Source organism: uncultured Alistipes sp. (assembly GCF_910580175.1).
Lineage (GTDB): Bacteria > Bacteroidota > Bacteroidia > Bacteroidales > Rikenellaceae > Alistipes.
The window spans coordinates 57,672-115,342 of sequence record NZ_CAJTXD010000006.1; the positions used below are offsets into that span (position 1 = coordinate 57,672).

The 57,671-nt window shown below is 61.1% G+C and carries 43 protein-coding genes and 1 riboswitch (2 of these 44 cut by a window edge); of the genes, 17 read left to right on the forward strand and 26 right to left on the reverse strand.

The genetic code is table 11. From position 1 onward, the window contains the following. Positions 1–1,039: the 5' portion of a ribosome biogenesis GTPase Der gene (der, locus tag QZ298_RS07835; RefSeq protein WP_296007697.1), read on the reverse strand. 266 nt of this gene lie to the left of the window's left edge; the window shows 1,039 of its 1,305 coding nt (coding positions 1–1,039); the start codon lies at positions 1,037–1,039; its stop codon lies off the left edge, out of view. A gap of 162 nt (positions 1,040–1,201) precedes the next feature. After that, a complete protein-coding gene (locus tag QZ298_RS07840) occupies positions 1,202–3,316 on the reverse strand; it encodes a cation:proton antiporter (RefSeq protein WP_296007698.1) in 2,115 nt (704 codons plus the stop codon). A gap of 490 nt (positions 3,317–3,806) precedes the next feature. Between QZ298_RS07840 and QZ298_RS07845 the strand changes: the two genes are divergently transcribed. The 5 genes from QZ298_RS07845 (at position 3,807) to QZ298_RS07865 (ending at position 9,037) form a co-directional block, all read left to right on the forward strand. Next, positions 3,807–4,961, forward strand: a complete 1,155-nt coding sequence (locus QZ298_RS07845) for a sugar MFS transporter (protein ID WP_296007969.1) — start codon at positions 3,807–3,809, stop codon at positions 4,959–4,961. Between the two features lie 12 nt (positions 4,962–4,973). Continuing rightward, a complete protein-coding gene (locus tag QZ298_RS07850; RefSeq protein WP_296007701.1) occupies positions 4,974–5,564 on the forward strand; it encodes an outer membrane beta-barrel protein in 591 nt (196 codons plus the stop codon). Positions 5,565–5,567: 3 nt separating this feature from the next. Further along, positions 5,568–6,530 (forward strand): PhoH family protein, encoded by a 963-nt coding sequence (locus QZ298_RS07855; protein WP_296007702.1) that lies wholly within the window; start codon positions 5,568–5,570, stop codon positions 6,528–6,530. Between the two features lie 77 nt (positions 6,531–6,607). Continuing rightward, the gene (locus tag QZ298_RS07860; RefSeq protein WP_296007705.1) at positions 6,608–8,071 is read left to right on the forward strand and encodes an aminoacyl-histidine dipeptidase; all 1,464 of its coding nucleotides are present in this window, start codon (positions 6,608–6,610) and stop codon (positions 8,069–8,071) included. A 6-nt stretch (positions 8,072–8,077) separates the two neighbouring features. Continuing rightward, on the forward strand, positions 8,078–9,037 hold the full coding sequence (locus QZ298_RS07865; RefSeq protein WP_296007709.1) for a diacylglycerol kinase family lipid kinase: 960 nt from the start codon (positions 8,078–8,080) through the stop codon (positions 9,035–9,037). A gap of 105 nt (positions 9,038–9,142) precedes the next feature. Here the strand turns inward: QZ298_RS07865 and QZ298_RS07870 are convergent, their stop codons facing one another. Continuing rightward, positions 9,143–9,718, reverse strand: a complete 576-nt coding sequence (locus QZ298_RS07870) for a hypothetical protein (protein ID WP_296007712.1) — start codon at positions 9,716–9,718, stop codon at positions 9,143–9,145. Between the two features lie 155 nt (positions 9,719–9,873). Here QZ298_RS07870 and QZ298_RS07875 point away from each other — a divergent pair, with 155 nt between their 5' ends. Beyond that, positions 9,874–10,257: an MmcQ/YjbR family DNA-binding protein gene (locus QZ298_RS07875; RefSeq protein WP_296007716.1), complete on the forward strand. Its 384-nt coding sequence runs from the start codon at positions 9,874–9,876 to the stop codon at positions 10,255–10,257. Positions 10,258–10,293: 36 nt separating this feature from the next. Here the strand turns inward: QZ298_RS07875 and pnuC are convergent, their stop codons facing one another. The 10 genes from pnuC to cysS form a co-directional block, all read right to left on the reverse strand. Next, the gene (gene pnuC, locus QZ298_RS07880; RefSeq protein WP_296007719.1) at positions 10,294–10,863 is read right to left on the reverse strand and encodes a nicotinamide riboside transporter PnuC; all 570 of its coding nucleotides are present in this window, start codon (positions 10,861–10,863) and stop codon (positions 10,294–10,296) included. Positions 10,864–10,933: 70 nt separating this feature from the next. Continuing rightward, complete coding sequence (locus tag QZ298_RS07885) at positions 10,934–13,324, reverse strand: TonB-dependent receptor (RefSeq protein ID WP_296007721.1); 2,391 nt, start codon at positions 13,322–13,324, stop codon at positions 10,934–10,936. A 40-nt stretch (positions 13,325–13,364) separates the two neighbouring features. Then, positions 13,365–13,459: riboswitch (TPP riboswitch) on the reverse strand. Between the two features lie 217 nt (positions 13,460–13,676). After that, entirely contained in the window at positions 13,677–15,089 is a 1,413-nt protein-coding gene (gene xylE, locus QZ298_RS07890; RefSeq protein ID WP_296007724.1) for a D-xylose transporter XylE, read from the reverse strand. 71 nt (positions 15,090–15,160) lie between these two features. After that, positions 15,161–16,474 (reverse strand): xylose isomerase, encoded by a 1,314-nt coding sequence (gene xylA / locus QZ298_RS07895; protein WP_296007972.1) that lies wholly within the window; start codon positions 16,472–16,474, stop codon positions 15,161–15,163. 80 nt (positions 16,475–16,554) lie between these two features. Then, entirely contained in the window at positions 16,555–18,042 is a 1,488-nt protein-coding gene (locus QZ298_RS07900; RefSeq protein WP_296007725.1) for an FGGY family carbohydrate kinase, read from the reverse strand. 20 nt (positions 18,043–18,062) lie between these two features. Continuing rightward, entirely contained in the window at positions 18,063–18,809 is a 747-nt protein-coding gene (locus QZ298_RS07905; protein WP_296007728.1) for an NUDIX domain-containing protein, read from the reverse strand. A 386-nt stretch (positions 18,810–19,195) separates the two neighbouring features. After that, positions 19,196–20,308, reverse strand: a complete 1,113-nt coding sequence (gene prfB / locus QZ298_RS07910) for a peptide chain release factor 2 (protein WP_296007731.1) — start codon at positions 20,306–20,308, stop codon at positions 19,196–19,198. After that, positions 20,305–20,946: a cytidylate kinase-like family protein gene (locus QZ298_RS07915; RefSeq protein ID WP_296007734.1), complete on the reverse strand. Its 642-nt coding sequence runs from the start codon at positions 20,944–20,946 to the stop codon at positions 20,305–20,307. Before QZ298_RS07915 ends, prfB begins: the two co-directional genes overlap by 4 nt. After that, positions 20,936–22,345 carry an MATE family efflux transporter gene (locus QZ298_RS07920; RefSeq protein WP_296007737.1) on the reverse strand — a complete coding sequence of 470 codons (1,410 nt, stop codon included), beginning with the start codon at positions 22,343–22,345 and terminating at the stop codon, positions 20,936–20,938. The genes QZ298_RS07915 and QZ298_RS07920 overlap by 11 nt, the downstream gene beginning before the upstream one ends. A gap of 39 nt (positions 22,346–22,384) precedes the next feature. Further along, positions 22,385–23,860, reverse strand: a complete 1,476-nt coding sequence (cysS, locus tag QZ298_RS07925; protein WP_296007740.1) for a cysteine--tRNA ligase — start codon at positions 23,858–23,860, stop codon at positions 22,385–22,387. A 253-nt stretch (positions 23,861–24,113) separates the two neighbouring features. Between cysS and QZ298_RS07930 the strand changes: the two genes are divergently transcribed. Then, a complete protein-coding gene (locus QZ298_RS07930; RefSeq protein ID WP_296007743.1) occupies positions 24,114–27,329 on the forward strand; it encodes a DUF2723 domain-containing protein in 3,216 nt (1,071 codons plus the stop codon). Between the two features lie 208 nt (positions 27,330–27,537). Here QZ298_RS07930 and rnr read toward each other — a convergent pair whose 3' ends face one another. From rnr to QZ298_RS07955, 5 genes are all read right to left on the reverse strand, one after another. Then, a complete protein-coding gene (gene rnr, locus QZ298_RS07935; RefSeq protein ID WP_296007746.1) occupies positions 27,538–29,892 on the reverse strand; it encodes a ribonuclease R in 2,355 nt (784 codons plus the stop codon). Then, a complete protein-coding gene (locus QZ298_RS07940; protein ID WP_296007749.1) occupies positions 29,889–31,001 on the reverse strand; it encodes a M20 family metallopeptidase in 1,113 nt (370 codons plus the stop codon). The genes rnr and QZ298_RS07940 overlap by 4 nt, the downstream gene beginning before the upstream one ends. 102 nt (positions 31,002–31,103) lie before the next feature. After that, positions 31,104–32,069: a methylenetetrahydrofolate reductase gene (locus QZ298_RS07945; RefSeq protein WP_296007754.1), complete on the reverse strand. Its 966-nt coding sequence runs from the start codon at positions 32,067–32,069 to the stop codon at positions 31,104–31,106. Further along, entirely contained in the window at positions 32,066–35,680 is a 3,615-nt protein-coding gene (metH, locus tag QZ298_RS07950; protein ID WP_296007758.1) for a methionine synthase, read from the reverse strand. Before metH ends, QZ298_RS07945 begins: the two co-directional genes overlap by 4 nt. Position 35,681: 1 nt before the next feature. Continuing rightward, positions 35,682–36,509 carry a glutaminyl-peptide cyclotransferase gene (locus tag QZ298_RS07955; protein WP_296007976.1) on the reverse strand — a complete coding sequence of 276 codons (828 nt, stop codon included), beginning with the start codon at positions 36,507–36,509 and terminating at the stop codon, positions 35,682–35,684. A gap of 146 nt (positions 36,510–36,655) precedes the next feature. Between QZ298_RS07955 and QZ298_RS07960 the strand changes: the two genes are divergently transcribed. The 8 genes from QZ298_RS07960 (at position 36,656) to trmB (ending at position 47,092) form a co-directional block, all read left to right on the forward strand. Beyond that, the gene (locus QZ298_RS07960; protein ID WP_296007760.1) at positions 36,656–37,981 is read left to right on the forward strand and encodes a trigger factor; all 1,326 of its coding nucleotides are present in this window, start codon (positions 36,656–36,658) and stop codon (positions 37,979–37,981) included. A gap of 169 nt (positions 37,982–38,150) precedes the next feature. Next, positions 38,151–38,822, forward strand: coding sequence for an ATP-dependent Clp endopeptidase proteolytic subunit ClpP (gene clpP / locus QZ298_RS07965; protein WP_296007763.1), 672 nt, complete (start codon positions 38,151–38,153; stop codon positions 38,820–38,822). After that, complete coding sequence (gene clpX / locus QZ298_RS07970; protein WP_296007766.1) at positions 38,819–40,093, forward strand: ATP-dependent Clp protease ATP-binding subunit ClpX; 1,275 nt, start codon at positions 38,819–38,821, stop codon at positions 40,091–40,093. Before clpP ends, clpX begins: the two co-directional genes overlap by 4 nt. Positions 40,094–40,239: 146 nt before the next feature. Beyond that, positions 40,240–42,273, forward strand: a complete 2,034-nt coding sequence (locus QZ298_RS07975) for a transketolase (RefSeq protein ID WP_296007768.1) — start codon at positions 40,240–40,242, stop codon at positions 42,271–42,273. A 441-nt stretch (positions 42,274–42,714) separates the two neighbouring features. Next, entirely contained in the window at positions 42,715–44,097 is a 1,383-nt protein-coding gene (locus QZ298_RS07980) for an MATE family efflux transporter (protein WP_296007770.1), read from the forward strand. A 186-nt stretch (positions 44,098–44,283) separates the two neighbouring features. Further along, positions 44,284–45,834 (forward strand): regulatory iron-sulfur-containing complex subunit RicT, encoded by a 1,551-nt coding sequence (gene ricT, locus QZ298_RS07985; RefSeq protein ID WP_296007772.1) that lies wholly within the window; start codon positions 44,284–44,286, stop codon positions 45,832–45,834. Positions 45,835–45,912: 78 nt separating this feature from the next. Beyond that, a complete protein-coding gene (locus tag QZ298_RS07990; protein ID WP_296007774.1) occupies positions 45,913–46,344 on the forward strand; it encodes a hypothetical protein in 432 nt (143 codons plus the stop codon). Between the two features lies 1 nt (position 46,345). Further along, positions 46,346–47,092: a tRNA (guanosine(46)-N7)-methyltransferase TrmB gene (gene trmB / locus QZ298_RS07995; protein WP_296007776.1), complete on the forward strand. Its 747-nt coding sequence runs from the start codon at positions 46,346–46,348 to the stop codon at positions 47,090–47,092. Positions 47,093–47,281: 189 nt separating this feature from the next. Here trmB and QZ298_RS08000 read toward each other — a convergent pair whose 3' ends face one another. Further along, on the reverse strand, positions 47,282–48,355 hold the full coding sequence (locus QZ298_RS08000) for an alkaline phosphatase (protein WP_296007778.1): 1,074 nt from the start codon (positions 48,353–48,355) through the stop codon (positions 47,282–47,284). 174 nt (positions 48,356–48,529) lie between these two features. Here QZ298_RS08000 and ung point away from each other — a divergent pair, with 174 nt between their 5' ends. Next, positions 48,530–49,192, forward strand: coding sequence for a uracil-DNA glycosylase (gene ung / locus QZ298_RS08005; RefSeq protein ID WP_296007780.1), 663 nt, complete (start codon positions 48,530–48,532; stop codon positions 49,190–49,192). Between the two features lie 357 nt (positions 49,193–49,549). Here the strand turns inward: ung and QZ298_RS08010 are convergent, their stop codons facing one another. From QZ298_RS08010 to QZ298_RS08040, 7 genes are all read right to left on the reverse strand, one after another. Continuing rightward, entirely contained in the window at positions 49,550–49,981 is a 432-nt protein-coding gene (locus tag QZ298_RS08010; RefSeq protein ID WP_296007978.1) for an ATPase, read from the reverse strand. 105 nt (positions 49,982–50,086) lie between these two features. Next, positions 50,087–51,970: a V-type ATP synthase subunit I gene (locus QZ298_RS08015; RefSeq protein ID WP_296007784.1), complete on the reverse strand. Its 1,884-nt coding sequence runs from the start codon at positions 51,968–51,970 to the stop codon at positions 50,087–50,089. A gap of 8 nt (positions 51,971–51,978) precedes the next feature. Beyond that, the gene (locus tag QZ298_RS08020) at positions 51,979–52,587 is read right to left on the reverse strand and encodes a V-type ATP synthase subunit D (protein WP_296007787.1); all 609 of its coding nucleotides are present in this window, start codon (positions 52,585–52,587) and stop codon (positions 51,979–51,981) included. A gap of 6 nt (positions 52,588–52,593) precedes the next feature. Continuing rightward, positions 52,594–53,913, reverse strand: coding sequence for a V-type ATP synthase subunit B (locus QZ298_RS08025; protein ID WP_296007790.1), 1,320 nt, complete (start codon positions 53,911–53,913; stop codon positions 52,594–52,596). Between the two features lie 3 nt (positions 53,914–53,916). After that, entirely contained in the window at positions 53,917–55,671 is a 1,755-nt protein-coding gene (locus tag QZ298_RS08030) for a V-type ATP synthase subunit A (RefSeq protein ID WP_296007792.1), read from the reverse strand. Between the two features lie 12 nt (positions 55,672–55,683). Then, positions 55,684–56,517: a DUF2764 family protein gene (locus QZ298_RS08035; RefSeq protein ID WP_296007797.1), complete on the reverse strand. Its 834-nt coding sequence runs from the start codon at positions 56,515–56,517 to the stop codon at positions 55,684–55,686. A 5-nt stretch (positions 56,518–56,522) separates the two neighbouring features. After that, entirely contained in the window at positions 56,523–57,137 is a 615-nt protein-coding gene (locus QZ298_RS08040) for a hypothetical protein (protein ID WP_296007799.1), read from the reverse strand. 443 nt (positions 57,138–57,580) lie between these two features. On the opposite strand from QZ298_RS08040, the gene QZ298_RS08045 reads away from it, so the two are divergent. Then, a protein-coding gene (locus QZ298_RS08045) for a hypothetical protein (protein WP_296007802.1) crosses the window boundary here: on the forward strand, positions 57,581–57,671 show its start. Its footprint extends 92 nt past the window's final position; 91 of the gene's 183 nt are visible here — the first part of the coding sequence; it begins with the start codon at positions 57,581–57,583; the stop codon falls past the right edge of the window.

Here is a 57,671-nt window from a genome sequence, read left to right on the forward strand (position 1 = left end):
GGAACACCCGCATAGCCGTCTGCAAGACATCCAAAATGCGCTGTTTGTTGATTACCGACGTGAAGATGATCGGAATGTCGTTGAACGGCGCGAGCTTCTTGCGCAGGAACTCCGTCCACTCCTTCATGGTGTTGCTGGATTTCTCGATCAAGTCCCACTTGTTCACTACGATGACGCATCCCTTGCGGTTGCGGACGATCAGGTTGTGGATATTGAGGTCTTGCGACTCCAGTCCCTGCTGGGCGTCGAGCATCAGGATGCAGACGTCGGAACTCTCGATGGCGCGGATCGACCGCATGACCGAATAGAATTCGAGGTCTTCCATCGTCTTGCCCTTCTTGCGCATGCCGGCCGTGTCGACCAGATAGAAGTCCATGCCGAACTTGTTGTAACGCGTGTGGATCGAGTCGCGCGTCGTGCCGGCGATCGAAGTCACGATGTTGCGCTCCTCGCCCAACAAGGCATTGGTCAGCGACGACTTGCCCACGTTGGGGCGCCCCACGATGGTAATGCGGGGCAGGTCGTCGTCGTGCTCGGAGGTGGGATCGGCGGGCAGCGCTTCGAGGATCGCATCCATCAGATCGCCCGTGCCGCTGCCCGACATGGAGCTGATGCAGAACGGATCGCCCAGCCCCAGCGAGTAGAACTCGTGCGAGGAGTAGATCTGATCGTTGTTGTCGACCTTGTTGCAGACTAAGATGACCTTCTTGGAGGTGCGGCGCAGCAGATCGGCCATCAAGGCGTCGAGGTCGGTAACCCCGGTCGAAACCTCGACCAGGAAGAGGATGACATCGGCCTCGTCGATGGCCAGCAGCACCTGCCGGCGGATTTCGTCTTCGAAAATATCGTCCGAATTGACCGTGTAGCCGCCCGTGTCGATGACCGAAAACTCCTTGCCGTTCCAATCGGTCTTGCCGTAGTGGCGGTCGCGCGTGGTGCCGGCCGTAGAGTCGACGATGGCCTTGCGCTGGCCGACCAAGCGGTTGAAAAGGGTGCTTTTGCCCACGTTGGGGCGCCCGACGATTGCTACGAGGCTCATGGTATCCTTGCTTTTTTGCGATTCAAAGCGCAAAGATACGCTTATTCGGCGAAAGGTAAAAACCGAAAAGGGAAAATCGCGGGATTAAAACGTTTTAAATATCGATTTAAATCGTTTTTCCGGTCTGCATCCGAAGATTGCCGGCCGGATATTTATTTCTTCCTATCCCATATTCATGTTGAATATACCCTGCTGCTCGGCATTGCCGGCCTGCACCGGATAGACCAGCACGAAACTGTTTGCGGCGAGCGATTCGTCGAGGTAGGCCGGCATGCGGCCCATGCCCGCCTGGTAGGAAAGGCGGTCGCGGCGGCTCATGACCACCCACAGACAATCGTCGTGACGCAGCTCGGGAAGCAGCTCGGCCGGATTGTCCCAACTCTGCTCCCGGACGACATATTGGGCGATGTCCTTGTGCCGGCGTCCGCGCAGATGATCGAGCGTCTGGGCCGGAGCGAAGAAGATCAACTGCGCGCCCGTGTCGTGGGCCAGATGGCGGATGCGCAGCAGCCAGGCCTGGAAGCCGGCTTCGAGTTCGGCGCGGCGCGGCACCACGACGATGTGGCGCCGGATGGTGGGAAACGGCTGGGCCGGGCGATAGATGAAGGTCGTCACGTTGCACTGCCCCAGCACGGCGGACAAGGTTTTGCCCAAAGCCGACGGGGCAGCGCCGCCGAACACGCCGGGCATCGGGATGCCGGCGCCGGCACCGGCGCCGGTCTCGTGCATGCCCAGTACCAGATCGGTAATGTTGCGTTCGCGCACGGCACTGACGATGGCATTGACAATGTTCACATCGTAGCGCAGCAGGCGGTGCATGTGTATGTCTGCGGCAGCGGCGGCCACGGCGGCCGTGTCGAGCAGCGCCTCGGAGCGCTTCTTCATCTCGGGATCGTCGGTGCGGTTGTCGATGACGTTCAACGCATAGAGGCTGCGGTACTTCTGCTTGGTCAGGGCGATGCTCAGCCCCACCAGCTCGCCGATCCCCTCCTTGCGCGAAACCGGGATCAGCACATGCTCGCCCGCACCGCGCCCGGAGGCTCCCTGTGCCCCCTTGAGGGCGATGTTGTGGGCGCCGTGCTGCGACGCGAAAGTCGAAATGGTGCAGGTAGCCAGGATCATGAGGATCGTGCCGTTGAGCACCGCTTCGTTGAGCAGCCGGATCGGCTCGCCCTCGGGCGTATAACCCAGCACGACGTTGTAACCCACCATCACAGCGGCCAGCGTAGCGGCTACATGGGCGCTGCTGAGTCCGAACAACAGCGTGCGCTGGTCGCGGGAGAGACGGAAAGTCTTCTGCGTGAGGCAGGCGGCGACATATTTGGCAGCCGTGACCATGACGATCATCACGACGCTGACCTTCAGACTCTCCCAACTCTGGAAAAATGCGCGGTAGTCGATCAACATGCCCACGCCGATCAAGAAGAAGGGGATGAAGATGGCGTTGCCGACGAACTCGATGCGGTTCATCAAGGGCGAAGTGCCGGGGATGAGGCGGTTCATGGCCAGACCCGCCAGAAAGGCCCCGATGATGGGTTCCAGACCGGCGACCTGGGCCAGATAAGCCCCCAGGAAGACCATGACCAACACGAAGACATACTGCGAAACGCTATCGCTGCACCGCTTGAAGAACCAACGGCCCAACAACGGGAAGCACACCAGAATGACCGCCACGCAAGCGACGACCGAAAAGCCGAACCGATACCAGAACGCCTGGTCGGCCTGGCCGGTGGCGAGTCCGACGACGACCGTCAACACCATCAAGGCCAAGATGTCGGTAATGATCGTACCGCCGACAGCGATCGTCACGGCCTGGTCGCGCGTGATGCCCAAGCGGCTGACGATAGGATAGGCGATCAAAGTCTGCGACGCGAACAACCCGGCCAACAAGATGGACGAATAGATCGGGTACCCCAAAATATAATGCCCTGCGACGATGCCGAACGCCATCGGCACGGAAAAGGTATAGAGTCCGAAAACGAGGCTGCGCCACCCGTTGCGCCGGAAGTCGTTCATGTCCATCTCCAACCCCGAGAGGAACATGATATACAAGAGACCTGCCGTGCCGGAAAGGATGATGCTGCTGTCGCGCAGGACGAGGTTCAGCCCGTTGGGGCCGATGACGGCACCGGCGATGATGAGTCCCAACAGATAAGGAATCTTGAGCCTGTTCAACACGAGCGGCGCGCCCAGCACGATGGCCATGATGAGCATGAACTTGAGGATGGGATCCTCCAGCGGCAAAGTGATCGAAGGAAAGGAGAGCAAAAGAAACATAAAATAACCTGTTCGCCTTTTACGAACCGGAACCGGCTCGCAGAATAGTTGGGTAAAGATAACTATAATTGCGCAAACCACCGCACGCAAGAAACGAAAAACTCACCCCGAAACTTCGAAAACGAACGTTGCGGCCGGATTTTTGGTCGAAGCACCCAAACGAACGAACAAGCAACAACAGACAGACGAACAAGCAAACAGACGGACGGCAGGACGGCAGGACGATGGGATGGACGAACGAACGGATAACCGGACGGGCAGACAACCGGTCTAAACGGATTGCAGGCCCCGGTCGGACGATCGGTCGATCGGATTGTGGAATGGTCGGTCGATCGGTCGATCGGTCGATCGGTCGCAGAGCATTTCGAGAGTCGCAGACAATCCGGAAATCGTCAGCCGCATCAGTTCTTCGGGGCGTTTTTGCGAACAAGTACTTTTAATTTTCGGTCTGCCGGATGTCGTTTTGCAAAAAAAATGTATCTTTGTGAAAATGCAACTCAAGAAAGTAGACACACGTTTGTTGGCCCCCGTCCTGGCGGGGTTTTTCATCATGGGGTTCTGCGACATCGCAGCCCCGATCACAGGCCGCATCGCGGCAGATTTCCCGGCCGAGCGGCAGGAGGCCGTCAGCTTCCTGCCCACGATGGTCTTTCTGTGGTTCTTGGTGCTGTCGACGCCCGTCGCCGCGCTGATGAACCGCATCGGCCGCAAGGCCACCGCCCTGCTGGGGTACGGATTCACATGCGTCGGGCTGCTGGTGCCGTTCGCCGCAGGCGAGGGGTGTGCCTTGGGGTGGTATTTCGCCGGCTTCGGATTGTTGGGCATCGGCAATACCATCGTGCAGGTGGCGGTCAACCCCCTGCTGGCTACCATCGTGCCGGGCGAGCGCATGACCAGCTACCTGACCGTGGGGCAGATTTTCCGCAACACCTCGCTGCTGCTGCTCGCGCCCATCGTCACGGGACTCATCGCCGCCACGGGTTCGTGGCGCCTGCTGCTGCCGATCTATGCCGCGCTGACCGTGGTCGGGGGCGTATGGCTGCAACTGACCGCAGTGCCCGAACCGCAAGAGGCCGGACGCACGATCGGACTTTCGGAATGCTTCAGCCTGCTGCGCAACCGCATCGTGCTGCTCGCCACCCTGGGCGTGGCTTGCTTCATCGCGGCCGACGTAGGCATAGGCTTTCTGTCGGTGCGGTTGATCGACAACCCCTCGTCGATACTTACCACCACAGGGTTCTACGCCTGCCGCATCGTCGGCACGCTGGTCGGGGCCTGGGTGCTGGTGCGCTACTCCGACATACGCTACCTGCGCTGGAACATGGCCGCAGCGCTGGCGCTGGCCGGCCTGCTGCTTTTCGTGCGCAACGAAACGGCCATCTATGCCGCCGTCGGGCTGCTGGGCTTCGCCATGTCGTGCGTCTTCGCCACGTTCTATGCCGTGGCGACCAAAGCCGAGCCGGCGCATGCCAACGGCGTGGCAGGACTCATGATCATGGCCATCGCCGCAGGTGCGCTCTCGGGGCCGGTCTGCGGAGCCGTCATCCGGTGGTCGGGCAACCCGCACGCAGGCATGCTCTTCGTGGCGGCGTGCATCGGCTACATGCTGTGGGCGGCATTCAAACTGGAGAAACATCATTCATAATTTATAAACCGAATGCTTCGCAAACTTCTTTTTACGATCATCTTCGTTTCGGCCGCAGCCGCAGCCGCGGCTCAGCCGGTCAAAGTCGAATGGGGCGTGATGGGCGGTATCAACGTGCCCGACTACTCCACCAACATGGATCGCACCGAGATCAAAAACAAGCTCGGCTGGCAGGCCGGTCTGGTCACCTCGCTGAAAATCGGGTGGTTCTCGATCGACCCGCAGATCCTCTACGTGCGTCAAGGCCTGCGCATCCGCACCCAGGCGGGCGACGAACTCAACCTCAAGTCGAACTCGATCGATGTACCCGTGCTGGCGGCTTTCCGCCCGATCCGCATCGTGCGCATCTACGCCGGCCCGGTCTTCACGGTAATGAACGACTGCAAGCGCAAGTCGGGCGGCGACAAAATCGACTTCGGCCGCGTGCGTCCTACGATGTCCTATTCCGTGGGCGCCGGAGTCACGCTGTTCAAACATCTGCTGATCGACCTGCGCTACAACGGCCAGTTCAAGGGCAAAAAAGACGTGGTGCTGCCCGACGGCAGCCGCATGGACAAGCTGCGCACCTACAACGTGGCCCTGAGCGTGGGCTATCTGTTTTAGCCTATGACCGAACAAGTCGGAAAGGAGATAGCGGTCGAAGGAGTCGATCCGCGCGAGCTGTACGGCCCGCAGAACGTCTACCTCGACCGGATCAAAGCGCTGCATCCCTCGCTGAAACTCATCGCCCGCGGCTCGACGCTCAAAGTGCTCGGCGCCGAGAACGAAACGGCGCAGTTCCGCAAGCGCTTCGAAGCGTTCGCGGCATACTATGCCAAATACGGGCATGTCTCGTCGCAGGTCGTAGACCAATGCTTCGCCGCTGGGATGCCCCAGGAGCAACCCCTCGACCGCGACGTGCTGGTCTACGGCAACAACGGCCACATCGTACGCGCCCGGACGGTCAACCAGCAGCGGATGGTCGAACTCTACGACCGCAACGACCTGCTTTTCGCCGTGGGACCGGCCGGCTCGGGCAAGACCTACACGGCTATCGCTTTAGCCGTGAGGGCATTGAAAGAACGCCATGTGCGGCGCATCATCCTCACGCGCCCGGCCGTCGAGGCGGGAGAGAAACTGGGTTTTCTGCCCGGCGACATGAAGGAAAAGCTCGATCCCTACCTCCAGCCGCTCTACGACGCGCTCAACGACATGATCCCGCCCGCCCGGCTGACGAAGTTGATGGAGGAGGGCGCCGTGCAGATCGCCCCGCTGGCCTACATGCGCGGGCGGACGCTGGACAACGCGTTCGTGATCCTCGACGAAGCGCAGAACACCACCCTCCCGCAGATCAAGATGTTTCTCACGCGCATGGGCGCCAACGCCCGGTTCATCGTCACGGGCGACGTGACGCAGATCGACCTGCCGCGCAAGAGCGACAGCGGTCTGGTGCGGGCGATGGAGATTCTGCGTCCGGTCAAAGGCATCGGCATCGTGGAGTTCGACAAACGCGACATCGTGCGTCACGAGCTGGTCAAGCACATCGTCGAAGCGTTCGACAAAAACACAACGGAACGACACGAAACGTGAAAGAAACGTCCGCCGCGCCATGAATATCTGCCGGAAAAAACACCTCTTATCGAAACAACAAAAAACCCGATACCGTCATGGAAAGAAACTTATCCGCTTTGAAACCCTCGCTGGTGTGGAAACACTTCGCCGAAATCGTACGCATCCCGCGCCCCTCGGGACACGAGGAGAAAATCCGCGAATATGTCCTCGGCTTCGCCCGCTCGCTGGGCCTGGAGTGCAAGGAGGACGAGGCGCACAACATCTATGTGCGCAAACCAGCATCGGCCGGCATGGAAGACCGCAAGGGCGTGATTCTGCAAGCCCATCTGGACATGGTGCCGCAGAAGAACAACGACAAGCAGTTCGACTTCACGACCGATCCGATCGACGCCTACGTCGACGGCGGATGGGTCACAGCCGACGGCACGACCCTGGGTGCCGACAACGGCATCGGCGCCGCGGCGATTCTGGCCGTTCTGGAGGACGACACGCTGGTGCACGGCCCTCTGGAAGCGCTTTTCACGGCGACCGAGGAGACCGGCATGGACGGCGCTTTCGGTCTGAAGGCGGGGCTTCTGCAAGGCGACATCCTGCTGAACCTCGACTCGGAGACCGAAGGCGAACTTTACGTAGGATGCGCCGGAGGTCTGGACGCCAACATCGTATTCGACTACGCTCCGGCGGCGCTGCCGGCCGGCGACTACGAAGCGATGCGCCTGACGGTCAAAGGTCTCAAGGGCGGACACTCGGGCATCCAGATCGTAGCCCAGCGCGCCAACGCGAACAAGCTGCTGTTCCGGCTGCTGAACGCCCGGGCGGAGGAGCTGGGGCTGCTGCTGGCCTCGGTCGACGGCGGCGGACTGCGCAACGCCATTCCGCGCGAAGCCGAGGCGGTCGTCGTGATTCCCAAGGCAAACCGCACCGCGTTCGCCGAAGCGGTAGAAGCCTATGAAAAAACCATGATCGCAGAATACGCCGGCATCGAGGACTCGATATCGATCCGCGCGGAAGCCTGCGCAGCACCGGCAGCGATCATCCCGGCCGACGTGGCGGCGAAGCTGACCCGGGCCATAGTCGGCTGTCCCGACGGTGTGGTGCGCATGTCGACGGCCATGCCCGGTCTGGTGCAGACGTCGACCAACCTGGCCCGCGTGGTGTCGGCCGGCCGGACGATCAAGCTGCAATGCCTGCTGCGCAGCTCTGTCCGCAGCGAAAAGGAAGCCTTGGGCGAAGCGATCGCGGCGGTCTTCGCACTGGCAGGCGCCACGACCGAGCTGACGGGCAGCTACGACGGCTGGAATCCTGACATGCACTCGCCGATCCTCAAGGCGATGACGGCCTCCTACGAACAACTCTACGGCACGGAGCCGTCCGTGACAGCGATCCATGCAGGTCTGGAGTGCGGGATCATAGGCAGCAACTACCCGGGGCTGGACATGATCTCCTTCGGCCCGACGATCTGCTACCCCCACTCGCCGGACGAGAAGGTCGAGATCGCCTCGGTGGCGAAATTCTACGACTTCCTGGTGCGCACGCTGGGCAACATACCCCGAAAATAAGCTCCCGTGGAACAAACCCGAACGAAGTGGTTCGTGATCGTCAATCCGGTGGCGGGCGGCGGGCGCGGACTGGATGATTTCCCGCAAATATCCAAACACTTGCGCGACGCGCACATCCGCTACGAACCGGTATTTACCGAACATAAGTTCCATGCCACGGAACTGACCGTCTCGGCCGTACGCGAAGGCTACCGCCACATCATCGTCGTGGGCGGCGACGGCACGCTGCACGAAGCGGTCAACGGACTCTTCATCCAGCAGGAAGTGCGCCCCGACCAGGTGCTGCTGGCCGTGGTGGCCGTAGGCACGGGCAACGACTGGGTGCGCACGTTCGGCATTTCGAACCGCTACCAGGACGCCATAGCGGCGATCGCCGCGGGGCACTCGTTCCTCCAGGACGTGGGCGTGGTGTCGTATGAAGAATCCCACTACCGCCAGCACCGCTACATAGCCAACGTGGCCGGTGCGGGGTTCGATGCGCAAGTGATCCGCAAGCACTCCCACATGAAGAAAAAGGGCCACAAGAGCCGCTGGCGCTATACGTGGTGTCTGGTGCGGTCATACTTCAGCTATAAGTCGACGGGGACGAAGGTGTGGGTCGACGACCGGCTGGTCTACAACGACCTGCTGCTCTCGGCGGCGATCGGCATCTGCAAATACAACGGCGGCGGCATGCAGCAGCTGCCCGACGCGGTGGCCGACGACGGCATGCTGGACGTGTCGCTCATCCGCCCGATCCACTTCTGGCACATCCTCTTCCGGTTCCACTACCTGTTCAACGGCGGCATCTACCGCATCCGCCATGTGCTCCAGCAGCGCGGCAGCCGCATACGGATCGAATCGTCGCCCGAGGTGTCGGTCGAAGCCGACGGCGAACTGCTGGGCGAAACGCCGCTGGAGTTCTCGGTGCTGCACAAGGCGATACGCATCGTTGTGGGCGCGGACTTTCTGAAAAAGAACGAATAAAACGAATGCCCGAGGCATTCATCGAGCACCGTCATCTATGCTTCGGGCGGGACTTCCGATCGTGGAAGCCCCGCCCGCGCGGTTCTTTAGCAAAATGGCAGGACGCTACTCGACGGTCTCGATCACGTCGACCTCCGTTACCGTCCAGCTGAACAGATCGTTGGCGCACTCGCTCTCCATGCGGCGGATGCGCGAATGGTCGGTCGTGTCGGCCAGCACGGCGTTGAAGAACTGCGTCATGGTCTGATAGGCCCCGTTGACCTTGTAGGCGAAGCAGTTGTAGAACTGGCGCTGCTGCTCGTGATCCAGCCCGGCCGGCAGCACACCCTGCGCCACCAGGTAGGGATAGGGATAGATATGACGCATGTTGCGGGCATCGGCGTTGAGTTCGTCGACGATGGCCGTCACGACCACCATGTCCACCGTGTCGTTGACGCCGGGCATCTGGATGAAGGTGGTGTAAACGGGATAATCGGCTTCCAGATCGGTGGCCACACCGTCGGTAAAGACCACGTATTCGTCGTCGGTCAGGTCATCCAGATAGGCCATTTGGCGGTAGTCGCGCAGCGCTTCGCGCATGGCTTTGCGTTCTTCGTGGTTCCATTGGCGGCGTTGCGAGCAACCCATCAGTCCTGCGGCCATCACAGCAAGCAAGGGAAGGCAGAGGAGAATTTTTTTCATTGTTTACCTCGATTTTGGTTTTACTTTCCTGCCGTTCCGCAATCCATGTGCCAAAAAACCGGAATGCCCGATCATAAACGATCCCCCGGCTCCGAAAAACGACGATCTTGCGAAAAAAGCGTAGATTGCGGATCGAAAATCGCTATCTTTGTCCTATGGACGTATTGGAATTCCGCGATTATTGTCTCTCGCTGCCGCTCACGGAGGAGAGCACCCCGTTCGACGAAACGACGCTCGTCTACAAGATCGGGGGCAAGATGTATGCCTGCGCCGACATGGCCGAATTTGCGCACTTCGCCGTGAAATGCGCCCCCGACGAGGCGCTGCGCCTGCGCGAACGCTACGCCGAAATCGGCACGGCGCACCACTTCAACAAACAACACTGGAACGGCATCCGCACCGACGGCGACCTGCCCGACTCGTTCCTGCGCGAACAGATCCGCAACTCCTATCTGCTGGTGCTGCGGCGGAACGTCACGCCCAAGGCACTGCGCGAAGAAATCTTGGCATACGTCGAACAACACGGACTGCCCGAATGACAAGCGGGGCGCCCTTTATTGGGCGCCCCGCTCCGCTCATCTTGCGGCCTGCCGCCGCCAGCGCAAATAACCGGCCATAGCCAACACCGAGTAGAGCACATAGAGACCGGCCGTGAGCGGAATCCCCTTGCAGACATACAGCCCCGCCGACACCGCATCGACCGCCAGCCAGACGAGCCACTGCTCGACCCACTTGCGCGAAAGCATCCAATAGGCCACGATGCAGAGGGCCGTGGTCAGGCTGTCCCAGAACGGCACCGCACTGTCGGTAAAATGCACGAGCAGCCCATAGATCGCGGCATGCAGCACGGCATAGCCCACGACGAGCGCCGGGAGCCATTTCCAAGGCGTATGGGCGATGGCGCCGGCCGAAGCCCCTTTGCGGGGAGCGTTATGCCATACGGCCCAGCCGTACAAGCCGGCCAAGACATAATAGACCTGCATGGAAAAATCGGCATAAAGCCCCGCCTTGTAATAGAGCGCACCATGCACCACGGGCATGACGAGTCCCACGATCCACAAGCGGATATCGGCACGGTACTCCAACCAAAGGTAGAGCAGTCCGAGCACGACGCCCACGATTTGCAAAAACAATTTTATGTCCACCTCGACAAGGTAAAAATCGAAAGCAGAAAGCTGTGCGGATATCAACCGCTTCCTGCTTTCAGTGTCCCATTCAGAATTTGACCGTCACGTTGGCCAGCACATGGAGCGGCGCCTGCGGGAAGTAGAACGCATGGTCGGTGCGCACGCCCTCGTAAGCCTCCGACCAACCGTAGCCGTTGCTTTCGTAGCGGGCGTCGAACAAGTTGTAGATCGCCACGCCGAAACGCACGCTGCGAGCCGCGCGGGTGCGGAGCGTGTAGCCCAGATTGAGGTTGGTCACGCAATAGCTGTCCAACCGCATGTCGGGATTGGCGAAGTTGGTAAAATACTGCTCGCCGACATACTGCGTGTGGAGCAGGGCCTCGAAACCCCGGATGTGGAAATCGAGGAACAGCGCCCCCATGGTCTCGGGCGAATAGGAGATGCGCGTGGTGCCCATTTCCCGGGTGTAATAGCCGTAGCCGTCGTCCGTGACGTTGCCCTCGACAGCATAGTCCACCACCTTGTCCACATAGTTCTTGATGCGGTTCTGCGAGAAAGTGGCGTTGGCGCCGACCGTGAACCAGGGCAGCGCGCGCCAGGCGGCCGAAAGCTCGATGCCGCGGCGGTAGCTCTTGGGCACGTTGATGTTCAGTGCGTCGTAGTTGTCGTTGATGCGGCCGGTCTTGACCAGCTGGTTCTTGTAGTACATGTAATAGAGGTTGACCCCGACAGTCACGGCCGGCAGCTCGAAGCGGTAGCCGATCTCGTAGTCGAACATCTTCTCCGAGGACGGATAGCTGTCGTCGTCGGCATACATGTAGCGATCCGTGAAGTCGCCGCGCGTGGGTTCCTTCTGCGCGATGGCGAACGACGCGAAAAGGGTGTGGTGCTCGGCGAAGCTGTAGGTCAGACCGGCATGCGGGTTGAAGAAGTGGTAGCGCTTGTCCACGTCGATGGGCTGCATGCCGACCGTCGAGGAGACGTAGTTGTCGTTGACGCCCCAGGCCTCGTAGCTCACATAGCGGTACTGCAAGTCGGCGAAGAGGTTCAACCCCTCGGCCACCGTCCAGTTGGCACGTCCGAAGATGTTGAAATCGTGCTTGTTGACGTCGTTATAATACCAGGCGGCATTGCGGTCGAACTCCACGCCGCCGTCGATCCACTCCAACTCGCCCCAATGCGGGCACGAATAATAACTGTACGACCCGCCGAACGACACGTCCACCGTCCGGGCATGATAATGCGCCGCGGCGTTGAGACCGCCCAGATGGTTGCGCATTACCTTCTTGCGGATCAAGTCTTTGCGCACCTTGTTGCCCTCGCTGTCGAACGCCACGTCGTCGGCGAAGCCGTACTCCACGAGCTTGGCGTCGTCCTTATACTGCTTGTAGAAACCGTCGCCGTAGGTATAGAACGCGGTGGCATTCATCGACCACGCCTTGTTGAACGTATGGTTGAAAAGCAACTGATTGTTGATTTGCAGATAGTTGTCGGTCTGGTCGTCGTAATAATCGACATGATAGGGATTGCCTTTCTTGTCGTAAAGCGTGAACGGACCGTCGGAAGTCTTGTACTGACCGCTGTCGTGATAACGACGTCCGTACCGGGCCATATCCTCCTTGGAGACGCCGTTGTAAGTGAGGTAGGTTTTGGCCTTGCCGCCGAACGAAACGAACTTGACCATCGTGCTGCCCCCGTAGTAACCGGCCTGGAACATGTAGGAACACAGATCGGTGGAGCCGCGGTCGATGTAACCGTCCGACCCGATATGCGAGAGGCGTCCGTCGAGCGCCCAGTGTCCGCCCAACAACCCCGACGAGAAATGCACGGCCTGCTTGTTGGTGTTGTACGACCCATAGGAGAGCGACGCCGAACCGCCGAACTCGGTGGAGAGCGTCTCGGTGGTCATGTTGACGGCACCGCCGAACGCTCCGGTGCCGTTGGTCGAGATACCGGCGCCACGCTGGATCTGCATGTCGCCGACGGCCGAGACGAGGTCGGGCGTATCGTACCAATACATCGAATGGGAATCGGGGTTGTTCATCGGCACGCCGTTGATCGTCACGTTCAGACGTGTGGCGTCCGTGCCGCGCAGCCGCATCGAAGTGCCGCCGATGCCGATGCCGGTTTCGTTGGTGGCGATCATCGAGGGCGTGAGGGCCAGCACGGAGGGGATGTCGTAACCGAAGCTGTTGCGGGCGATCTCCTCGCGCGAAACGGAAGAATAGGCCACGGGCGTAGACCCGGTGGCGCGCGTGGCGGTTACCTCGATCTCCTGGAGCCGGTACATGCGCACGGAATCGTCGGGATGCACGGCATCGGAAGCCGGCAGTCCCTCGGAAAACGATGCGTCCTGCGAAGCCGGCGCGGCGACGCCCCTCTCCTCGGGCAATTCTTCGCATCGGGACACGGCGACGTGCCCGGCATGGACAACCTGGCACAAGGCCAAGGCCGCGATGGGTAGTAGAAACCTTTTCATAGATACTTTAATTTTGGGTTAAAGAATGAAAAGGGGTATGTGTGTCGATTACGCGTATTCCCGGTTTCGGCATTATCCGTATCCGGTTCAATGGGTATAATCTCAGCCTGATAGTAAGGCACCCCTTCGAAATATCGGGGCAAAGATAGAACTAATAATCAAAAAAAGAAAACTTAAAACGATATTCCTGCCCGAACCGGCGCTGCAAGGTCCCGACCGGGCGGCGGTCCGCCGCCGAAAAAAACGCAGGCCGCGGACATCGACGTCGTATTGTACGCATGCTCATCCGCAAAAAAAGTTCCGGAACCTTTGCGGCTCCGGAACTTTCGGTAAGTCGGAAAAATGCGACGAGCTATTTTTTCCACAACTGCGACATCTCCTCCAAAGTCTTGCCCTTGGTTTCGGGCACCCAACGCCACACGAAGAGGGCCGAAAGCAACGACATCAACGCATAGATGCAATACGTGCCGCCGACGCTCCAGGCGCTCAACGAAGGGAACGTAGCCGAGACGAGGAAATTGGAGATCCACTGCGCCGCTACGGCGATGGCCACGGCCTGCGAACGGATGGTGTTGGGGAAGATTTCGGCGATCAACACCCAGCAGATCGGCCCCCACGACATCATGAACGACGCGGTGTAGATGATGATGAACACCAACGCCGCCATGCCGATCGAATCGGTGAACGACAACGCGGCCAGAGCGATCATGCCGATCATCATGCCGACCGAACCGATGATGAGCAACGGTTTGCGGCCCATGCGGTCGACCGTGAAGATGGCGACGACCGTGAAGATGATGTTCACGACGCCCATGACCACGGTCTGCATCATCGAAGCGTCGCCCGAAGCGCCCATGTTCTCGAAGATGCGGGGCGCATAATACAACACGACGTTGATGCCCACGGCCTGCTGGAAGAACGACAGCAGAATGCCGATGACGACCACGGCGATGCCGTAGGCGAAGATGTGCTCGCGCTTCTCGTGCACCGTAGCCTTGATCTGGTCGAGGATCGAGCGGGCCTCGTCCGGGCCGTTGATGTGGGCGAGAATCGAATAGGCCTTTTCGTCGCGGCCCTTCAGAGCCAGAAAACGGGGCGTCTCGGGGATGAAGAGCACCAACAACCCGAAGATGCCGGCGGGGAAAGCCTCGCTGACGAACATGCGGCGCCATCCGATGGCATTCATGGCGGACTGGACGGCCTCGGTGCTGTCGCCCAACGAATTACGGATCATGTAATTGGCGAAGTACACCACCAGCATGCCGAAGATGATGGCGAACTGATTGCAGGACACGAGCGTACCGCGAATCTTGGCGGGCGAAATCTCGGCGATGTACATCGGGCACACGGCCGAAGCGAGACCCACGCCGATGCCGCCGAGGATGCGGTAGAAGTTGAACACCACGAGCAGGGTTTTCGACGCCTGGCCATAGGGCAGCACCCCGCTTTCGGGGCACCACGACCCGAGGGCCGAGACGAAAAAGAGCACCGCAGCGATGAGCAGCGAACGCTTGCGGCCGAAGCGCGAAGCGAGCAGACCGGAAATCGCACCGCCGATCACGCAGCCCAGCAGCGCGCTGGAGGCCGTGAAGCCGTGCCAACCCGAAGTATAGAGCGCGCCCAAGCCGCCTTGGAAGAAGTTTTCGAGAGCTTTTTCGGCACCCGACACCACCGCGGTGTCGTAGCCGAAGAGCAAGCCGCCGATGATCGCCACCAGGACGACGGAGAACAGATAAAGGCGGCTGCCGGTTTTTGAATCGGTCATTTTAGTCGGAGTTTTAGGTCGGTTGGAAAATCGGAGCGGAGGGCGTGCAGCCCTCCGCTCCGAAAGACAATTTAGATGTACATGTTCACGATCGCCTCGTACAGCTCCTGCTTGCCGCTGTGCTGGACGGGTTCGTGGGTGCGGGCGTAGTCGGCCACCTGCTCCAGCGTGAGCTTGCCCTCCTCGAAAGCCTTGCCCTCGCCCTTGTCGTAGGAAGCGTAGCGCTCGGCGATCATCTTCTCGTAAGGCGAGTTCTCCAACAGATCGGCGGCGATCAACAAGGCGCGGGCCATGATGTCCATCGCAGCGATGTGGGCGATGAAGAGGTCTTCGGGGTCGGTCGAGTTGCGGCGCGTCTTGGCGTCGAAGTTCGTGCCGCCGCCCTGCAAACCGCCGCCGCGCACGATTACCAACATGGCCTGCACCATCTCGTAGAGGTCGATGGGGAACTGGTCGGTATCCCAGCCGTTCTGGTAGTCGCCGCGGTTGGCGTCGATCGAACCCAGCATGCCGGCATCGACGGCGCACTGCAACTCATGCTCGAAGGTATGGCCGGCCAGCGTGGCGTGGTTGACCTCGATGTTGACCTTGAAATCCTTGTCCAGGCCATGAGCGCGCAGGAAGCCGATGACCGTCTCGGTGTCGACGTCGTACTGGTGCTTCATCGGCTCCATGGGCTTCGGCTCGATGAGGAAGTTGCCCTTGAAACCCTTCGAACGGGCGTAGTCGCGAGCCATGGTCAGCATGGTGGCCATATGCTCCTTCTCGCGCTTCATATCGGTGTTGAGCAACGACATGTAGCCTTCGCGGCCGCCCCAGAAGACGTAGTTCTCGCCGCCCAGCTCGATCGTGGCGTCGATGGCGTTCTTGATCTGAAGCATGGCGCGGGCCGCCGTGTCGAAATCGGGGTTGGTCGAGGCACCGTTCATGTAGCGGGCATTGCCGAAGACGTTGGCTGTGCCCCACAACAGCTTGATGCCCGTCTCGGCCTGCTTCTGCTTGGCGTAGGCCACGATCTCCTTGAGGTTCGCCTCGTACTTGGCGGGATCGGGGTCTTCGTCCACCAGGTCGACATCGTGGAAGCAGTAGTACTCGATGCCCATCTTCTGCATGAACTCGAAACCGGCGTCCATCTTGGCTTTGGCACGCTCGATGGGGCAGGCCGCTTCGTTCCAGGGGAACGTCTTCGTACCGCCGCCGAACTGGTCGGCGCCCTCGGCGCAGAGCGTATGCCACCACGCCATCGAGAAACGCAGCCAATCTTTCATCTTGCGGCCTTTGACCACACGTTCGGGTTCATAATAGCGGAATGCCATCGGATTCTTGGAACCTGCGCCCTCGAACGCAATCTTGCCCACGGTGGGGAAATAAGTTTTTGCCATAATGATAATGTTTTTTAAAGATATTTTAAATCATGATTCGCAACTGAATATCGGTGCGGCCCGCACGGAAGCCGGCACCGCGATCATTTTCCGATTTTCGTTTCCAGCATTTCTTTCCATCGTGCGTAGGCCTCTTCCAACGCTTCGCGGTCGTCCGCCGCAGGTTCGACGACCTCCAGACGGGCAAGCGACGCGAAGGCCTCCTCGCGCGACCGGTACAACCCTGCCCCCAAAGCGGCGCCGCGGGCGGCACCCAACGCACCGTCGGTATCGAACAACTCGATGCGGGCACCGGTAAGCGTAGCCAGCGTGCGGCGGAAAAGCGGCGAAAGGAACAGGTTGGCCCGGCCGGCACGAATCACGTCGGGCTTCAAGCCCAGCGACCGCATGATGTCGATGCCGTAGCGGAACGAGAAAGCGATGCCCTCCTGCGCGGCGCGCAGCAGATGGGCCGTCGTATGGCGATTGAAGTCGATTCCCTCGACCGCAGCGCCGGTGCAGCGGTTTTCGAGCATGCGCTCGGCACCGTTGCCGAACGGCAGCATCGACAAGCCGTCGCAGCCGGCAGGAGCCTGCTCGGCCAGGCGGTTCATCTCGGCATAGTCGACCGTCTGCTGAACGATATGGCGGCGCACCCACGAATTGAGGATGCCCGTGCCGTTGATGCAGAGCAGAATCCCGTAGCGCGGGGTCTGCACCGTATGGTTGACGTGGACGAACGTATTGACGCGCGACTTGGGGTCGGCCTTCGGCGTGTCGACCACGCCGTAGACCACGCCGCTGGTACCGCCCGTCGCGGCGATCTCGCCCACCTCCATGACATTGAGCGAAAAGGCGTTGTTGGGCTGGTCGCCGGCACGGTAGCTGATGGGCGTGCCGGCAGGGATGCCGAGTGCATCTTCCGTCGCCTTGTCCGTATAGCCGCCGACACCGATCGAAACGCCCGCGTCGGGGATCATCGCATGGGGAATGCCGTAATGATCGGCCACGAAATCAGCGCGCCGCTCCTCCTTGAAATCCCAGAGAATCTGCTCCGAGAGTCCGCTGACCGTGGTCGAAACGGCGCCCGAGAGCTTGTAGGCGATGTAATCGCCCGGCAACATGAACTTGTCGATGCGGGCGAACAAGTCGGGTTCGTTACGCTTGACCCATGCCAGCTTGGAAGCCGTGAAGTTGCCCGGCGAATTGAGCGCATGCTCCAAGCAGAAGTCGCGCCCGACAGCCTCCAATGCCTCGGCGCCGATCCCAACGGCGCGCGAATCGCACCAGATGATCGCCTTGCGCAAGGGCGCGCCGGAGCTGTCGAGGCAGACCAGGCCGTGCATCTGGTAAGTGATGCCGACGGCCCGCACCTCCTGCATGGAATGGCCTGCCGCGGCGATGCTGCGGATGCCCTCCACCGCATAACGCCACCACATTTCGGGGTCTTGCTCGGCCCAGCCGGACTGCGGCGCGTCGATGGGCATCTCCTGCGAAGGATTGGTCGACGAAGCGACGCAACGCCCGCTCTCCACGTCCAACAACGAGACCTTGACCGATGAAGAACCGATATCGATACCTAAAGTTTTCATATTCGTATTCATGATTCGTTTCAATAACGCCAACTATTGATGAAATCCAACCGCAACTTCTGCTTGAGGGCCTTCTTGTAGGCCTGCCGATCGAACATATAATACTGCGCAGGCTTATGCGCCACGCCCTGCTCCTGCTCGCCGGTAGGTGCGAGTAAACCCGATGAAAGAATCTTCTTGCGGAAATTGCGGTTGTCGATCTCGATGCCCAGCACGGCCGAATAGAGGTTCTGCAACTCGCGGATCGTGAACTTGCGGGGCAGCAGCTCGAACGCCACGGGCGACTGCAACATCTCGCGGCACAGATGCGCCAGGGCGGCGGCCAGAATCTGCTTGTGATCCATCGCCAGCCGCTGGATGGCCTCGACCTCGACCCACTGGGCGCCCTTGCCTGCCGTATAGGCGACCACGCGGCCGTCGAGCTTGACCAGGGCATAGTAACCCACGGTTACCACGCGCTCGGTACGGATGCCATGGTAGCGGTTGATCCACTCCAACTCCTCGCCGGCCACGCGGGCAGGGTCGGAGAATATCTCCATCTGCTTGAGGTAGATTTCGCGCAGCCCGGTCGCCTCGGCGAGCACGCGGCTGGCCGCAGCGGGGAGCGTCTCGTTCTCCAGAATCATGGCGCCGGGCAGCTTGAGCCGGTCGAGGTGGGTGCCGGGATCGTAATCGCGCCGCTCGACAAGCAAAACCTTGAGCGACCGGCCGTCGAATCCGAAGACGGCGCAGTCGACCGAGAGCGATTGGTTCATCTGAACAGACATGAGAGGTCGGCGCGGTTAGGTTGTGATTGTAAAATTAAGTATTTCGAGACGAAAAAACAACCTTATCGCCGATTTTACGCTAAGCATCGGCCGCTTCGCCCCGCCACCCCGCTGTACGACCGATTCGGAGCAGCCGCCTTTTACGCTAACTGCATAGCGGACGAAGCGGCGGAAAACACCGGGAGGAGAAGAATCCGGCCGGGGCCGGCATGCAAAAAACAATCGACCGCACCCGGCCAGTGCGCAGAAAGAATCGGCCGCGCAACAGGCACACAAGAAATGGCCGGCCGCACGTGGGTAGCACGTGAGTGGAGCGTGGGTGGCACGTGGGTGGCACGTGGGTGGCACGTGGGTGACGCCGTCCGCCGTTCGGAGCGGGAACGGATTTACGCCTCGGCCCCGAACTCCATCAAATAGGCCTTGATGAAAGCATCCAGATCGCCGTCCATGACGGCCTCGACGGCCGAAGTCTGGCAGCCGGTGCGATGATCCTTGACGCGGCGGTCGTCGAAGACGTAGGAACGGATCTGCGACCCCCACTCGATCTTCTTTTTGGAGGCTTCGAGCGCCTGCTGCGTAGCCATGCGCTTGTCCAACTCGCGCTGGTAGAGCTTCGATTTGAGGATGCGCATGGCGTTCTCGCGGTTCATCAGCTGGGAGCGGGTCTCCATGTTCTCGATCAGGAACTCCACCGGCTCGCCCGTATCGGCGTCCTTGCCATGATAGCGCAGCCGCACGGCCGTCTCGACCTTGTTGACGTTCTGACCGCCGGCGCCCGACGAACGGAACGTGTCCCACTCGATGTCGGAGGGGTTGACCGTGATCTCGATCGTGTCGTCGACGGCCGGCGAGACGAAGACCGACGCGAAAGTAGTCTGCCGCTTGTTGTTGGCGTTGAACGGCGAGAGCCGCACCATGCGGTGGACGCCGTTTTCGCTCTTGAGGTAACCGTAGGCGTACTCGCCCTCGAATTCGAGCGTACACGACTTGACGCCCACCTCGTCGCCGGCCTGGAAGTCGAGCACCTTGACCTTGTAACCGTGGGCCTCGCCCCAACGGGTGTACATGCGCATGAGCATCGAAGCCCAGTCGAGCGCCTCGGTGCCGCCGGCTCCGGCGTTGATGTCCAAAATGGCGCCGAGCTTGTCCTCGTCGCGGCGCAGCATGTTGCGCATCTCCAACTTCTCGATGCGGTCGAGCGTACGGGCATAATGCTCGTCCAACTCGGCATCGCTGACGACGCCCTCCTTCACGAAATCGGGCATCAACTCCAAATCCTCGACATCCTTGCGCACGGCGTCGTAATCCTCGACCCAAGCCTTGATGACGGCTACCTTGCGCAACTGCTCGCGCGCGGCGGCGGGGTCGTTCCAGAACTCCGGCGCCTGGGTCTTCTCCTCCTCGTTCTGGAGGTCGATCCGCTTTTGTTCGATATTCAGGCAACGCTCCAGCGTCCGGCGACGCTCGGCCAACTCCTTGATCTGTTCGTCGACAATCATAAATCCATTTTCAAATCGAGCTTGCGGGCGGCAAAGCGGAGGATCAGGTCGGCGGCCGACTCGACGCCCAATGCCGAAGTGCTCACGCACAGATCATAGGAAGCCGCAGCGCCCCAAGTCCGCAAACTGAAGTAATTATAGTAATCGGCGCGCCGGGCGTCGCCGCGCGCCATGATCTGCCGCGCCTCGGCCTCGGAGCACCCCGTACGCGCGCAGATGCGCCGAATACGATCGGCATCGTCGGCCGTAATGAAGACGCTGACCATGCGGGGATGCTCCCGCAGAATGTAATCGGCGCAGCGCCCCACGAACAAAGCCGACTCGCGGGCCGCGACCTCGCGGATGACGTCGCTCTGAATCTTGAACAACGCATCGCCCGACAAGACATCGGTCGTGGCGCCGCCATCGCCGGCAAAGGGCGCGCGCAAGTAACTCAAGAGAGTCGCCAAACGGTTGTGCGACTCCTTTTCATCGGCCCGCTCGAACACCTCGGGACACAATCCGCTCTGCTGGGCGGCAAGGTTGATCAACTTCTTGTCGTACAATTCGATGCCCAGACGCCGGGCCAGCACTTCGCCGACCTCGCGTCCGCCGCTGCCCAACTGGCGGCCTATGTTGATAACGAATCTATTTTCCATCGTACGAGTCGTTGAGAGTTTGCGTGGACATCATCGTGCGGAACTTGCGCAACTGGGCCGTCAACATGAAGAACGAGACCAAGGCAGCCAAGACATCGGACAACGGCATGGCGCACCACACGCCCCAGCCGCCGTTCCATTCGGAAAACCGCTCGAAAAGCGACGGCAGGAACAACAACCCGGGCAAGAGGAACAACAACTGCCGCGACAACGACAAGAAAATCGCCTTGCCGGCCATGCCGATGCTCTGGAAAAAGTTGGTGGCGACCATCTGGAATCCGATGATCGGGAAGAAAAGAAAAGTGATGCGCATGCCGGTGGCGGCGAGACGGATCAACTCCTCGTCGGCCGTGAAAAGCGACACGGCCAATCGCGGAGTCAGCTCGCCGATCAGAAAACCGAGGGTCGTAACGGCCGTGGCGCCCATGATCGTGAGCCTCAACACCCGCAGGACGCGCTCGTACTGCCGGGCGCCGAAGTTGTAGCCGGCGATCGGCTGCATGCCCTGGTTGACGCCCATGACGATCATCACGAAGAAGAAGCCCAGGCGGTTGACGATGCCGTAGGCGCCGATCATCAGGTCGCCGCCGTACTGCTTCAACCCTTTATTGATGAGAATGACGATGAAGCAGGCCGCCAAGTTCATCAAGAACGGCGACATGCCGATGGCCAGGATATCGCGCACGATGCGGCTGCGCAGCCGGTAGATGCCGCGGCTGAAATGCAGCAGCTCGCTCTTGTCGGAGAGAATCCGGAACTGCCAGACGAGCGACACGACCTGCGCGAGGATGGTGGCGATCGCGGCGCCGCGGATGCCCCAGCCGAACCCGAAGATGAACAACGGATCGAGCAACGTATTGATGGCCACGGTGTTGATAGTGGCGTACATCGACTTGCGGGGATGTCCGGCGGCCCGCAGTACGGCATTCAGACCCAAGTACATGTGCGTGACGACGTTGCCGGCGAGGATGATGACCATATACTCGCGGGCATAACCGATCGTGGCGTCGCTGGCGCCGAAGAAATAGAGGATCGGATCGAGAAACGCCAGCGTCAGCAGGCCGAAGCCCACACCGATGATCGTATTGAGCACCACGACATTGCCCAACACGTCCCGGGCCGTACCGTAGTCGCGCTGCCCCAAACGCATCGACACGAGCGTCGCGGCACCCACGCCGACGAGCGACCCGAAAGCGGCAGCGAGGTTCATCAGCGGGAACGTCAACGCCAGACCCGAAATGGCCAGCGGCCCCACGCCATGGCCGATGAAGATGCTGTCGACCATGTTGTAGAGCGACGAAGCGGTCATGGCGATGATGGCCGGCACAGCATACTGCACCAACAATTTGCGGATACGCTCCGTTCCCAATTCCGCAGCTGCCGACTTGAATTCAGACACCTTGTTCGAAAATTAAGACCTGAAAAACTAAAAAACCGGCTATTCCAACTCCCAGTCGCTGCCGTCCTTGCGATCCTTGACGCGGATGCCGGCCGCAGCCAGCCCATCGCGGATGCGGTCGGAAGCGGCCCAGTCCTTGGCGGCGCGGGCCTGCAAACGCTCGGCGAGCAACATTTCGACCAGCGGGGTCACATAGTCGCGCCCCGAAGCCGCGCCGGCCGCCTTCTCGTCTTTCAGACCCAAGATGTCGAACGCATAGCGGCGAACGGTGGCCGCCAGCGTCCCCAGATCGGCCGCCGTGATGGTCTGCGTACCGTCGAGAAGCTGGTTGATCGTGCGCACCCAGTCGAAAAGCGCCGAAATGACCATGGGCGAATTCAAATCGTCGTCCATAGCCGCACGGCAGCGCTTCTCCAGCTCCGACGGATCGACCGTCGAAGAGTCGGCGGGCTTGATCTTGCCGAGCGTCTCGATGCCCTTCATCAGGCGGTCGAGGCCCTTCTCGGCGGCCTGCAACGCCTCGTTGGAGAAATCGAGCGTCGAACGATAATGGGCCTGCAAGACGAAGAAACGGATCGTCATGGGCGAATAGGCCTGCGCCAGCAACTTGTGGCTGCCCGTGAACAACTCCTCCAAGGTAATGAAATTGCCCAGCGACTTGCCCATCTTCTGGCCGTTGATCGTAATCATGTTGTTGTGCACCCAATAACGTGCCGAATCGTGGCCGAGAGCCGCGGTCGACTGGGCGATCTCGCACTCGTGGTGGGGGAACATCAAGTCCATGCCGCCGCCGTGGATGTCGAAACGCTCGCCCAGGTAACGCGTCGACATGGCCGAACACTCCATGTGCCAGCCGGGGAATCCGTCGCTCCAGGGCGAGGGCCAACGCATGATATGCTCGGGCGATGCCTTTTTCCACAACGCGAAGTCGTAGGAATGGCGCTTATCGCTCTGGCCGTCCAGCTCGCGCGTGTTGGACACGATGTCGTCGAGGTTACGGCCCGAAAGGCGGCCGTAGTTATGCTTGGCATTGTATTTCTCGACGTCGAAATAGACCGAGCCGTTCGACACGTAGGCGAAACCCTCGTCGAGAATGCGCTGCACGAAAGCGATCTGCTCGATGATGTGGCCCGAGGCATGGGGTTCGATGGAAGGGCTTTCGACGTTGAGCGCCTCCATGGCCCGGTGGTAACGCTCGGTATAGTAGTGCGCCACCTCCATAGGCTCCAGTTCTTCGAGCCGCGCTTTCTTGGCAATCTTGTCCTCGCCCTCGTCGGCGTCGTGCTCCAGATGGCCGACATCGGTAATGTTGCGCACGTAACGCACTTTGTAACCCGCCGCCTTCAGGTAGCGGAACAGCAGGTCGAACGTCACGGCCGGGCGCGCATGGCCCAGGTGGGGATCGCCGTAGACCGTCGGACCGCAAACATACATGCCGGCGCGGCCGGGAACCAGGGGTTCGAACTCCTCCTTGCGGCGGGTAAGCGTATTATACAGCGTGAGTTTCGATTCCATAACCAAAAAATTTTTACAAAATTAGCAATTATTGTAATAACCGGGATAAAAAATCCGAATCTTTTCTTGCTTCGATCCGAACAGATCGGATGCAAGACGCAACCCAGCACGCAATAGCCCTTGCAATTCAACGTTAAATGATTACTTTTGCAAATCGGAATCCGAACAACGATCCGCCCCTTTGCAGAAAACGGCGGGGGCCTGCCCGCCGAAAGACGGGAACGGTCTATACGAAACAGAATAATAAATAGGTATGACTTTTTTCAAACGCTGGAACAACATCGTCGGCTGGGCCGTATTCGCCGTGGCGGCGACGGTCTATCTGCTTACGATGGAACCCGTATCGAGCCTCTGGGATTGCTCGGAGTTCATCGCCACGAGCTACAAACTCGAAGTGGGCCACCCGCCCGGAGCGCCGCTCTTCATGATGCTGGCACGCCTGGCCACGCTCTTCGCCTTCGGCAATCCGGAGTATGTCGGCATGGCCGTCAATGCCATGAACTCCCTGGCCAGCGCGTTCTGCATCCTCTTCCTTTTCTGGACGATTACCCACCTGGCCCGCCGCTTGGTCACGCGCAACGGTCATGAGCTGACGACGGCCGACACCTGGGCCGTGCTGGGCGCCGGAGCCGTCGGAGCGCTGGCCTACACTTTTACCGACACCTTCTGGTTCTCGGCCATCGAGGGCGAGGTCTACGCCCTCTCGTCGATGTTTACCGCCCTGGTAGTGTGGCTCATGCTCAAGTGGGAGGAGCAGGCCGACCAGCCCCATGCCTCGCGCTGGATCGTGCTGATCGCCTACCTGATGGGCCTTTCGATCGGCGTGCACATCCTCAACCTGCTGACCATCCCTGCGCTGGTCTTCATCTACTATTTCCGCACCACGCAGACCGTCACGTGGCGCGGCCTGGTCTACGCGACGCTGATCGCCGGTGCCATCCTGCTGGTCATCAACGGCATCATCATCCCCTACACGGTCTACGTGGGCGCGATGTTCGACCTTTTCTTCGTCAACACGCTGGGGCTGCCGGTCAACTCGGGCATGGTGCTTTTCGCCCTGGCCCTCATCGCAGGAGCGGGCTGGGCTTCGTGGGAGACCCACAAGCGCGGCAAGGCGGTGTGGAACATCGTCCTGCTCTCGATTACGATGATTCTGGTCGGATTCTCGTCCTACGCCTCGGTAACGATCCGCGCCGCAGCCAATCCGCCGATGAACTCCAACAAACCCGACAATCCCCACGCGCTGCTCTCGGTGCTCAACCGCGACCAGTACGGCGCCCGGCCCCTGCTCTACGGCGCCTACTACTCGGCACCGCCCCAGAACTACAAGGAAAAGCACTTCTACTATCTGGACGAAGACGGCAAGTACAAACCGGCCAGCGTCATCACGGGCTACACCCACGCACCGGAATTCATGCACCTCTTTCCCCGCATGTGGGACTACCGCAAGGACGAAAAGGAATACAAGCAATGGGCTGCCTACCGCACCAAGATCGAGACCCTGCGCGACGAGAAGGGCGAAATCATGCGCGACGAACAGGGACGCCCCATACGGGGCGAAGTCCTCGATTTCGGACGGCGACGCACCTACGACGACGGCTACGAGATGCGCACCGTGGTGGAACCCACGTTCCTGGAGAACCTGAACTATTTCTTCAACTATCAGCTCTCCTATATGTACTGGCGCTACTTCCTGTGGAACTTCGTCGGGCGCCAGAGCGACATCCAGCCCACCTCGACGACCATTACCGACGGCAACTGGCTCTCGGGCATCCGGTGGATCGACGAGAAGTTCCTCGGCCCGCAGGACGGGCTGCCGCACGAAATCGCTGAAAACCGCGGACGCAACACCTACTATTTCCTGCCCTTCCTGCTGGGACTCGCAGGCCTGCTCTACCAGCTCAACCGCGACCAGCGCAACTTCTCGGTCGTCATGTGGCTTTTCATCATGACGGGCATCGCGCTGGTGGTCTACTTCAACTCGTCGCCCTCCGAGCCGCGCGAACGCGACTACGTATACGCGGGGTCGTTCTATGCGTTCTGCATCTGGATCGGGATGGGCGTGCTGGCGCTGCGCGACCTGATCGCCCGGCTCGCCCGACGCGACAACAGGGCGGTAGCCGCGGCAGCCACCGTGATCTGCCTGGGCGTGCCGACGATCCTGGCGGCAGAAAACTGGGACGACCACGACCGCTCGGGCCGCTACATGGCCCGCGATATCGGATGGAACTACCTCATGTCGACGCTGCCGAACTCGATCATCCTGAACTACGGCGACAACGACACCTTCCCGCTGTGGAACAACCAGGAGGTCTACGGCGTACGTCCCGACGTGCGGATCATGAACACCTCCTACCTGGGCGGCGAATGGTACATCGACGAAATGAAGACCAAGGCCAACGACGCCGCGGGCGTGCCTTTCTCGCTGCCCAAGCGCAAGTACACCTACACCAACGACTGGATACCGGTAAACAACCGCATCGATCGTCCGGTGGAGATCGGCCAAGTGATCGACTTCGTGCGCAGCGACGACCCCCGCACGAAACTGACCCTCGAAGACGGCACCCAGACCGACTACATCCCCACCAAGCGCATTGCCCTGCCTGTAAACAAGGAGAACGCCATCGCCTCGGGCATCGTGGCCGAGAAAGACCGCGATCTGATGGTCGACACCGTATACATCAACCTGCGCAAGAATGCCTTGGACAAGAGTCAGCTGATGATTCTGGACATGCTGGCCAACTTCGACTGGAAGCGCCCGATCTACATGACGCAGGTCTACATCCTCCAGGACTTCGGGCTGCTCGACTACCTTCAGTTCGACGGCTACGCCTACCGCTTCGTGCCGATCCTTACCCCCATGCAGAGCGCCTGGGAGATCGGACGCATCGATCCCGACCGTGCAGTGCCGCTGCTCAAGGAGACGTTCCGCTACGGCAACCTGGCCGATCCGAAGGTCTACGTCGACTACTTCCTGCAATACAACCTTGCCGCCGCGCACACCCGCGACTCGTTCGCCCGCGTAGCCAAGGAACTGCTGCGGCAGAACCGGGCCGACGAAGCCGTCGAACTGCTCGACCTGGGACTCGAACGCCTGCCGACGTCGCAGATCCGCTTCTCCGACACCAACACCTATCCGTTCCTTGAGGCATACTATGCCGCCGGGGCGATGGGCGCGGAAGGGGCCGACGAAAAAGGCGACGCCCTGCTGCTGGAATATGCCCGCACGCTGATCGAATACATCGACTACTACCTGCGCTTCGAGGACATTCAGGGCGACATGGTATCGGGCATCATCGACGACAAGCTCGACGAACTGGGCGACCTCTACTATCTGGCCTCCTATGCCCAGCGCCGCGACGTGCTGGCCGAGCTGAACGCCTACTACCGCAGCCTGGGCGTAGCGGAGGAGAATCTGATCGACGCGGGCGACAAACCGCACGCAGACGACAGCGCCCGAATCGGATAAAATCGGGCCACGACGCAAAAGGGTGCAAGCCAGCGCCCTGAAAACAACGATTCGCCCCTGCTGCAAATGCTTGCAGCAGGGGCGAACAATTAATTATGGGCCGAACGATTATGAGGAGGGTAAAATGCCCCTCTGCGGCCTGCGACCCGGAACAACGTCAGCAGGGCACACGACCGCCCCCTTTCATCATCGCATCCGAATCTCCTATTCATCGTTTGCGGGAAGCCCGGGAGACCTTGGCTCTTTTGTTCCCCCGAGGTTCTGAGGATACTTTGGCACCTTTGGCGCTCTTGCCGCGCGAGGAACCGCCCGACTTCCGGCTGCCCGCACGACCGGAGCCGGCACCCTTGGGGTAATCGGATTTCGAACTCTTCCCCGATTTCGCGGCCCTCCCCGATCGTGCGACACCATCCAGCAGGAGTTCGAAATCCAGCTGCCGCTTTTGCAAGTCGGCCCGTTTCACGCGTATGCGCACCGGATCGCCCAGCGTCATGCGACGGCCTGTCATGCGGCCGACGACCTCGTAGCGCTGTTCGTCGAAATCGAAATAATCGCCCTCCACGTCGCGCAGGAACGCCATGCCCTCGATGTGCGTCTCGTCCAGCTCGACATAGACGCCCCACTCGGTCAGCCCCGAGATATGGCCCTCGAACTCCTCGCCGAGGCGCTCCTTCATGAACTCCACCATCTTGTATTTGATCGAAGCCCGTTCGGCCTCGGCCGCGATTACCTCGCGCTCCGAAGAACGAGCGCACAACTCCTCGACCGTCTGCTTGTCGGCCGACTTGCCACCCGCCAGATAGCGGGCCAGAAGCCGGTGCACCATCATGTCGGGATAACGGCGGATGGGCGACGTGAAGTGTGTATAATAGGGAAACGCCAACCCATAGTGGCCGATGTTGTCGGTCGTGTAGAACGCCTTGGCCATGGAGCGCACGGCCATCGTCGTCACGGCATTCTCCTCGCTCGCACCCTTTACCTTGGTAAAGAGTTTGTTCATCTCGCGGGCCACGGCACGGCCTTTCGAAGCCTTGAACACCAGTCCGAAGCGCAAGATGAACTGCCGGAAACGATCCAACTTCTCCTCGCTGGGGGCATCGTGGACGCGGTAGACCATCGTGCGCGGCACCTTGCGGCCGTTGTCGGCGATGCGGCTGCTGCAAAACTCCGCCACGCGGCGGTTGGCCAGCAACATGAACTCCTCGATCATCCGGTTCGAATCGGTCTGTTCCTTGAAGTAGACCCCCACGGGCCGCCCCTCCTCGTCGAGCCGGAACTTGACCTCTTCGCGATCGAAAGCGATGGCGCCGTTCTTGAAACGCTGGCGCCGCAGCTCCTGCGCCAGCCGGTTGAGCGTCGAGACCTCCTCGGCGAAGTCGCCGCGGCCCGTCTCGATGATCTCCTGCGCCTCGGCGTAGGTAAAGCGGCGGTCGGAATGGATCACCGTGCGGCCGAACCACTCGTCGAGAATATCCAGATTCTCGTTGAGCGTGAAGACCGCCGAAAAACAAAGGCTGTCCTCATCGGGGCGCAGCGAACACAGCTCGTTGGACAAGCGCTCGGGCAGCATCGGCACGGTGCGGTCGACCAGATAGACCGACGTGCCGCGCACGACGGCCTCCTCGTCGATGATCGAATGGGGATGCACGTAATGGGTCACGTCGGCGATATGCACGCCCACCTCCCACACGCCGTCGCGGATGCGGCGCACCGAGAGGGCATCGTCGAAATCCTTGGCATCGGCCGGATCGACCGTGAAGGTCGTCGTCGACCGGAAGTCGCGCCGCGCGGCGATCTCCTGCGCCGATATACGTCCGTCGATGGCCTGGGCGGCCTGCTCGACTTGGGGTTCGAAGCGGTAAGGGAGTTCGTATTCCGAAAGGATGGCGTGCATCTCGGTGTCGTTGCGTCCGGCCATGCCCAGTACCTCGACCAGCTCGCCGACGGGGCTTTTGCTGCCGGGCTGCCAGTCGGCGATGCGCACCACGACCTTCTCGCCGTCGTGCACCTGGGGATAGGTGCGCTTCGACAGATAGATGTCCATCGGCATGCGCCGCGAGTCGACCCGCACGAAAATCTGGTGCGCCCCCACTTCGGCCACGCCGACGTAGGGCCTGCGGCTCCGCTCGACAATGCGCGTGATCTCGCCCTCCAGCTTGCCGCCGGAACCGCGGTGCATGACTACCGCCTCCACGCGGTCGCCGTCGAGCGCCGTCGAGGCGTTGCGCGGATTGACGAAAATGTCGCTCTCCAGCCCTTCGACCCGCACATAGACCGATCCGCCGGAGGTCATCTCGGCCACACCCTCGTACTGGGGCAGGTGCATGCGCGTGAGACGGTATTTCTCGCGGGCGCACTCCTCGACGATCCCCTTGTCGTAGAGCCGTCCGAGAATCTCCAGCGTCTCGCGGCGCCCTTCCTTGGAGGCACCGCCCGAAGCCGAAGCCAGATGCTTGAGCGAAAACTTATTGTTGGGAAACTCCCGGAGCAGATCGAGGATCATCGACGCCCGGTCGTTGTGTTTGGTTCCTTTGGCGGAACGCTGTTTCTTTGTCTGTTTCATTCTTCATTGATGATTTGCAGAGCCAGGCTCTCCATGAAGCCCGCACCCACGTCGATCGCCCGTTCGTCGGGCGCAAAATTCCCCGTATGGGGGCGTCCTGCCGCCTGTCCTACGCCCAAGCGATAAAAGAGCGAGGGATAATGGCGGCAATAATAACCGAAATCCTCGGCCGTCGTACGCAGCGGCAGCATCTCTGTCTGCAACCCCGCGGCCCGGGCCAACCCCGCGGCCCGGTCGGCCAGGCGGGCATCGTTGACCACCGGAGGATAGCCCGTGCCGATGTCGACAAAGGTCTGTACGCCGTGCAAGGCGTCGACCTCGGCCGCCAACTCGGCGATGCGGCCGTGGAGCACCGTCCGCACCTCGTCGTCGAACGTGCGGAGCGTACCCTCCATATACACCTCGTCGGGCACGACGTTGGTAGCGCCGGGAGCCTCCACCCGGCCGATCGAAACCACGCATTCCGGCCCGTTGAGCGCCAGCAAGAGCGTCACGAGCTGCGCACCGGCCCCCACGGGGTCTTTGAGCTGCCCGCGCAGGGCGCCGTGACCGCCCGTGCCGCGCACGCGCAGCCGCAGTTCATCGCTGGCGGCCATGTATTTACCGGCGCGGAAGCCCAGCGTCCCGACCTCCAGCTGCGGCTCGACATGCTCGCCGATGACGGCCCGCACGTCGAATCCCTCGAACGGGTGCTCGGCCAGCACGAGCGACGCCCCGCCCGGATTGCACTCCTCGCCAGGCTGGAACAAACCGAAAACGGTGCCCGGGAAATCGGGCGCGGCGGCCAACCGCTGCAACACCCCGAAAAGCACGGCGGCATGCACGTCGTGGCCGCAGGCGTGCATGACCCCGGGATTCTGCGAAGCGTAAGAGAGACCCGTGCGTTCCTCTACGGGCAAGGCGTCGATATCGGCCCGCAACACCACAGCCCGACGGTCGGCGCACGCCCTGCGCCCCTCGATGCGGGCCAGGATGCCGGTGCCGACGATCGGCCGGTGGGCGATATCCGAAGCGGTCAGGGCCTCGGCGATGAACGCGGCGGTCTCCCGCTCCCGGAACGAAAGTTCGGGGCGGGCATGCAGATGGCGGCGGAAAGCAATAGGATCCAAAACAATAAAAAATTAAAAAATCGGTCGCAGCCTGCGGGATACGCTCGGAAGCCAGTGCGGAAAGTCCCGCAGCCCTCACGGCCCGGCATGCCGGATATGTCGTCAAAACACGGTTTTCGCAATCTCGATAATGTTCTCGGCCTTACCCATCGGATAATAGTGCAGCACCGGTACGCCCGCGGCTTTCAGCTCGCGGCTCTGGGCGATGGCCCATTCGGTGCCGATGCGGCGCACCGCGGCCTTGTCGTCCTGGTGGGCCAGCACCTCGCGCCGCAGCTCCTCGGGAATCCGGCAGCCGAACGTCTCGGGCAGCAAGGTCAGATGCCGCACCGTCGACAACGGCTTGATGCCCGGAATGATGGGTACCCCGATCCCGATCTTGCGGCAGCGGGCCACGAAGTCGAAGAAACACGCATTGTCGTAGAACAACTGCGTGACGATGTAATCGGCCCCGGCGTCGATCTTCTCCTTGAGATATTGCAGATCGGCGTCGGCCGAAGCGGCATCGCCGTGGGTCTCGGGATAGCCGGCCACGCCGACCGAGAATTTCGAATGGTGGCACTCCTCGACCTCGCCGTCGACGAATTGGCCGCGGTTCATCGCCGCGATCTGCCGCACCAAACCGGCCGCATAGGCATGGCCCTGGGGATGGGGCGTGAAACGCTCCTCGCTCTGCGACTTGTCGCCCCGCAGAGCCAGCACGCTGTGCAATCCCAGAAAATCCATGTCGATCAACGCATCCTCGATGTCGTAGCGCGAAAGCCCGCCGCAGATCAGATGCGGCACGGTCTCGACGCCGTATTTCATGCGGATGGCTGCCGAGATGCCCACCGTGCCGGGCCGCCGGCGCACCACGTGCCACTCCGGCGAACCGTCGGCGCGCAGCGTCCGCTTGATCCCCTCGCGATGGAACGTGACGTTGACATAGGCCGGGTCGAACTCCATCAACGGATCGATCGCTGCAAAAATCCCGCCCATGCCGTCGCCCTTGAGCGGCGGAAGCAGCTCGAAAGCGAAGCGGGTCTTCTTCTGGGCCAGGGCGCTGTGGATGATGTCGGTGGCGTTCATAGGTTGTTGGGTATGATTCGGCGCACGGTCTCGGGTTCCAGCCCCCGGCGCCGGGCGTAGTCGAGCAACTGCTCCTCGTCGATCGTCCCCACGGAGAAATAATCCGCGTCGGAGAGGAACAGCCCGCAAAGCGCCTCGCCGGGATCGATCATCCAGTTTTCGGTCAGGCGCATGCCGGTGGTAACCTCCGCGGCCAACAAGTCGAAGACTTCGCGTTTGAGCGTATGATCGGGCGTGGCAGGATAGCCGAACGCCATGCGGCGGCCGCGGTAGTCGCCGCGGATGATTTGTTCGGGAGCCGGCATGCCGCCCTGCTCGTAGCCCCACATTTGCCGCCGCACGAAGAGGTGCACCGTCTCGGCGAACGCCTCGGTCAGCCGGTCGGCCAAGAGCTTGGCCATGATGGCCGAATAGTCGTCGCCCGCCTCGCGGAACCGGGCCGCCAGCTCCTGCAATCCGATGCCGGCCGTCACAGCGAAGCAGCCGACCCAATCGCCCGTGGGGGCCACATAATCGGCCAGCGAGCGGTTTTCGGCGCCGCGCGTCTGGTTGCGCAACATCGCCAGCCGGCAATCGCGCCCTTTGGAGTCGGTCAGCACGATGTCGTCGCCCTCCGACCGGGCGGGGAAAAGCCCGACCACGCCCTGGAGCGTCAACAGCCGCTCGTCGCGGATACGGGCCAACAAAGCCTGCGCATCGGCGAAGAGCTTGCGCGCCTGCTCGCCTTTCTGCGGGTGGTCGAGAATCTCGGGATAACGCCCCGGAATCTCCCAAGCCGGGAAAAAGAAGTTCCAATCGATATAAGGCTCCACGTCGGCGACGTCGAAGTCGGGAAAAACCATCCTCCCCGGGTGGAGCGGCACGGCAGGAGCGTGCGGCGCGGCAGAACGGCTCTTGCGGGCCTCGGACAAAGGCACCAGCATGCGGGACTTCCCGGCACGGCGGAACTGCTCGCGCAAAGCCTCCTGTTCGCTGCGGACGCGCTCTTCGAAAGCATCGCGGCCGGCGCCCAGCAAAGCGGCGAGTATCTGTGTATTGCGGCTGGCGTCGGGCGAATGGACGACCGTACCGGAATAGACCGGCGCGATCTTCACGGCCGTGTGCATGTCCGATGTGGTGGCGCCGCCGATGATGACGGGAATGCGCACGCCGCGGCGCTCCGCCTCCTCGCACACGCGGATCATCTCATCGAGCGACGGGGTAATCAACCCGCTCAGGCAAATGCAGTCGGCACCCCAGGCCACCGCCTCGTCGATGATGCGCTGCGGCTCGACCATCACGCCCAGATCGCGGATGGCGTAACCGTTACAAGCCATGACCACAGAGACGATGTTCTTGCCGATGTCGTGCACGTCGCCCTTGACCGTGGCGATCAACACCTTGCCGCTGCTCTGCACCGCGCCGCCGGCCTGCCCGATGTAGGGAATCAGCGCCGCCACAGCACGCTTCATCACACGGGCCGTCTTGACGACCTGCGGCAAGAACATCTTGCCCTCGCCGAACAACGTCCCGACACGCTCCATAGCGGGCATCAACAACGTATCGATCACCTGCATGGGGCTGCCCGCCGCACGGCAAGCCTCCAGAGCGTCCTGCTCGATGAAATCGGCCACGCCCTTGAGCATGGCATGGTCGATGCGCTCGCGGAGCGTGCCGCTGCGCCAGGCATCGGCGGCCTGCGGCTGCGCGTCGGCGCTCTGCCGCACCTGCTGCACCTGCTGCGCATAGTCGGCCAACCGCTCGGCGGCATCGGCCCGGCGGCAGAGGACGACATCCTCGACACGCTCCAAAAGTTCGGGTTCTATCTCGTCGTACACCCGCAACATCTGCGGGTTGACGATGCCCATGTCCATGCCTGCGCCGATCGCGTGGTAGAGAAACGCCGAGTGCATCGCCTCGCGCACGGCCTGATTGCCGCGAAAGGCGAACGAGAGGTTCGACACCCCGCCCGAAACCTTGACATGGGGCAAGTGCTCCTTGATCCAGCGCGTAGCGTCGATGAAAGCCTTGGCATAGGCGTCGTGCTCGGGAATGCCGGTGGCGACAGCCAAGATGTTGGGATCGAAAACGATATCTTCGGCCGGGAAGCCGTCGGCCGTGAGCAAATCGTAGGCCCGGCGGGCCACTTCGATCTTGCGCTCGAACGTATCGGCCTGGCCCCGCTCGTCGAAGAGCATGACCACGGCGGCGGCCCCGTAACGGCGGATCTCCCGTGCCCGGCGCAAAAACGCCTCCGCGCCCTCCTTGAGCGAGACGGAATTGACCACAGCCTTGCCCTGCACGCACTCCAGGCCGGCGACGAGCGTCTCCCAGTTCGACGAGTCGATCATCACGGGCACCCGGGCGATCTCCGGCTCGGAAGCCAGCAGATTGAGGAACGTCCGCATGGCCGCGGGGCCGTCGATCAGCCCGTCGTCCATGCAGACGTCGACGATCTGCGCCCCGGCCTCGACCTGGGCGCGCGCCACGGAGAGGGCCTCCTCGTAATCGCCCTCGCGGACGAGCCGCGCGAACTTGGCCGAACCGGCCACGTTGGTGCGCTCGCCCACGTTGATGAAATTGGCGTCGGGCACGATGCGCAAAGGCTCCAGGCCGCTCAACACAGTTTCGCGCCGGGGTTTCGGCCGCGGCCGCGGAGCATAGGCGCCCACGATCTTCTGCAACTCGAAAATATGCTCGGGCGTCGTGCCGCAGCACCCGCCGACGATGTTGACCAACCCGCGCCGCATGTACTCGCCCGCATCCTCGGCGAACATGGCCGGCGTCTCATCGTAACCGCCCATGGCGTTGGGCAGCCCGGCGTTGGGATAGACCGCCACGCGGCATTCGGCCACGGCGGTCAGCCGTTCCAGATAAGGCAGCAGCTGCCGGGCGCCGAACGAGCAGTTGAGGCTCACGGCTATCGGATCGGCATGAGCCACCGAAGCATAGAACGCTTCCACCGTCTGCCCCGAAAGCGTACGGCCCGAAGGAGTAAGGGTTCCCGAGACCATGACGGGCAGCCGGCAGCCCCGCTCATCGAACAGACGCAGGATGGCATGGATCGCCGCCTTGGCGTTGAGCGTGTCGAAGAAAGTTTCGAGCATCAGCAGGTCGGCGCCGCCATCGGTCAGACCGCAGGCCTGGTCGTAGTAGGCTTGTTCGAGTTCGGCGAAAGCGAGGTCGCGGGCTGCCGGATCGTCGACTTTCGAGGAGAGCGACAACGCGTGGTTCGACGGCCCCATCGAACCGCCCACGAAACGAGGTTTCTGCGGATTGCGCGCCGTGAATGCGTCGGCCGCACAGCGGGCCAGCCGAGCCGCCTCGTGCGAAATTTCGCGGGCATATCCCTCCAACCCGTAGTCCTTAAGCGAAACGGCGTTGGCGTTGAACGAGTCGGTCGTCACGATATCGGCGCCGGCCGCGAGATACTTTTCGTGAACCTCCCGCACAGCTTCGGGCTGCGTCAGCACGAGCAGGTCGTTGCATCCGTGCAGCCGGACGGACCAATCGCGAAACCGCTCGCCGCGATAGTCTTCTTCGGTCAGTCCGTATTGCTGCACCATGGTGCCGAATCCGCCGTCCAGAAGCAGGATGCGGCTTTCGAGCTGTTCTTCGAGCGTCGCTGCCATCTTATTTGCGGATGATTTCGATTTCGAAGAGCTTGCTCCAGTTCTTGCCCGTCACGAAAATGCGCTTCCCCTCCGCATCGTAGGCTATGCCGTTGAGCACGTCGGTCGTCGGCCGCACCTCCCTGGCGGGCAGGATGCCCGTGAGGTCGACCACCCCCTCGACGATCCCCGCAGCGGGGTCGATGATGACGATCTGCTGCGTAGTGTAGACGTTGGCCCATATCTTGCCCTCGATCCACTCCAGTTCGTTGAGGTAGTTGACCGGCTCGCCCTGGTAAGTTACCGTCACGCGTTTCTCGCGCCGGAAAGTAGCCGGATCGACCGTAAAAATCTTCGCCGTGCCGTCGGACATGTAGAGCTTCTGCCCGTCGGTAGTCAGCCCCCAACCCTCGCCAGGATAGCGGAAGTCTTTGATTTTTTTCATCTTGTGCTTCACGTCGTACACGTGACACGTGTTCGACAGCCACGTCAGCTGGTAGAGCTTGCCGTCGAGCAGCGCGATGCCCTCGCCGAACTCCGAACGCGGCAGCCGCACGACCGTCTCGCTCCGTCCGGTCGTCAGGTCGGTCTTCCGCACGACCGACTGGCCGTACTGCCCGGTGCCTTCCCACAACGTGCCGTCGGCATACTGCAAACCCTGCGTATAGGCATCGCGGGGATGGTCGTACGCCGCCTTGACGCGATAGGTATATTCCACCGGCTCCACGGCCGCAGCCTGCTGCGCTGCGCCATCGCCCGCACCGCCGTCCGAAGCGGCGCTGCCGGCAGAACGTCCGCCGCAGGCGACCAGCCACGCGACCGAAAGCATCAATATCATTCTTGTCTTCACGAACATATCTATAAATATTGTACAAAGGTACGAATAATTGCGCAATTTTTCATTTTGAATGTTGCATTTTTAATCCGAATATTCGTACCTTTGTCGTCCGATTCCGCAATTCGAACGAGAGAGAAAATAAATAGAACCCATTCATTATGAAAATCGTAAGAGAACAACGCGAGGAGAACAACTCCCTGCTGCGCGTGACGATCGAAGAGAACGACTACGCCCAGGAGGTCGAAAAGGCGCTGCGCGACTACCGCCGCAAGGCCAACATCCCCGGCTTCCGCCCCGGCATGGTGCCCATGGGCATCGTCAAGAAGATGTACGGCAAGGGCGTGCTGGCCGAGCAGTCGTACCGGCTGGCGTCGAACGCCGCCTTCGACTACCTCCAGAAAGAGAAGATCGACTACTTAGGCGATGTGATCCCTTCGGAGGAGCAGGGCGACTTCGACTTCGAGAACGGCAAGGAGTTCGAATTCGTGTTCGAAATCGGCGAGGCGCCCGCCATCGCGCTCGACCTCTCGGAGAAAGACAAGATGACCTACCACCGCATCAAGGTCGACAAGAAGATGCACGACGACTACCGCTCGAACTTCCTGCGCCGCTTCGGCCGCCTGGTCGACACGGAGAAGGTTACCGCCGACGAGGCGCTGGGCGTGACGCTGGACAACGGCGAGATGAACGTCGCCGATGCCTACGTAGGGCTGATCTCCATGTCGGAGGAGGAGCGCAAGCCGTTCATCGGCAAGAAGGTGGGCGACAAGATGCAGGTCGACATCAACGACCTCTACAAGAACCCCTCGCAGCGCGCCGCGGTGCTCCAGGTCAAGCAGAACGAATTGGAGGGCATCAAACCCGAATTCTCGCTCGAAATTACCAAAATCCGCAAGTTCGCCGAACCCGAGTTGAACGAAGAGTTCTTCAAGATGGCGTTCCCCGGAGGCAACGTGACCTCGGAAGCCGAGCTGGACAAGTTCGTCGACGAGGAGATCGGCAAGGAGCTGGCCCGCGAGAGCGACTACCTCTTCACGCTCCAGCTGCGCGACTACCTCGTCAAGAAAGCCGCGCTGAAGATGCCCGAGGCGTTCCTCAAACGCTGGCTCTACACCATCAACGAGGGCAAGTTCTCGATGGAGGAGATCGAAAAGGATTTCGACCAGTTCCTGAAGATGTTTACCTGGAACTACCTCCAGAAGCATTTCGTACAGACGGAGAACATCTCCGTATCGAAGGACGAGGCCACGGCCGAAGCCAAGGCGCTGGCCGCCGCACAATTCGCCCAGTACGGCATGCCCTCGGCACCCGACGACATGCTGGCCGGCTACGCCGAGAAGATTCTCGCCGACAAGGATCAGGGACAGAAAATCTACGAGAAGCTCTACGAAGTGAAGGTCGTGGAAGCCGTCAAGCAGAAGATCAAAGTGACGGAAAAGGCCGTTTCTGCCGACGATTTCGCCAAATTGGCCAAGGAGCTTTAGTTTTCGGCGGAAAATCCGTACCTTTGGGACTTTGCAGGCGTGATGTTTGCAAAGTCCTTTTTATGAAAGGCCGACGGGAAGGCTCCGGAGCGCAGATCCCGGGCCGGCACGGAGACGCAGGCAGCAGCGCCTGCGGGACGATTATAAATTTTGTGCATTCATACAAATTATGTCCGAATTCGAAAAATACGCCCGCGGGAAATGCGGGATCAGCTCGCTGAAACTCCACGACTTCCAGTCCGTCAGCGCCTCCTACGTGTCGCCCACGATCATCGAGGAGCGCCAGTTGAACGTGGCCACGATGGATGTCTTCTCGCGCCTGATGATGGACCGCATCATCTTCTTGGGCGCGCCCATCTACGACGACGCAGCCAACATCATCCAGGCGCAGCTGCTCTTTCTGGAGTCGGTCGACCCCGAAAAAGACATTCAGATCTACATCAATTCGCCCGGCGGATCGGTTTCGGCCGGCCTGGGCATCTACGACACCATGCAGCTCGTGGCCCCCGACGTGGCGACCATCTGCACGGGACTGGCCGCCTCGATGGGCGCCGTGCTGCTGACCGCCGGCGCATCGGGAAAACGCTCGGCCCTGCCTCACTCGCGGGTAATGATCCACCAGCCGCTGGGCGGCGCCCAAGGACAGGCTTCCGACATCGAAATCACGGCCCGCGAGATCATGAAGACCAAACGCGAACTCTACGAAATCCTGGCCGCCCATTCAGGCGTGACGGTCAAGAAGATCGAGCGGGACGCCGACCGCGACTACTGGCTCTCGGCCTGCGAAGCCCGCGACTACGGCCTGATCGACGAAGTGCTTACCAAACGCGAGAAACAATGACGCAGAACCGCAACAACAACCGCCGCAACGGCAACGACCCGAACGACTGCTGCTCCTTTTGCGGCGCCCGCCGCGACGACGTGGAACTGATGTTCCAGGGCATGAACGGCGCCAACATCTGCAACGAATGTATCGAACGGGGACACACGATGCTGCTGGAAAACGCCGCACTGGCCAGCAGACGCGCCGCCGACGCATCGCTGAGCAAGGACGACCTGCTGAAACCCGCGCAGATCAAGGATTTCCTCGATCAATATGTCATCGGTCAGGACGCCGCCAAACGCTACCTGTCCGTGGCGGTCTACAACCACTATAAACGACTGCTCCACACCTCCAAAGAGAGCGACGTCGAAATCGACAAGTCGAACATCGTGCTCGTCGGCCCCACGGGCACGGGCAAAACGCTCATGGCCCGCACGATCGCCCGTCTGCTGAAAGTACCCTTCACGATCGTCGACGCCACGGTGCTTACCGAGGCCGGCTACGTGGGCGAGGATGTCGAGAGCATCCTCTCGCGGCTTTTGCAGGTGGCCGACTACAATGTCGAACTGGCCGAGCGCGGCATCGTCTTCATCGACGAGATCGACAAGATCGCCCGCAAGGGCGACAACCCCTCCATTACCCGCGACGTCTCGGGCGAGGGCGTACAGCAGGCGCTGCTCAAGTTGTTGGAAGGCACCATAGTGAACGTGCCGCCCCAGGGCGGGCGCAAGCACCCCGACCAGAAGTTCATCCAGGTCGACACGCGCAACATCCTCTTCATCTGCGGCGGCGCGTTCGACGGCATCGAACGCAAGATCGCCCAGCGGCTCAACACCCGCGCTGTGGGCTACGGCCGGGCCGAAGGGGCCAGGATCGACCGCAACGACCTGATGAAATACATCGCTCCGCAAGACCTCAAATCGTTCGGGCTGATTCCCGAACTGGTGGGGCGCCTGCCGGTGCTTACCTACATGCAGCCGCTGGGCCGCGAAGCCCTGCGCCGCATCCTTACCGAGCCGAAGAACGCCATCGTCCGGCAATACGAACGGCTGTTCGAGCTGGACGGCGTGAAGCTGGCTTTCGACGACGCAGCCCTGGACTACATCGTCGGCAAGGCCGTGGAGTTCAAGCTGGGCGCCCGCGGCCTGCGGTCGATCTGCGAAGCAGTGATGATGGACGCCATGTTCGACCTGCCCTCGGGCGACACGCGCAAATTCGTCGTCACGGAACCTTATGCGGCAGAAAAATTCGAGCGAACGAATATTTGTTCCTTCAAACAAGTCGGATAATCGAAGATTTTCTTATCTTTGCATAAATAAAGGCTCCCGGCAAGGTTCGAACCCGTTCGGCGGCGTCCCAAGCCCCGATCGCTTCGCAGTCGGGAGAAGCCCGGCAAGAAAATCCGGATCATCCGAAACTTAACTTTACACACGATATGTCTACGAATTCCAAACTGACGCGCGTTGCCGACAATATCCGCATCCTCTCGGCCTCGATGGTCGAAAAAGCGAAGTCCGGACACCCGGGCGGCGCCATGGGCGGCGCCGATTTCGTTGCGGTGCTCTACTCCGAGTTCCTGCGTTACGATCCCGACAAGATGGACTACCCCCATCGCGACCGGTTCTTCCTCGACCCGGGCCACATGTCGCCGATGCTCTACTCCACGCTGGCGCTCGCCGGCCTCTATTCGGCCGAGGAGTTGCAGTCGCTGCGCCAATGGGACAGCGTCACGCCCGGACACCCCGAAGTAGACATCATGCGCGGCGTAGAAAACACCTCCGGCCCGCTGGGGCAGGGCCACGCCATGGCGTTGGGCGCCGCGATCGCCGAACGGTTCATGGCGGCGCGCTTCGGCGAATGGATGGAGCACAAGACCTACGCCTACATCTCCGACGGCGGCATCGAGGAGGAGATTTCGCAGGGCGTGGGCCGCATCGCAGGACATCTGGGTCTCTCGAACTTCATCATGTACTACGATTCGAACAACATCCAGCTCTCGACCAAGGTCGAGGAGGTCGACACGGAAAACGTGGCCCAGAAATACGAGGCCTGGGGCTGGAACGTGCTTTCGATCGACGGCCACGACATCGACCAGATTCGCCAGGCGCTTACCGCGGCCAACGCCGAGACCGAACGGCCGACGATCATCATCGGCCGCACCATCATGGGCAAGGGCGCCACGACGGCCGACGGCAAGAGCTACGAGGATCAGGTGTCGACCCACGGGCAGCCGCTGACGGCCGCCGGTGCCGACCTGGACGCCACGATCAAGAATCTGGGCGGCGACCCCGAACATCCGTTCGCATTCTTCGAGGAGAGCCGCGAGGTCTTCGCATGCCGCCGCGCCGAACTCAAGGCATGGGCCGAAGAACGCGCCAAGGTCGAGAAAACCTGGCGTCAGGAGCATAAAGACCTGGCCCGCAAACTCGACCGCTTCCTCTCGGGCGAACTGCCCAAGATCGACTACAAGGCCGTAGACATGAAAGCCGATGTGGCCACCCGTGCCGCTTCGGCCACCGTGCTGGGCGTCTATGCCGAGAAGATCGAGAACATGATCGTGGCTTCGGCCGACCTCTCCAACTCGGACAAGACCGACGGCTTCCTCAAGAAGACCAAAGCATTCGCCAAGGGCGATTTCTCGGGCAAGTTCTTCCAGGCCGGAGTCTCGGAGCTGACGATGGCCTGCGTAATGAACGGCATGGCGCTGCACGGCGGCGTGATTCCGGCCTGCGGCACGTTCTTCGTCTTCTCCGACTACATGAAACCCGCCGTGCGGCTCTCGGCGCTGATGCGCCTGCACGTGATCTATATCTGGACGCACGACTCGTTCCGCGTGGGCGAAGACGGGCCGACGCACCAGCCCGTGGAACACGAGGCGCAGATCCGTCTGATGGAGCACCTGAAAAACCACCACGGCGAACGCTCGATGGTCGTGCTGCGCCCTGCCGACGGCGAAGAGACCCTGATGGCGTGGAAAACGGCCGTCGAAGAACACCGTCCCGTGGCGCTGATCCTCTCGCGCCAGAACATCAAGAACCTGCCCACGCTGGGACGCGCCCGCCGCGAAGAAGCCGCGCAGGTCTCCAAGGGCGGCTATGTAGTGATGGACGCCGCCAAACCGGCCGCCGTACTCGTAGCCACGGGTTCGGAAGTCGCCACGCTGGTCGAGGGCGCCGAGTTGCTGGCACAGGAGGGCATCGCTGTACGCGTGGTCAACGTGCCGAGCGAAGGCCTGTTCCGCGACCAGCCCAAGTCCTACCAAGAGAGCGTCCTGCCCTCGGGCATCGTGCGCTACGGCCTGACCTCGGGTCTGCCGGTAAACCTGCTCGGACTGGTCGGCGAATCGGGCATGATCCACGGTCTCGACCACTTCGGATTCTCGGCTCCCTACAAGGTGCTCGACGAAAAGTTCGGCTACAACGGTGTGACCGTAGCCGCGGAAGTGAAGAAACTGCTGAGAAAAAAATAACGGACGGGACGACCGACCGATCGGGAAGTAGAAACACTCAAGACACCTGTCTGCTCTCCATGTCGGAATAAACGGGTCGGTCGAATGATCGGGTCTCCGCGCCCGCCTTTCAAGAAAAGAACCGCACCTGCTGCGAAATGGCAGCAGATGCGGTTTTGCATTTTACATACGGGAGAAGCACGCACCTACGATTCCGGACATCCATCCCTCCGGCTCCAAACACCGCACCTGCGATTCCGAACATCCATCCATCCCTCCGACTCCAAACACCGCACCTGCGATTCCGGACATCCATCCCTCCGGCTCCAAACACCGCACCTGCGATTCCGGCCCCCTATTTCGGGTACCTTTCCCCCGATTTCGGACGTCTGCGCATTTTGCGGGTTCGAATTCGCTCTTTTTTTGTGCGAATAGGAATAATACGTTACCTTTGCCCTCCGTATGCTCTATAATTTCATCAAATACAAGGATCAGTACAAGGCCAACCTCAAGTTGGCGCTGCCCGTCGTGCTCACGCAGCTGGGGCAGATTCTCACACAGGTGGCCGACAACCTGATGGTAGGCCGCTACGGCGGCGACGACCCGCTGCCGCTGGCCGCCGTGTCGTTCGGCGGTTCGGTCTTCTTCATCCTCTGCATCACGGCCATCGGCGTGGCGCTGGGCATGACGCCGCTGGTGGGCGAGCTGTTCGTGCAGGGCGACCGCAAACGTTCGGCCTCGCTGCTGCAAAACGGCATCCTGTTCTACACGCTCCTGGGTCTGGGCATGGCAGCCATACAATATGCCGCCGCACCGCTGCTCTACCACCTCGGACAGCCGGCCGAAGTGGTCGACATGGCCCTGCCCTACTACCGGATGCTCATTTACAGCATGCCGCTGATGATGCTTTTCTTCGCGTTCAAACAATTCCTTGAGGGCGTGGGAAATACGAGAGTCGAAATGGTTGTGACGATCATAGCCAACCTCGCCAACATCGGCTTCAACTGGGTCTTCATCTACGGCCGCTGGGGACTTCCCGAGATGGGCGCCGAGGGTGCCGGTCTGGGAACACTGCTCTCCCGCACGATCGCACCGATCCTGATGATCGGCTACTTCATCAACCGGTCGAAATACCGCGCCTACCTGGAGGGATTCTCGCCCCGCAACTACTCGTGGGCCACGGTGCGGCAGCTGTTGCGCATGGGCCTGCCCATCGCGCTGCAAATGTTCCTCGAATCGTCGGCGTTCGTAGGCACCAGCGTGATGATGGGGTGGTTCGGCACGCAGGCCATCAGCGCCAACCAGATCGCCATCACGTTGGGCAACTGCGCTTTCATGATCGTGATGTCGATCGGCGCCGCCACCACGATCCGCATATCGCACTGCTACGGTTCCCGCAACACGGCCGAACTGTCGCTGGCGGCCAAGGCGTCGTACCATCTGGTGCTCGCCTGGAACGCCTTCGCAGCCCTGGTCTTCATCACGCTTCGCCATTGGATTCCGACGCTCTTTACCTCCAATGCCGAGGTAATCGCCATAACTTCCGACCTGCTGATCTTCGCCGCGCTCTACCAACTCTCGGACGGCTTGCAGAACGTCTCCGTAGGCATTCTGCGCGGCTTGCAAGACGTGAAGATCATCATGCCCATCGCTTTCGTCTCCTACTGGCTGCTCAACCTGCCGGTCGGCTACCTCTTCGGCTTTACCCTCGGCATGGGGCCGTCGGGGCTGTTCCTCGGCTTCTCGTTCGGTCTTTCGATGGCGGCGCTGCTGATGATCGCACGACTGCGGCGCAACATCCGGAAAATGAAAGGAGAAACGCCCGGCGAAGCGCCTCTGGCCTGAAGCCGGCAAATGCGTCATCGGCAAACCCTGCAACGGCTCGAATCCGGCCGGCGGCACTATATTTCGCCTCGCTCTTTTTTCGCCTTTCGCTTTTTTTGCATATCTTTGTAGAAGATAAACTTCGCGGCACCCCTCCGAATCTCCCGGTGCCGCTTCGGTTTTATTCTTTACGCAAAATATTGTCGCATGGAATCCGAGAAACAGCATACTTGCAAGTTCCGCTCCGAAATAGGCCGCGGCTGCTCCTTCTGCAACGAGGGCGCCGAAGTCGAAGCCCGCCCCTGCGGCGGCTGCACCAAACTGCACGAAACCGACTGGCTGGCCCCCTATCCCGACAACGTGCCGACCGATATCTTCGAAGTCCGCTTCAAGAACACGCGCCGCTCGTTCTACCAGAATGTCAACAACCTCCCGCTCAAGGAGGGCGACATCGTGGCCGTCGAGGCGTCGCCCGGCCACGACATCGGCATCATCTCGCTCTCGGGCGACATGGTGGCCCGGCAGATACGCCGCACAGGCTTCACGCCTTACAACGGCGAATACAAAAAGATCTACCGCAAGGCCCAGCCCTACGACATCGAACGCTGGCAGGAAGCCATCGCCCTGGAGCACGAAACGATGATCGCCTCGCGCCAGATCGCCGCCGAAATGGGACTCAACATGAAGATCGGCGACGTCGAATATCAGGGCGACAAGATCAAGGCGATCTTCTACTACATCGCTGACGAACGCGTCGACTTCCGCGAACTCATCAAAGTCTTCGCCGAGCGCTTCCGCATCCGCATCGAAATGAAGCAGATCGGTGCGCGCCAGGAGGCGGGCCGCATCGGCGGCATCGGAGCCTGCGGCCGCGAGCTGTGTTGCACGTCGTGGATTTCGAACTTCACGAGCGTGACCACAGGGGCCGCCCGCGCGCAGGAAATATCGCTCAATCCGCAGAAGCTGGCCGGGCAATGCTCGAAGCTCAAGTGCTGCATGATGTACGAGTACGACACCTATGTCGACGCCCGCAAGGAGTTCCCGCGGCTGCGCGAGCCGCTGCAAACCATCGACGGCGAATGGTTCTTCGTCAAGAACGATGTGCTGGCCGGCACGATGACTTTCTCCTCGTCGAAGGAGACGCTGGCCAACCTGACCGTGCTGCCCGTCGCCCGGGTCAAGGAGATCATGGAGTTGAACCGCGCCGGCAAGAAAGTCGACCGATTGCAGCATGCCGACGACCTGCCCGAGGCACCCGAGGAACCCACCTACCGCTCGGGGTCAGACGAAGACAGCATCACGCGCTTCGACAAGACCAAGCGCCGCAAGCGCGGCCGCAACAACCGGGGCGGCGAACGCAGCGAGCGGCAGCAAAGCCGCCAACAAAGCGCCCCGGAGCCGACGTCGAAATCCGCCGCGCCGCATGCCGATGCGGCAGCAGGCGAACACCCGCAAAACCGCTCCGAACACCGTTCGCGGCGTCCGGAACGGCTGCACGGCAACCATAACAACGGCTCCCAACGCGGCAATCGGGAAGCCCAGGGCAACCAGCCGGCACGCAACGGCCAGGAAAGCCGACTCAACGAGACACCCCGCCATGCCGAACAGCAACCCAACGGCGAAGCGCGCCGCAACGACCGCCATCGCCACCGCGGCAACCGCCGTCCGGGCAACAATGGAGAGGCTCGCGGCAACGGAGAAAACCGAAGTAACAGAGAAAACCGAAGTAACGACGAGAACCGGGGCGGCAACAACTGACGGCAACAACCGCACCGGCAGCAGCCCCCCCACTGACAACAACGGATATTGCCGCCTCATACTTCCGACAGCCATCCCATGCGGAAACTAACGACCATAGCGCTTCTCGGTACCGCCCTGTTGTTCGGCGCCTGCGGCACGCCGCATCGGGCGGCGGTCGTCGACGTCGATCCGTCGGAATGGACCGGCACCGCCGAAATCGTGGTGGAGAACACCGATACGCTGTCGCCCTGCGACATCGCAGTGTTTCTGCGCTACGACGAACAATTCGTCGACGACACCCTCACGCTCTGCATCGACGTATTCACGCCCGACTCGCTCCGCAGCCGGGAGTGGCTCCGCATGACGATGACACGGCCCCGCAAGCCCGCGGCGCTCCGCCGCCAGGCGGTCGCCGAATACCGCAAGCAGGCGATCCTGCCGCGCAGCGGCGACTACCGGTTCGTCGTCGGCCCTGTCCGCCCGGTCGAAGGCATCGAAGCGGTGGGCGTGCACATAAAGAAACGATAAGATGGGAAAAGACAAACTCCGCCGATTCCGCGAGAACCTCGGCTTCGCCTGCTTCCTGCAACCCGAATTCGACCAGGTGTTCCGCCGCGACCACCCCATCAAGGGGCATTGGAACCGCGACTTCTTCCGCAACGACCGGCCCATCGTACTTGAACTGGGCTGCGGCAAGGGCGAATACACCTTGGCGCTGGCCGAACGCGACCCCTCGCGCAACTACATCGGCATCGACATCAAGGGAGCGCGGATGTGGCGCGGCGCGAAGACCGCCACCGAACGCGCAATGACCAACGTGGGATTCCTGCGCACCCGCATAGAGTTTCTGGCCGGGCTGTTCGCCGAAAACGAAGTTTCCGAAATCTGGATCACGTTTCCCGACCCGCAACTCAAAAGCCGACGGGCCAAGAAACGGCTGACCTCGCCCTGGTTTCTGGAACTCTATGCCCGCATGCTGCGGCCCGACGGGCATATCCATCTGAAAACCGACTCGCAGCATCTTTACGGCTACACCAACGAAGCGATCCGCCGCTACGGCCTGCCGTGCGAAATCTCGAACTCCGACATCTACGGCACGGAGCTGGCCGACGAGGTGCTCTCCGTGAAGACGGCCTACGAACAACGCTTCCTCGGCATGGGCCTGCCGATTACCTACACGCGCTTCGCCCTCGGCGGCCGCCGCGACTTCGAATGGTTCGACTGGGAGGAAGATGAAAAACTCGAAAAGGACAACGAAGCGGCGCGCCAACAATAAAACTATACGGAGCCGTTGTTGCCGCTCTTCGGATCATGATCCCGCCCTCTGCAAAATACCCCTGCCGCCTTGTGCAACAGGGGTAATATTATGAAACGGAGGTATTTTCGGCGCCGCCATACCAGACGATCGTACCATAGCGTACATTGCATCGGATTATTTTTCGATCCTCCCGTTCGATTCGTCGGGCTATTCTCCGATCATCCGTTTGATCTGCCGGGCCAATTCGGTGTTGTCCATCAAACCGCGGATGCGGTCGGCGCCCGTTCCATACAGGTAGACCGGCACGATCGATGCCGTATGCCCGCCGCTCGAAAAACGGGGTTCCACACCCGACTCGGGCAGCGTGAAGTCGGAATTGCCGCTGGGCAAGGTCAGACCGCCGGTCTCATGGTCGGCCGTGACGACCACCAAGGTACCCGGATGCGCATCGGCGAAATCCATCGCGACGGATACCGCCTGCTCGAAATCGCGCATCTCGCCGAGCACACCCCCGGCATCGTTGCCGTGACAGAACATATCGATCTGCGAACCCTCGACCATCAAGAAGAAACCCCGTTCCGACCCGTCGGCCAGCAACTCCAAGGCCTTGCGTACGGCCCGGGGCAGCAAATCGCCGCGCTCCGCCGCACAGGGCAGATGCTTGTCTGCCACAGCCGCCAGCACGGGCAGCGCCGACAGGGTGTCGAGCATCGCCGACGACTGCGCAACCCGATAGCCCTTGTCGCGGAACGCATCGAACCACGTGCCGCCGCCGGGCAGCGAATCGGCGAGCATCCGTCGTCCGCCGCCGATCAACAGATCGATGTCGGAAGCCAACATATCGCAGACAATGCTCGGCATATCATTGCGATCGGCAACATGGGCATAGAATGCAGCTGGCGTAGCGTGGAACAAGTGGCTGGTAACTACCAGTCCGGTGCGCATACCCTGCTGCCGCGCGCATTCGGCCAGCGACTCCAGCCGCATGCCGGCCGTATCGATCCCCAAGGCCGCATTGTTGGTCTTCGAACCGGTGCTGAGCGCCGTGCCGGCGGCTGCCGAATCGGTCACACGGTTGTTGGCCGAACGGGTAGCGATGAGCGCCACACCCTCGGCCCGGTCGAACGCGGTCGGCGCATAATCCTCGGCGATCTGCAAGAGAGAGACCTGCGCCAGACCCATGCCATCGCCGATCATGTAAATCACGTTATGCACCTCGTTCTCCGTCTTGGGCGCGCATGCTCCCAACAAGCACAATCCGAACAAAAAAAACCTTTTCATACGAACACAAAAAATAAAGAGTTTCCGAAAACGCCGTCCGACACCCCGTCCTTGGCCGGAGCCAAGCCGAGACCCCCCGCAAAGGCGCCCGGAAGAGGTGTTTGTCTGTTAAAAATATATATTTTTCTGCAAACTTTTTATTATTTTTACAAAAAATTTAGTCCTGCTGAAACCATGGATGTGAAGATCGCCGCCGACTGGAAAGAACTCCTGGCACCGGAATTCGAAAAACCCTATTTTACCGCTCTGACGCAGTTCGTGCGGCAGGAATATGCAGCCCGCCGCATCTATCCGCGCGGCAGCAACATCTTCCGGGCGTTCGACAAATGCCCGTTCGACCAGCTCAAGGTGGTCATCATCGGCCAAGACCCCTACCACGGCCCCGGGCAGGCCAACGGGCTGTGCTTCTCAGTAGGCGACGGCGTGCCGTTTCCGCCCTCGCTGCAAAACATCTTCAAGGAAGTGTCCGACGACACGGGCACGGCCATACCCGCCACGGGCAACCTCGACCGCTGGGCGGAACAAGGCGTGCTGCTGCTCAACGCTGTGCTGACCGTGAGGGCGCACGAAGCGGCTTCGCATGCGGGGCACGGCTGGGAGACCTTTACCGATGCAGTGGTGCGGGCGATCAACGAACGCAAACAAGGCATCGTCTACATGCTCTGGGGCAGCTACGCCCAAAAGAAAGGCGCGATCGCCGACCCGCAGCGCAACTGCATCCTCAAAGCCGTACACCCCTCGCCGCTCTCGGTCTACCGGGGATTCTTCGGCTGCCGCCACTTCTCGCGCGCGAACGAATACCTCCGCTCGATCGGCAAGGAACCGATAAACTGGTAAAAAGAGGATCATTAGGCCCCCTCGCACCGTTCTAAAATCGGGCAAGACTCGGGAGTGGATTTCCTGGAGTTGCTGAATCGGGCGTAGTCTCGGTCACTCCACCTTCTCCTCCATTTCAGGCCCCGATCCGCACTGCGCCCGATCGGCCGGATGCAATGGCCGCAACATCGGCCGCACGTACGAAGAACTGCTTTTCGAGATTCTGCAAATTGGGCCGAAACGACTCCGCTTCCCCGAAGCCGGGCAACAAAGGGCTTCCCGCAACTCCCGAACACACAAATTACCCCTGCCACACTGAATGGCAGGGGTAATCCTTGTCCGCGAGAGCCGCCGGGCGGCTCCGCTGCGGCCACCTATCTACCGCACGATGTTGGCGATAAGGAACGTAGCGGCCACGGTAAGGATGGCATAAAGCTCGGGGAAAGCGGCGAGGATCAGCGTCTTACCCATCACATCATGACCGTTGCCGATCGCGGCGATACCGTTGGCGCAAACCTTGCCTTGGAAGATCGCAGCGGCCAGGTTGACGATGCCCACCAGGATGCCGGCGCCCAAGACGGCTGCGGCCTGCACCATCGAGGGGTTCTGCAAGAAACCCTGCACCATGAAGAAGCAGACGAAGCCGTAGAGACCCTGCGAACCGGGCAGAGCCGAAAGAATCATGTAGCTACCGAACGCGCCGTTGTTCTTCTTCATGGCGCCGACGGCCGCCTGGCCGCAGATCGAAGTACCCACGGCAGAAGCGATACCTGCCAGACCTACCATCAGAGCCACGCCCACGTAGGCCATTACCAAAGCTGTTGTTTCCATAATCGAATGAATTTTTATTTGTTGTTGAATTTTCGTTTTTATCCGGATGTCCGGCTGTCATGCGCAGCAAGGCACCCTTGTCTTTTATTTTTCCATTTTTCTCAACGGCTCGAAGTTGCGCGTAGCCATTTCGAAGCCGGCGTTCTTGTAGAACTCCACGAATGTCAGACGCATCGGGTGGACGAACGACGAGATGGTCGACATGAAGAGGTTGATGCCGTGGCCGATCAGCAGGATCGGCAGCATGATGAGAATCCGCACAACGATGTGGGCGCCCTCAGGCACGAAGCCCTCGGCCAGCGAATTGAAGACCAGCGCCAGCACACCGCCCGACAATCCGATGGCGAACAAGCGGATGTAGGAGAGCACGTCGCTCAACAGGCCGGTAATGTTGTTATAAAGGTTCCACACACCGGAGCCGAGGTTGAGCAGCGGATTGCGCCCGGGCGTATTGAAGAACAACATCAACACGGCGCCGATCCCCAACACGACATAGAACGCCACGGACGAGGTGCCGAACCCGGGGATGACCCATGCAGGATTGAGCATCGGGAGTCCGCCGGCAACGGATGCGGCCAGCAACATGATGAACCACCCCATCGTACCCAGCGAATAGCGCACGCCGAAGGTGCGGGCCGTGACGCAGATGCTGATGAGCATGCCGAACAGAATCTGCACCATGCCGATGGCCAGGGCGATGGAGAAGAACCGGTTCTGGAAGTCGAAGAAGCGGAACAACGGTTCGCCGTCGGCTTTCAACGGCACCCACTCCTGCATGTTCACCCCGAAGAACGAACCGCAGAACAACCCGAAAAGGATCGTTGCGGCGGCGCACATCGTGGCGAACCATGCGGCCTGACGCATCATGCCGGGCTTGCGGTTCTTGCGGAGCAGCCACAAACCCATGGCCAGCAAGATCAGACCGTAGCCCGCATCGTTGAGACAGATGCCGAAGAACAGCATATAGAACGGGGCGAAGAACGGCGTGAGGTCGATCGTGCCGTAGCGGGGCCGGGCGTACATGTCGCCCACCAACTCGAAGATGCGGGCGAACCACCCGTTCTTGAGCTTGACCGGCGTATTGTCCTCGGGCGTGGGGTCGCTCTTGATATAGACCACGTTGGGATACTCCTCCAACAACGCGTCGACCTGGGCGGAACGCTCCGTCTCGGCCCATCCCTCCATGACGACCAGCATGCCGTCGGCGGCCTGCCGGGCCGTGGCCTCGACCTTGAGGCCCTGCAACCGCTCCTTGAGCGAAGCGACGTAGGAAACCAACAACGGACACGAGGCGGCGGCACGTGCGAAGTCGCCATCGAGCGTCTCCAGTTTGGCCTGCTCGGCGGCAATGGCCGCTTCGGCCTGGCGGATGTCCATCTGCGGCGCCTTCATCTCCTGTGCATCGAGGTTTACCTCCTGCCCGGGAGCTGCAATGACGACGAACCACACCATCGCATCGGTGCGACCGATCTCGGAAATCGTATACTGCTCCGACCATTCGGCCGACGCCTTGTCGTAGGTGTTGCGCTGGGCGGAGAAATAACGCAACACGACCCCCTCGTCGGCGAGCTTCTGCACCCGGGAAACATCGAAATCGCCCCACGGACGCAGTTCGTCGGCGCTCTTTTCGAGCCGCGCGATCTCGGCCTTGGCCGCGGCGGCCTCGCGCTGGGCACGCAGATAATGCTCGAACGCCTCCCGACCGGACGCATAGGGCACGACTTGGGCGGCCCCTCCGGCAACACGAGACGCAACGTCCCCTTTCTGCCCGGCTTTCTCGCGCTCCTCCGTCCATGCCTTGAGGAATTCGAGCGCCTTGTTGCCGGCCTCGATATCGAGGAGCAGCTGACGGTCTTCCTCGGACGGCTCCCAACCGGAGACGGTAATATCGACCAGTCCCAGCTCGCGCAACTTTTCTATGAAATCGCCGCTCTGCGCCGCGAAGAGCACAAAGTCGTATTTCGACATTCTTGCTATCATAACGTGGCGCCCTCCCCGGCTTGCTGTTGTTTGGTTTTCACGATCTTCTGTGCCGACTTGGAGAGGTTCTCCTCGTCTTCCATGAAACGCTTGATCTTACGTATAGCGTCCTCGTAGCCGGGTATCTGCACCTTCTCGTACAAGTTTACCTTCTGCGTAGTCTTGCGCCGGGCGTAGTCCAGAAGCTCCATCTTACGATCGTAGACCTCGAACTCCAGGGCCAGCCGCGCGAGTTTTTTGAGCACCTCCACGCCGTCGGCGAACCAGACAGGCGCCGAGAAAAGGTCGTAGGGCTTCTCCTCGAACTTCACGTCCTGCAACACGGGCGTACGCACGCCGGCGATCTTCTGGGTCGTCAGCTCGACGTCGGCGATGCGCACCAAGCCGTCGTCGAACTCGCCCCAGAGCGCCGCCATATAGTCGTACTCGGCCTTCAGGGCGTCGAGCCGACGGCGGTAGTCCGCAGCGGAATCCTTCGCCTTCTTGACCTCGGAACGCAGGGCCGACTCCTTGCTTTTGATGGTCGGGAGCGCCTTCTGCCGCATCTTGAGCTGCTTGCCGAGTTCGCCGAGCGAAGTTTTGTTATATTGAAACTTGATAGCCATAGGCCGCTATGCTTTCCAGTATTTCTTAATAAGCTCCTCCTTGATGGCCACCTCCTCGCGCGAGAAGTACTCGGCGAAAAGCTCCCATGCAGTATCGAGCATGCGGGTAATGTCGATATTGACATCGATGGCCAGCAGCTTCTCGGAGTAATCGTGGGCGAACTTCAGGGTACGCTCGTCGTAGTCCGAGAGGTCGAAGCCGTTTTCGAGCTTGGTCTTGGCATTGGCCGCGTCGGCGTAGAGACGCACGCAGGCGTTCATCACTTGCGGATGATCCTCGCGGGTCTTCTTGCCGATGACCAGCTGCTTGAGACGCGACAGCGAACGGAACGGGTCGACGATGACCTTGCCCGTGTCGGAGTCGTTGCGCAGGAACAACTGGCCCTCCGTGATGTAACCTGTGTTGTCGGGAATGGCGTGAGTGATGTCGCCGCCCGAGAGGGTCGTCACAGCGATGATGGTAATCGAACCGCCGTTGGGCAGCTGCACGGCCTTCTCGTAGATCTTGGCCAGGTCGGAATAGAGCGAACCGGGCATCGAGTCCTTGGAGGGGATCTGGTCCATGCGGTTCGACACGATGGCCAGCGCATCGGCGTAGAGCGTCATGTCGGTAAGCAGCACCAGCACCTTCTCGCCCTTGTCCACGGCGAAGTACTCGGCGGCCGTCAGCGCCATGTCGGGCACCAGAAGACGCTCGACGGGCGGGTTCTCGGTGGTGTTGACGAACGAGACGATGCGGTCGAGGGCGCCGGCGTTCTCGAAGACCGACTTGAAGTAGAGGAAGTCGTCGTTCGTCAGACCCATGCCGCCCAAGATGATCTTGTCGGCCTTGGCGCGCAGGGCCACGTTGGCCATCACGGCGTTGTAGGGCTGGTCGGGGTCGGCGAAGAACGGAATCTTCTGTCCTGTGACGATCGTATTGTTCAAGTCGATGCCGGCGATGCCCGTGGCGATCAGCTCCGAAGGCTGGAGACGCTTGAAGGGGTTGACCGTCGGGCCGCCGATCTCGCGGGCTTCGCCCTCGACGGCCTCGCCGCCCTCCAGAGGTTCGCCGTAGGCGTTGAAGAAGCGGCCGGCGAGGTTATCCGACACCTTGAGCTTGGGCGGCTCGCCGTGGAAGATCACTTCCGAATCGGTGGCGATGCCCTCCGTGCCGGCGAAGACCTGCAAGGTAACGTTCTCGCCCATAATCTTCACTACCTGCGCGAGCTTGCCGCCCACGGTGGCCAGCTCGTCATTGCCGACGCCCGAGGCGCGGAGCGTGACGGTGGCCTTGGTAATGTTGTCGATCTTGGTATATATTTTCTGAAATGCGCGTGTTGTCATGGCTTATTCGGTTTTAGCAAGCACATACTGCTCGATCTGCTTCTTGTAATCGTTGAACTTCTCCGACTGCCACTGGGAGTAGTTCATCTGGCGGAAGAGGTTGATGAGTCCCTTGAAGAACTGCGAACACTCCTCGAAGTCGGCGAACGGGAAATCCTTGCGGCAGATGTCGAGCACCATTTCGTACATCATCTTCTGACGCTCGATCGGACAGTTGGCGTCGATGTCGTCGAAAGCGTCCTGCTGGAGAATCACGAAGTCGATCAGCTCCGACTTCCAGAACCGCTCGTGGTACTCCACGGGCACGCCGTCGTCGCCCAGGATGTTGATCTGGTCGTTGGCCTCCTTACCGCGCTGCACGATGGTCTTGCCGGCGTAGACCTTCTCGACCCACCCTTTCTCGATGTGCTCGTCCAGGTAGTCGCTGATCTCGGGATACTCCAGGTACTTGGAGTAGGATTCCAACGGATCGATGGCCGGGTAGCGCTTCGAGTCGGCACGGCCCTGCGAGAGAGCGTAGAAGCAGCGCGCAGCCTTCTTGGTCGATTCGGTGACCGGCTCCTTGAGGTTGCCGCCTGCGGGCGACACGGTGCCGAGGAACGTCACGGAACCGGTCTCGCCGTTGTTGAGCTTTACCAAACCGGCACGCGAGTAAAAATTCGAAATGATGGCCGACAAGTCCATCGGGAAAGCGTCCTGGCCGGGCAGCTCCTCCAGACGGTTGGACATCTCGCGCAGCGCCTGCGCCCAACGCGACGTCGAGTCGGCCATCACGAGCACCTTCAGACCCATGGCGCGGTAGTACTCGCCGATGGTCATGCCGGTGTAGACCGACGCTTCGCGCGCGGCGACGGGCATGTTGGAGGTGTTGCAGATGATGATCGTGCGCTCCATGAGCTTGTGGCCCGTGCGGGGGTCGACCAGTTCGGGGAACTCCTTGAAGATTTCGACCACCTCGTTGGCGCGCTCGCCGCAGGCCACCATGATGATGACGTCGGCATCGGCCTGCTTCGAAATAGCATGCTGGAGCACCGTCTTGCCGGCGCCGAACGGCCCGGGAATGAAACCCGTACCGCCCTCGGCCATGGGATTGAACGTGTCGATGGCGCGCACGCCGGTCTCCATGACGCGGGCGGGACGGGGTTTTTCAGCATAGCAGCGCACGGCCTGCTTGACAGGCCATTTCTGCACCATGGTAATATTGTGGTCGCGGCCCTCGGCGTCGGTAACGACGGCTACGGTGTCCGTTACCTTGTAACTGCCGGCTGCGGCGACGCTCTTGACCGTATAGGTGCCGCCCATCGTGAACGGCACCATGATCTTGTGGGTAAGCCACTGCTCCTTGACCTCGCCCAGCCACGACGCGGCCGACACCTTGTCGCCGGCCTGGGCCAGGGGCTTGAACTCCCACTGCGCCTCGAAATCGAGGGGGTCGGTAATCGACCCGCGGGCGATGAACAGACCGTCCATCTTTTCGAGGTCGTTCTGCAAACCGTCGTAGTTGCGCGACAGCAGACCCGGAGCGAGCGTGGCTTCGAGCATGTGCCCCTCGAACTCCACGCGGTCGCCGATTTTCAGCCCGCGGGTGCTGTCGAATACCTGTACGTAGGCGGCGTCGCCCACGACCTTGATGACCTCGGCCATCATCTTCGTATCGCCGGTATAGACGTAACATATCTCGTTCTGCCCGACGGGGCCGTCGGCCTTGACGATGACGATGTTCGAAATGATACCGCTTACACGTCCTGTTGTTTTCATTCCTTATATGTCTTATTGTTTTTCTATCATTTCCTTGCCGTCCAGCTCGGCCAGCAGGCGGGCGAACATCTCGCGGCCGCGCGCGGGGTCGAGCAGCGTCCAGCGGGCCACGATGTTGACCCGCACCAGATAGGAAAGTACGGCATTGATGTCGAAGTAGTCGAACGTAGCCAGGTCGAGCGCTTCGTTCCAGCGGATCAGGTCGATCTTGCGCTCTTTCTCGACGAGGTTCTGCTCCTCGCCCACGGCGGCGATTACCGCGTCGATGTAGCCCAGTTCGCCGCGCAGACCGAAGTCGGCGGCCGAGCTGCGCTGCAACTGATCGACCACGTCGCCCCCGCCGACGGTCACCTCCTCGACGGGACGTCCGGCGGCCCGGGCCGTCACAGCGGCAGTCAGGTTGCGCAGGTTGCGGTCGAAGACGGCCCACTGGCGCAGGAAGCGGCAGCCCTTGCGGGCGCAAAGCTCATAATAGGCCGCAAAAAGCGACTTCTCGAAGCGCTGCGCCGTATCCACCGTCTCGGCATCCTCGCCCTCGGGATCGGCATAGGCGCGCACCACGCGGGCCAGCTCCTCGGGCAGGCGGACGGGATGTTTCAACTCCTCGGCCAGCTCCTCCCGCGAGAAATTGCCCAGCGGACTGAACGCCCGGCGTCCGGCCCGCAGAGCGACCAGATTCTCGCAATCGTAATAGGCGTCGAGCAGCCGCACCTGCCGCGCATCGCGTTCAGTAAGCGCCTCGAACACCTCCTCGACGATGGCCCGCACATCGAAACCCTTGGCATCGGCATCGAGCGCATACTCGCGGAGTCCGGCAACGAGCGTATAATAGTTGGTCGCGAACATGACGTCTACGCCTTAAACAGCATCGCGGAAACCTTCTCGCGCAGATACTCGCCCAACAAAGCCTCGATATCGGCGTCGGAGAACGAGATGTAGTAGCCGCCGTCCTTGGCGCCGACCCGGAAACCGGTCTTCACTTCCTGGGAGTACCCCACCTCGATACCGGCCGCGAGCAGCTCCCCGGCGCTCTTTTCGAAAGCGCCGTCCAGCTTCTCCCGCTCGCCCTCGGGCAGCAGGGCCTTCAACTCGACCTTACCGGCATCGGCGCCGTTCCAGTTCTTGGCCACGGCCAGCAGCATCTCCTTGATGAACGCGGGGTCGACGGCGGCATCCTGCACGCCTGCGCCGGTCGCCTTGGCCACGATCAACGAAGCGATCTCCGACTTGATGCGGGCCACGGCCTGCTTGCCGGCCAGCGCGATTTCCGTGAGGGTGTTCTTCTCCACGTCCTCGGCCTTGGCCTGCGCCTTGCGGACGATTTCCCCGGCCTGCGCCTCGGCATCGGCCACGATCTTGGCGGCCCGGGTCTTGGCATCGGCCACCATACGGTCGGCCTCGGCACGGCCTTTCTCCAGCCCCTCGTCGTAGAGTTTCTGGGTCAACTGCTGAAGTTTGTTTTCCATATCGATCTATCTGATTTTGATTATTGTTTTTCGCGCAACAAATATAAGAAAGATTCCGAGAACGACAAGGCCGCACAACAACATTTTATCCGCAATTCATCAACAATCAGCCCAATAACGACAAAAACGGCCGCAGCGCCGTTCGTCCGGCACCTTGCCCAAGAAGCATCCGGCAGCTATCCCGCCCCAGCATTCGCCCCGAAAACTCCCAAGGAATATTCCCGCAAACGCCCTAATAAGTTCTCCCGGAACATTCCCGCAAACTCCTCCAGAAACGATCCCCGCAAATGCAATTCCGCCTTTCTGGTATACGATTTGCAGGTCTTCGGACACCGGCCTGCTCCTCTGGGAACACCCGGTGCACAAAACTGGCTTTCGGTCGGACGGCTCGCGCCCCCAGACATGATCGGCAGTAAGATGTTCAATTAAAAAATTTAAACATTATGAAAGAGTCCACCTCCAAGACTTCCGCACGCTCGCAGTCGAGCCAGTGCAAGTCGTCGGAAAAGTCGACGGGCCGCACCACCGCTTCGC

What these genes read in the sequence shown, in the direction of transcription:
- QZ298_RS07840 (WP_296007698.1), bottom strand. Translation starts at nt 3,316, where the DNA reads ATGTTTCTTTTGCTCTCCTTTCCTTCGATCACTTTGCCGCTGGAGGAT.
- QZ298_RS07845 (WP_296007969.1), top strand. Translation starts at nt 3,807, where the DNA reads ATGCAACTCAAGAAAGTAGACACACGTTTGTTGGCCCCCGTCCTGGCG.
- QZ298_RS07850 (WP_296007701.1), top strand. Translation starts at nt 4,974, where the DNA reads ATGCTTCGCAAACTTCTTTTTACGATCATCTTCGTTTCGGCCGCAGCC.
- QZ298_RS07855 (WP_296007702.1), top strand. Translation starts at nt 5,568, where the DNA reads ATGACCGAACAAGTCGGAAAGGAGATAGCGGTCGAAGGAGTCGATCCG.
- QZ298_RS07860 (WP_296007705.1), top strand. Translation starts at nt 6,608, where the DNA reads ATGGAAAGAAACTTATCCGCTTTGAAACCCTCGCTGGTGTGGAAACAC.
- QZ298_RS07870 (WP_296007712.1), bottom strand. Translation starts at nt 9,718, where the DNA reads ATGAAAAAAATTCTCCTCTGCCTTCCCTTGCTTGCTGTGATGGCCGCA.
- QZ298_RS07875 (WP_296007716.1), top strand. Translation starts at nt 9,874, where the DNA reads ATGGACGTATTGGAATTCCGCGATTATTGTCTCTCGCTGCCGCTCACG.
- QZ298_RS07885 (WP_296007721.1), bottom strand. Translation starts at nt 13,324, where the DNA reads ATGAAAAGGTTTCTACTACCCATCGCGGCCTTGGCCTTGTGCCAGGTT.
- xylE (WP_296007724.1), bottom strand. Translation starts at nt 15,089, where the DNA reads ATGACCGATTCAAAAACCGGCAGCCGCCTTTATCTGTTCTCCGTCGTC.
- QZ298_RS07900 (WP_296007725.1), bottom strand. Translation starts at nt 18,042, where the DNA reads ATGAAAACTTTAGGTATCGATATCGGTTCTTCATCGGTCAAGGTCTCG.
- QZ298_RS07905 (WP_296007728.1), bottom strand. Translation starts at nt 18,809, where the DNA reads ATGTCTGTTCAGATGAACCAATCGCTCTCGGTCGACTGCGCCGTCTTC.
- prfB (WP_296007731.1), bottom strand. Translation starts at nt 20,308, where the DNA reads ATGATTGTCGACGAACAGATCAAGGAGTTGGCCGAGCGTCGCCGGACG.
- QZ298_RS07915 (WP_296007734.1), bottom strand. Translation starts at nt 20,946, where the DNA reads ATGGAAAATAGATTCGTTATCAACATAGGCCGCCAGTTGGGCAGCGGC.
- cysS (WP_296007740.1), bottom strand. Translation starts at nt 23,860, where the DNA reads ATGGAATCGAAACTCACGCTGTATAATACGCTTACCCGCCGCAAGGAG.
- QZ298_RS07930 (WP_296007743.1), top strand. Translation starts at nt 24,114, where the DNA reads ATGACTTTTTTCAAACGCTGGAACAACATCGTCGGCTGGGCCGTATTC.
- rnr (WP_296007746.1), bottom strand. Translation starts at nt 29,892, where the DNA reads ATGAAACAGACAAAGAAACAGCGTTCCGCCAAAGGAACCAAACACAAC.
- QZ298_RS07945 (WP_296007754.1), bottom strand. Translation starts at nt 32,069, where the DNA reads ATGAACGCCACCGACATCATCCACAGCGCCCTGGCCCAGAAGAAGACC.
- metH (WP_296007758.1), bottom strand. Translation starts at nt 35,680, where the DNA reads ATGGCAGCGACGCTCGAAGAACAGCTCGAAAGCCGCATCCTGCTTCTG.
- QZ298_RS07960 (WP_296007760.1), top strand. Translation starts at nt 36,656, where the DNA reads ATGAAAATCGTAAGAGAACAACGCGAGGAGAACAACTCCCTGCTGCGC.
- clpP (WP_296007763.1), top strand. Translation starts at nt 38,151, where the DNA reads ATGTCCGAATTCGAAAAATACGCCCGCGGGAAATGCGGGATCAGCTCG.
- clpX (WP_296007766.1), top strand. Translation starts at nt 38,819, where the DNA reads ATGACGCAGAACCGCAACAACAACCGCCGCAACGGCAACGACCCGAAC.
- QZ298_RS07975 (WP_296007768.1), top strand. Translation starts at nt 40,240, where the DNA reads ATGTCTACGAATTCCAAACTGACGCGCGTTGCCGACAATATCCGCATC.
- QZ298_RS07980 (WP_296007770.1), top strand. Translation starts at nt 42,715, where the DNA reads ATGCTCTATAATTTCATCAAATACAAGGATCAGTACAAGGCCAACCTC.
- ricT (WP_296007772.1), top strand. Translation starts at nt 44,284, where the DNA reads ATGGAATCCGAGAAACAGCATACTTGCAAGTTCCGCTCCGAAATAGGC.
- QZ298_RS07990 (WP_296007774.1), top strand. Translation starts at nt 45,913, where the DNA reads ATGCGGAAACTAACGACCATAGCGCTTCTCGGTACCGCCCTGTTGTTC.
- trmB (WP_296007776.1), top strand. Translation starts at nt 46,346, where the DNA reads ATGGGAAAAGACAAACTCCGCCGATTCCGCGAGAACCTCGGCTTCGCC.
- QZ298_RS08000 (WP_296007778.1), bottom strand. Translation starts at nt 48,355, where the DNA reads ATGAAAAGGTTTTTTTTGTTCGGATTGTGCTTGTTGGGAGCATGCGCG.
- ung (WP_296007780.1), top strand. Translation starts at nt 48,530, where the DNA reads ATGGATGTGAAGATCGCCGCCGACTGGAAAGAACTCCTGGCACCGGAA.
- QZ298_RS08010 (WP_296007978.1), bottom strand. Translation starts at nt 49,981, where the DNA reads ATGGCCTACGTGGGCGTGGCTCTGATGGTAGGTCTGGCAGGTATCGCT.
- QZ298_RS08015 (WP_296007784.1), bottom strand. Translation starts at nt 51,970, where the DNA reads ATGTCGAAATACGACTTTGTGCTCTTCGCGGCGCAGAGCGGCGATTTC.
- QZ298_RS08020 (WP_296007787.1), bottom strand. Translation starts at nt 52,587, where the DNA reads ATGGCTATCAAGTTTCAATATAACAAAACTTCGCTCGGCGAACTCGGC.
- QZ298_RS08025 (WP_296007790.1), bottom strand. Translation starts at nt 53,913, where the DNA reads ATGACAACACGCGCATTTCAGAAAATATATACCAAGATCGACAACATT.
- QZ298_RS08030 (WP_296007792.1), bottom strand. Translation starts at nt 55,671, where the DNA reads ATGAAAACAACAGGACGTGTAAGCGGTATCATTTCGAACATCGTCATC.
- QZ298_RS08035 (WP_296007797.1), bottom strand. Translation starts at nt 56,517, where the DNA reads ATGTTCGCGACCAACTATTATACGCTCGTTGCCGGACTCCGCGAGTAT.
- QZ298_RS08040 (WP_296007799.1), bottom strand. Translation starts at nt 57,137, where the DNA reads ATGGAAAACAAACTTCAGCAGTTGACCCAGAAACTCTACGACGAGGGG.